The 46,956-nt window shown below is 65.7% G+C and carries 38 protein-coding genes and 1 pseudogene; 22 read left to right on the top strand and 17 right to left on the bottom strand.

What is annotated here, in order from left to right; translation table 11 throughout:
* Positions 1 to 200, top strand: a 200-nt coding sequence (locus tag Q4F91_RS04015; protein WP_303334786.1) for a hypothetical protein, incomplete at its 5' end; no start/stop codon positions are given.
* 91 nt (positions 201 to 291) lie between these two features.
* Here the strand turns inward: Q4F91_RS04015 and Q4F91_RS04010 are convergent.
* The gene (locus tag Q4F91_RS04010) at positions 292 to 492 is read right to left on the bottom strand and encodes a hypothetical protein (protein ID WP_303334784.1); all 201 of its coding nucleotides are present in this window, start codon (positions 490 to 492) and stop codon (positions 292 to 294) included.
* 183 nt (positions 493 to 675) lie between these two features.
* Between Q4F91_RS04010 and Q4F91_RS04005 the strand changes: the two genes are divergently transcribed.
* Positions 676 to 1,311, top strand: a complete 636-nt coding sequence (locus tag Q4F91_RS04005) for a hypothetical protein (protein ID WP_303334782.1) — start codon at positions 676 to 678, stop codon at positions 1,309 to 1,311.
* Between the two features lie 79 nt (positions 1,312 to 1,390).
* Here the strand turns inward: Q4F91_RS04005 and Q4F91_RS04000 are convergent, their stop codons facing one another.
* Positions 1,391 to 2,356 carry an AEC family transporter gene (locus Q4F91_RS04000; protein WP_303334780.1) on the bottom strand — a complete coding sequence of 322 codons (966 nt, stop codon included), beginning with the start codon at positions 2,354 to 2,356 and terminating at the stop codon, positions 1,391 to 1,393.
* A gap of 203 nt (positions 2,357 to 2,559) precedes the next feature.
* Positions 2,560 to 3,840, bottom strand: a complete 1,281-nt coding sequence (locus Q4F91_RS03995) for a multidrug effflux MFS transporter (protein WP_303334778.1) — start codon at positions 3,838 to 3,840, stop codon at positions 2,560 to 2,562.
* A gap of 212 nt (positions 3,841 to 4,052) precedes the next feature.
* Between Q4F91_RS03995 and slmA the strand changes: the two genes are divergently transcribed.
* Positions 4,053 to 4,715, top strand: coding sequence for a nucleoid occlusion factor SlmA (slmA, locus tag Q4F91_RS03990; protein ID WP_303334777.1), 663 nt, complete (start codon positions 4,053 to 4,055; stop codon positions 4,713 to 4,715).
* A 24-nt stretch (positions 4,716 to 4,739) separates the two neighbouring features.
* On the top strand, positions 4,740 to 5,360 hold the full coding sequence (locus tag Q4F91_RS03985; RefSeq protein ID WP_303334775.1) for a LysE family translocator: 621 nt from the start codon (positions 4,740 to 4,742) through the stop codon (positions 5,358 to 5,360).
* Between the two features lie 114 nt (positions 5,361 to 5,474).
* Here Q4F91_RS03985 and Q4F91_RS03980 read toward each other — a convergent pair whose 3' ends face one another.
* Positions 5,475 to 6,323, bottom strand: a complete 849-nt coding sequence (locus Q4F91_RS03980; RefSeq protein WP_303334773.1) for a pyruvate, water dikinase regulatory protein — start codon at positions 6,321 to 6,323, stop codon at positions 5,475 to 5,477.
* A gap of 226 nt (positions 6,324 to 6,549) precedes the next feature.
* Between Q4F91_RS03980 and ppsA the strand changes: the two genes are divergently transcribed.
* From ppsA to Q4F91_RS03960, 4 genes are all read left to right on the top strand, one after another.
* A complete protein-coding gene (ppsA, locus tag Q4F91_RS03975; protein ID WP_303334771.1) occupies positions 6,550 to 8,925 on the top strand; it encodes a phosphoenolpyruvate synthase in 2,376 nt (791 codons plus the stop codon).
* 290 nt (positions 8,926 to 9,215) lie between these two features.
* On the top strand, positions 9,216 to 9,743 hold the full coding sequence (locus Q4F91_RS03970; RefSeq protein WP_303334770.1) for a hypothetical protein: 528 nt from the start codon (positions 9,216 to 9,218) through the stop codon (positions 9,741 to 9,743).
* Positions 9,744 to 9,897: 154 nt separating this feature from the next.
* Positions 9,898 to 10,335, top strand: coding sequence for an NfeD family protein (locus Q4F91_RS03965; protein WP_303334768.1), 438 nt, complete (start codon positions 9,898 to 9,900; stop codon positions 10,333 to 10,335).
* Positions 10,336 to 10,394: 59 nt separating this feature from the next.
* Complete coding sequence (locus Q4F91_RS03960; RefSeq protein ID WP_303334788.1) at positions 10,395 to 11,357, top strand: SPFH domain-containing protein; 963 nt, start codon at positions 10,395 to 10,397, stop codon at positions 11,355 to 11,357.
* Positions 11,358 to 11,561: 204 nt separating this feature from the next.
* Here Q4F91_RS03960 and hydG read toward each other — a convergent pair whose 3' ends face one another.
* Both hydG and Q4F91_RS03950 read right to left on the bottom strand, forming a co-directional pair.
* Positions 11,562 to 12,983 (bottom strand): [FeFe] hydrogenase H-cluster radical SAM maturase HydG, encoded by a 1,422-nt coding sequence (gene hydG, locus Q4F91_RS03955; protein WP_303334767.1) that lies wholly within the window; start codon positions 12,981 to 12,983, stop codon positions 11,562 to 11,564.
* Positions 12,984 to 13,260: 277 nt separating this feature from the next.
* Entirely contained in the window at positions 13,261 to 14,487 is a 1,227-nt protein-coding gene (locus tag Q4F91_RS03950; RefSeq protein WP_303334766.1) for an MFS transporter, read from the bottom strand.
* A 225-nt stretch (positions 14,488 to 14,712) separates the two neighbouring features.
* Between Q4F91_RS03950 and Q4F91_RS03945 the strand changes: the two genes are divergently transcribed.
* From Q4F91_RS03945 to Q4F91_RS03930, 4 genes are all read left to right on the top strand, one after another.
* Positions 14,713 to 14,955, top strand: a complete 243-nt coding sequence (locus Q4F91_RS03945; protein WP_303334764.1) for a hypothetical protein — start codon at positions 14,713 to 14,715, stop codon at positions 14,953 to 14,955.
* Positions 14,956 to 15,212: 257 nt separating this feature from the next.
* The gene (locus Q4F91_RS03940) at positions 15,213 to 15,860 is read left to right on the top strand and encodes a hypothetical protein (RefSeq protein ID WP_303334762.1); all 648 of its coding nucleotides are present in this window, start codon (positions 15,213 to 15,215) and stop codon (positions 15,858 to 15,860) included.
* A gap of 158 nt (positions 15,861 to 16,018) precedes the next feature.
* A complete protein-coding gene (locus Q4F91_RS03935) occupies positions 16,019 to 17,767 on the top strand; it encodes an autotransporter assembly complex family protein (RefSeq protein ID WP_303334760.1) in 1,749 nt (582 codons plus the stop codon).
* Position 17,768: 1 nt separating this feature from the next.
* Complete coding sequence (locus tag Q4F91_RS03930) at positions 17,769 to 22,556, top strand: translocation/assembly module TamB domain-containing protein (RefSeq protein ID WP_303334759.1); 4,788 nt, start codon at positions 17,769 to 17,771, stop codon at positions 22,554 to 22,556.
* Between the two features lie 86 nt (positions 22,557 to 22,642).
* On the opposite strand, the gene Q4F91_RS03925 is transcribed toward Q4F91_RS03930, so the two are convergent.
* Together Q4F91_RS03925 and Q4F91_RS03920 are read right to left on the bottom strand one after the other, a co-directional pair.
* Positions 22,643 to 23,182, bottom strand: a complete 540-nt coding sequence (locus tag Q4F91_RS03925) for a hypothetical protein (protein WP_303334757.1) — start codon at positions 23,180 to 23,182, stop codon at positions 22,643 to 22,645.
* Positions 23,183 to 23,224: 42 nt separating this feature from the next.
* Positions 23,225 to 23,755, bottom strand: a complete 531-nt coding sequence (locus tag Q4F91_RS03920) for a glycine zipper 2TM domain-containing protein (protein ID WP_303334755.1) — start codon at positions 23,753 to 23,755, stop codon at positions 23,225 to 23,227.
* A 272-nt stretch (positions 23,756 to 24,027) separates the two neighbouring features.
* On the opposite strand from Q4F91_RS03920, the gene Q4F91_RS03915 reads away from it, so the two are divergent.
* The 3 genes from Q4F91_RS03915 to Q4F91_RS03905 all read left to right on the top strand — a co-directional run bounded on the left by Q4F91_RS03915 (position 24,028) and on the right by Q4F91_RS03905 (position 28,028).
* Positions 24,028 to 25,227, top strand: a complete 1,200-nt coding sequence (locus Q4F91_RS03915) for an MFS transporter (RefSeq protein WP_303334753.1) — start codon at positions 24,028 to 24,030, stop codon at positions 25,225 to 25,227.
* Positions 25,228 to 25,708: 481 nt separating this feature from the next.
* Entirely contained in the window at positions 25,709 to 27,379 is a 1,671-nt protein-coding gene (locus Q4F91_RS03910; protein ID WP_303334751.1) for a carbon starvation protein A, read from the top strand.
* A gap of 202 nt (positions 27,380 to 27,581) precedes the next feature.
* Positions 27,582 to 28,028 (top strand): hypothetical protein, encoded by a 447-nt coding sequence (locus tag Q4F91_RS03905; RefSeq protein WP_303334750.1) that lies wholly within the window; start codon positions 27,582 to 27,584, stop codon positions 28,026 to 28,028.
* Positions 28,029 to 28,038: 10 nt separating this feature from the next.
* Here the strand turns inward: Q4F91_RS03905 and Q4F91_RS03900 are convergent, their stop codons facing one another.
* The 4 genes from Q4F91_RS03900 to Q4F91_RS03885 all read right to left on the bottom strand — a co-directional run bounded on the left by Q4F91_RS03900 (position 28,039) and on the right by Q4F91_RS03885 (position 31,012).
* Positions 28,039 to 29,220: an MFS transporter gene (locus tag Q4F91_RS03900; RefSeq protein ID WP_303334748.1), complete on the bottom strand. Its 1,182-nt coding sequence runs from the start codon at positions 29,218 to 29,220 to the stop codon at positions 28,039 to 28,041.
* 421 nt (positions 29,221 to 29,641) lie between these two features.
* Positions 29,642 to 29,896 (bottom strand): FeoC-like transcriptional regulator, encoded by a 255-nt coding sequence (locus tag Q4F91_RS03895; protein WP_303334746.1) that lies wholly within the window; start codon positions 29,894 to 29,896, stop codon positions 29,642 to 29,644.
* A 121-nt stretch (positions 29,897 to 30,017) separates the two neighbouring features.
* Positions 30,018 to 30,500 carry a hypothetical protein gene (locus Q4F91_RS03890; RefSeq protein ID WP_303334744.1) on the bottom strand — a complete coding sequence of 161 codons (483 nt, stop codon included), beginning with the start codon at positions 30,498 to 30,500 and terminating at the stop codon, positions 30,018 to 30,020.
* Positions 30,501 to 30,502: 2 nt separating this feature from the next.
* Entirely contained in the window at positions 30,503 to 31,012 is a 510-nt protein-coding gene (locus Q4F91_RS03885; RefSeq protein ID WP_303334742.1) for a CreA family protein, read from the bottom strand.
* A 265-nt stretch (positions 31,013 to 31,277) separates the two neighbouring features.
* On the opposite strand from Q4F91_RS03885, the gene Q4F91_RS03880 reads away from it, so the two are divergent.
* The 3 genes from Q4F91_RS03880 to Q4F91_RS03870 all read left to right on the top strand — a co-directional run bounded on the left by Q4F91_RS03880 (position 31,278) and on the right by Q4F91_RS03870 (position 38,098).
* The gene (locus tag Q4F91_RS03880; RefSeq protein ID WP_303334740.1) at positions 31,278 to 34,745 is read left to right on the top strand and encodes a hypothetical protein; all 3,468 of its coding nucleotides are present in this window, start codon (positions 31,278 to 31,280) and stop codon (positions 34,743 to 34,745) included.
* Positions 34,746 to 34,764: 19 nt separating this feature from the next.
* Positions 34,765 to 36,723 carry a hypothetical protein gene (locus Q4F91_RS03875; RefSeq protein ID WP_303334738.1) on the top strand — a complete coding sequence of 653 codons (1,959 nt, stop codon included), beginning with the start codon at positions 34,765 to 34,767 and terminating at the stop codon, positions 36,721 to 36,723.
* A gap of 211 nt (positions 36,724 to 36,934) precedes the next feature.
* Positions 36,935 to 38,098, top strand: coding sequence for a pyridoxal phosphate-dependent aminotransferase (locus Q4F91_RS03870; RefSeq protein WP_303334736.1), 1,164 nt, complete (start codon positions 36,935 to 36,937; stop codon positions 38,096 to 38,098).
* 96 nt (positions 38,099 to 38,194) lie between these two features.
* Here Q4F91_RS03870 and Q4F91_RS03865 read toward each other — a convergent pair whose 3' ends face one another.
* The 5 genes from Q4F91_RS03865 to Q4F91_RS03845 form a co-directional block, all read right to left on the bottom strand.
* On the bottom strand, positions 38,195 to 39,211 hold the full coding sequence (locus Q4F91_RS03865) for an ABC transporter substrate-binding protein (protein WP_303334735.1): 1,017 nt from the start codon (positions 39,209 to 39,211) through the stop codon (positions 38,195 to 38,197).
* Positions 39,212 to 39,225: 14 nt separating this feature from the next.
* Complete coding sequence (locus tag Q4F91_RS03860) at positions 39,226 to 40,200, bottom strand: siderophore ABC transporter substrate-binding protein (protein WP_303334734.1); 975 nt, start codon at positions 40,198 to 40,200, stop codon at positions 39,226 to 39,228.
* 122 nt (positions 40,201 to 40,322) lie between these two features.
* Positions 40,323 to 41,078, bottom strand: a complete 756-nt coding sequence (locus tag Q4F91_RS03855; protein ID WP_303334732.1) for an ABC transporter ATP-binding protein — start codon at positions 41,076 to 41,078, stop codon at positions 40,323 to 40,325.
* A gap of 8 nt (positions 41,079 to 41,086) precedes the next feature.
* Positions 41,087 to 42,073, bottom strand: a complete 987-nt coding sequence (locus Q4F91_RS03850) for an iron chelate uptake ABC transporter family permease subunit (protein ID WP_303334728.1) — start codon at positions 42,071 to 42,073, stop codon at positions 41,087 to 41,089.
* Complete coding sequence (locus tag Q4F91_RS03845; protein WP_303334726.1) at positions 42,070 to 43,119, bottom strand: ABC transporter permease; 1,050 nt, start codon at positions 43,117 to 43,119, stop codon at positions 42,070 to 42,072. Before Q4F91_RS03845 ends, Q4F91_RS03850 begins: the two co-directional genes overlap by 4 nt.
* A gap of 529 nt (positions 43,120 to 43,648) precedes the next feature.
* Here Q4F91_RS03845 and Q4F91_RS03840 point away from each other — a divergent pair.
* The 4 genes and pseudogenes from Q4F91_RS03840 to Q4F91_RS03825 all read left to right on the top strand — a co-directional run.
* Positions 43,649 to 45,739 carry a TonB-dependent receptor gene (locus Q4F91_RS03840; protein WP_303334724.1) on the top strand — a complete coding sequence of 697 codons (2,091 nt, stop codon included), beginning with the start codon at positions 43,649 to 43,651 and terminating at the stop codon, positions 45,737 to 45,739.
* Positions 45,740 to 45,899: 160 nt separating this feature from the next.
* Positions 45,900 to 46,340, top strand: a complete 441-nt coding sequence (gene exbB, locus Q4F91_RS03835) for a TonB-system energizer ExbB (RefSeq protein ID WP_303334722.1) — start codon at positions 45,900 to 45,902, stop codon at positions 46,338 to 46,340.
* Positions 46,337 to 46,729 (top strand): TonB system transport protein ExbD, encoded by a 393-nt coding sequence (gene exbD / locus Q4F91_RS03830; protein WP_303334720.1) that lies wholly within the window; start codon positions 46,337 to 46,339, stop codon positions 46,727 to 46,729. Before exbB ends, exbD begins: the two co-directional genes overlap by 4 nt.
* Positions 46,689 to 46,956 (top strand): annotated as a pseudogene (locus tag Q4F91_RS03825) (energy transducer TonB); the annotation flags it as partial. The gene exbD and the pseudogene Q4F91_RS03825, both read left to right, overlap by 41 nt.

Raw genomic sequence — 46,956 nt, 5'->3', positions numbered from 1 at the left:
TCGAGCCCACCTTCAGGACGCTCGCGAACGAGATCCCCCGCATGCCGGTCGACGTCGAGCCGGGGCTGCCCGTCTTCAACGCCGACCTGAAGGGCGCGAAGGGCGAAGAGCAGGAACTGTGGGGAGCCGAGGGCGCGGCGGAGGAGGGTGCCGCGGAGGCGCAGTCTCAGGACGGCGCCCCGCCGAAGCTCCTCAACTAGAGGCGCGCCCGGGAGGGCGGTCTGAGAAATGCAGAGAGGCCGGCCGGAGCGGTCCGGACGGCCTCCATCAGGGAAATCGGTGTTCTGATGATTACCCGAAGATCTTCATCCAGAGCCAGCCGGGGATGCCCCAGATGGCGAGGAAGATGATCGCCATGGCCAGGAGCTGCACGACGTGGCTGCTTGAGATCGAGAGCACGGCCGGACCGACGGAGTCCCAGACCTTGAAGAGAAGCACAAACGAGGCGATCGCCCAGAGGATGGCGAGGACGATGGTGATGAAGGTGAACATTTCGGAGTCTCTCCCGGATATGCGGACGTGCGTTTGAAGGATTCCGTAACCGCTCCGTCAGGCGGGGCGGCGCCGTCTCCATGATGATCATGGTAGCCTCGGGCCATTAAACCGCGCTTAGTGCCCGCGGGGAGGATAATTCATGTCCCCGTACGCACTCCTTCTTCGAAGAGGCTTCCCGTCATGCCGATTTTCGACGTCATTCTTCCGACCGGTTATGTGATTCTCAAGGACCGCGAGACCGGAGCGACGCTCCGCCTCTCGGCCGACGACGGCCCCGTGACGCTCGGCATCGCCGAACTGGCGCTCGGCGGCCACCTCGTGCCCGCCGGCACCTTCGCCGGCAGGTCCGCCGCGGAAAGACCGGAGGTGCCGGCGCTTCCCCCCGAGCACAGGGAGCCCGCTCCCGAACACCGTGAGGCCGACGAGGCGCTCCTGCGCATGCAGGGGCTTCCTCCCGGATTCGGACCCGACGCGGGCGAGCCCTTCCTCTCGCCGGCCGAGGGGGAGGAGCCCGAGGAGGTCGAAGAGAAGCCCGAGGGGCTGCCGCCTCTGAGAACGCTCGAGGCGCCGCTCGAGGCCCTCACCGAGGAGGAGTTTGACCTGAGCCTGCAGGCGACGATCCGCGCGCGTGACGAGACCGAGCGCGAGGTGCGCTACCTCCAGGAGATCGAGGGCGACCCGGATGACATCGCCGAGCTCGAGGCAAGGAAGCTCGCGCTCGACGTGCGCTTCGCCGAGCTCGTCCACCGCTTCGAGGAGTGGAAGCTCCTGCAGCGGCGCCTCGACGAGGACCGCGCGATGACGCCGGCGGAATAAGGTTCCGCTTCATACATAAAAGCCCTTCACCGCGACCGTGCGATGAAGGGCTTTTCAATTCAGAGCTTCTGGATTTGAATCAGCCGATGGCAGTGAGGATCATCATCCAGACCGGGAGGATCGCCGCCGAGAGGAGGGTGGTGGAGGCCACCGCCGTCGTGGCGAACTCCACGTCAGCGTGGTGGTAGCGCGCGAGCACCGCGATCTGCGTGATGCACGGCAGCGCCGCCTGGATCACGTAGACCTTGGCGAAGAGCTCGGGCACCGGGAGCAGCATCGTGATCCCGAGGCAGACGAGGGGCGAGAGGATGAAGCGGCCGAGGAACATCAGCATCACGTCCTTCGTGAAGCGGATGCGGCGGATGCCGATCGTGTGGATCATCAGGCCGATGAAGATGAGGGCGAGCGGCGTCGTGATGCCGCCCATGTACTTCGCCGCGCTCATGATGGGCTGCGGGAGCCTGAGGTTGAGTAGCAGCAGCACGATCGCGAGCAGGAACCCGCAGAGCGGGGGCGAGAAGACGCGCTTCAGGGTCGCGAGCGAGAAGACCTTCGGGGTCTGCTTGTGCTCGACGCGCGCGCCGTCGCGGGCCTCGAGGAAGTTGCCGAGCGTCCAGAAGAAGGTCGTGTTCGCGAAGAAGTAGAGGAGCGTCGGGATCACCGCGTCCTCGCCGAAGAGCGCGATCGAGACCGGGAGCCCGATGAACATGTTGTTCGAGGCGGTGAAGGCCGAGGAGAAGACGCCCGAGTGGGTGTTCTCGATGCGCCCGAGGCGGATCACGAGGCGGGAGAGGAAGAAGACCGTCCAGATCGAGATGAAGGGGATCACCATCGGCCCCGCGAGCGCTATGAGCTGGTCGTGGGTGAGCTTCTCCGAGACGCTCGCGAAGAGGTAGCAGGGGAGCGACAGAAACGTCACGAGGCGCGCGAGCAGCGCCGACGCCGTCTGGTCGTACCAGCCCTTCGTGGCCGTCCAGTAGCCCGCGCCCGCGAGCAGCCCCATGATGATGACGCAGTTGAGAGAATTGAGGAACGCTTCAAGCATGTCGGAAGGGCGTCCTCCGAGCGGACGCCTCTGATGAATGAGCCTCCGGCCGGACCGCGGGAATGTTTTTTATGTTCGGGTGCGCGGCCCCGTGGGAGAGAGAAACGGCGTTCATTTTCGCAAATTTCCGGGCGCCCTGAATGCAATGACCGGCGGCACCCTGAGGTGTCCGCCGGTCATTCAGATGAATGGCTGATTCGTAATCAGGCTTCCTTACCGGTTTCCGCAGGCGTCTCCGCCGGCTTCTCAGCGGTCTTCTCCGGATCCTTCTTCTTGTACTTGTCAAGGTCAACCTGATGACCGTGCTCGAGCTTCAACTTCCGGCCGAGCCAGAAGGAGAGGGCCACGAGCAGAATGCCCGAGATCACGAAGATCGCCGAGAGGCAGAGTCTCGCGTCGCCCATCGCGGTGAAGGGGGCGATGAGGCCCCCGCCCACGAAGGAGATCGAGCCCAGGATCGCCGCGGCGAAGCCCGCGCGGCTGCGGTGGAGGCTGAGCGCGGCGGTCATGGAGGCCGGGAACGTGAGGCCGAGCGAGACGAGCACGATCACGTAGCAGGGCACCACGCACCTGAGCGGGAGGCCGGCGGCGAAGGCGCCGGCGAGGAGCAGGGAGCCGCCGAGCATGCCGAAGGCGCCGATGTTGAGCGCGCGGATCGGGTCGGAGAGGCGTCCGGAGACCGCGGCGCCCACGGTGATCGAGAGCGCCATGCCGCCGAAGGCGATGCCGTAGGCTTCGCTCGAGAGCCCGAAGAAGCCGCGGAAGATGAAGGGGGACGAGGAGATGTGGCCGAAGAGGATCGCCGCGGCGAGGAACTGCTGGATGACGATTGCGATGAAGACGGGGTCGGAGAAGAGGATCCGGCTGCTTTCCTTCAGGGACTCGCGCGGGGCGCGTTTCTCCGCGCCCGTGCGCGGGAGCGTCTCGACGAGCACGAAGACCGTGAGGAGGAGGAGCACCACGCCCGCGCCGAAGAGGAGCCAGAAGATGCCGCGCCAGCCCACGGCCTCCGCGATCAGGGCGCCGAGCATCGGCGCGCAGATCGGGGCGATGCCCTGGATCGAGCCCATGACGCCCATGAAGCTGCCGAGCTCGCGGCCGCTGTAGCGGTCGGCGGCCACGGAGCGCGACATCACGATCGCGCCCGAGGCGCCGAGGCCCTCGAGGAAGCGCATCCCGAGGAAGATCTCGATCGAGGGGGCCGCGGCCGCGCCGAAGGTCGAGAGCGCGAAGAGCAGCAGGCACCAGGCGAGCGGGCGCTTTCTGCCCGTGCGGTCCGAGAGCGGCCCCACGAGGAGCTGGCCCGCGGCGAGGCCCCACATCGTCGTCGAGAGACCGAGCTGCACGAGCGAGGGCGCGGCGTGGAAGTCCTCCGACTGCTCGGGGAGCGTCGGCAGGTAGAAGTCGGTGACGAAGGGGCCGAACGCGGCGAGCGTGGCGAGGAAGAGAAGCAGGAAGAGGCGGCTGTTGGCCTGTGCGGGCATGGCTGTTGGACTGTAAGTGCGGGTTTTGCGATCGAGTGCCGCGATTGTATGGGAATGCCCCCGGCGGCGCGATCGAACGGGTCGATCGTGCAATTTCCGCGGTCGATCGGTCCGGCGATGCCGGGGGAGGGCTCCGTCAATTGCCGCCCTGCCCGTGCGTGCGTTAAAGTTCTCGCCTCAAGAATTACCTTTCAATAGAGATGACGCCCCTCATGACCGAACCCTCCGCCGGAGCCCCGGCCGAAAAGACCCAGACCGCCGCCGAGCCGAAGCGCCCCGTGGTGCGCCTGCCGCGCCCGGGCCGCGCGCACCGCAACCGCCGCGCCGACATTCTGCAGACGCTCGCCGAGCTCCTGCAGGATCCGAACTGCGAGCGCATCACGACGGCGCAGATCGCGAGGAAGGTGAATCTCTCCGAGGGCGCGCTCTACCGCTACTTCCCCTCGAAGGGCGCGATGTTCGACGCCCTGATTGAGTTCATCGAGACGAGTCTTCTCGACCTCTTTGCGCGCATCCGCGAGGACAAGTCGCTCTCCGCGGTCGCCCGCGTGCAGGTGATGATCACCGTGATGCTCGACTTCGCCGACGCGAACCGCGGGCTCGCGCGTGTCATGACCGGACACGCCCTCGTCAAGGAGGATCCGCGTCTCTCCGAGCGCATGAACCACATCATCGACAAGCTCGAGATGGGCCTGAGGCAGGCCTACCGCGAGGCGGTGCTCGCCCGCGAGCTCCCGGCGGACTTCAACGCCGACGGCCGCGCGAGCCTCGCGATGAACTGGGTGCTCGGGCGCCTTCTGCGCTTCGTGGTCACCGACTTCCGCACGCGCCCGAACGGCGTGAGCGCCGTCGCCCTCACTCCCTTCTTCGAATAACCGCCTCGTCCCTCAAGAGGAATCATGCCCTTCTCGATCTGGCTCGCCTTCGCGGGCGCAAGTCTGCTGCTCTCCATCGCCCCCGGTCCCGACAACCTCTTCGTGCTCACGCAGTCCGCCGTCCACGGCGTGCGCGCGGGCGTGATCGTCGTGCTCGGTCTCTGCACGGGGCTGGTGCTGCAGACGATCGCCGCCGCGCTCGGCCTCGCCGCGGTCGTCGCGGCCGCGCCGGCGCTCTTCTGGGCGATCAAGATGGCGGGCGCCGCGTACCTTCTCTGGCTCGCCTGGGGCGCCTGGAGCCACGCGAAGGACGGCGCCGAGGGCCGGGGCGCCGTTTCGCTCTCCGACCTCGCGCTCTGGCGCCGCGGCGTGATCATGAACATCACGAACCCGAAGGTGCTGATCTTCTTCCTCGCCTTCTTCCCGCAGTTCGTCCCCGAGGGTGTCACGGGCACGGCGCTCGTCATTCAGATGGTGATCCAGGGCGTCACCTTCATCGGCGCCACTCTGATCGTCTTCATCGCCATCGCCTGGGGCGCCGGGACGCTCGCCGACCGTCTGCGCAACCCGCGCTTCCAGGAGATCCTCAACCGCGTCTCGGCGGTGATCTTCCTCGGTCTGGCGATCTTCACGCTGATCCCCTGACCGCCCGGCGAGGAGCCCGGCCTGTCAGGGCCGGCTGAAATGAAATCCGGACAAACGAAAGGCGCCGTCCCGCGGGATCGGCGCCTTCTGTGACTTCAGGCTCTGATTTTTCGGTCAGGTCTTGCGCTGGCGGTCGAGGCCGAGGTCGGCCATGATCGTCGCGGAGATTTCCTCGATCGACTTCGTCGTGGAGTTGAGCCAGCGGATGCCCTCGCGCTGCATGAGCTGCTCGGCGTCGTGGATCTCAGAGCGGCAGTTCTCGATGCTCGCGTAGCGGCTGCCCGGGCGGCGCTCGTTGCGGATCTCCGAGAGGCGCTCCGGCGTGATGGAGAGACCGAAGAGCTTGTGACGGATGGGCCTCAGGGCCTCGGGGAGCGTGCCGCGGTCAAAGTCCTCGGGAATGAGCGGGTAGTTGGCGACCTTGATCGCGAATTGCATCGCGAGGAAGAGCGAGGTCGGGGTCTTGCCCGAGCGCGAAACGCCGACGAGGATCACGTCGGCCTCGTCAAGGCCGCGGTTCGTCTGGCCGTCGTCGTGCTGCAGCGTGTAGTCGATCGCGGCGATGCGGCGCTGGTACTTCTCGTCGTCGCGGATGCGGTGGGTCTGGCCGATGCTGTGCGCGCTCTTCTGGCCGAGCTCGGTCTCAAGGGGCCCGACGAACTTGCGGAAGAGGTCGATGATGTGCCCGGAGACGAGCTCGTTGAAGCGGCGCATGATGTCCGGATCGACGAAGGTCGTGAAGATGATCGGGCGGGTGTTGAGCTCCTTCTCGACCGTGTTGATGCGGCGGGCCGTTTCCTCGGCCTTCTCGACATTGTCAACGAACGGAATGCGGGTCTGGTGATAGTGCAGGTCCGGGAACTGCGTCAGGATCGAGTGGGCGAGCGTCTCGGCGGTGATGGCGGTGCCGTCGCTCACGATGAAGACCTGCCGGGGCTTGCCGGCGTTTTCGCTGTCAGTCATTTAAGGGTTTCCCGAAGGTGAAAAAGCGAGGAATCGGGAATTTTAACCCAGTACGGGACCTCTCCATTACGGGAAATCCCTTGTGTTGCCGAGGCGCACTGAGAGCAAACCATAAGTAGTTCCTTCTATGTAGTCGGCCTCGGAGCGGTTAGAATTAGCGCGTTTTCCAATCCGAGCCCGAATCGGAGGGAGTCGTTTTCTCTGACGGGCACAGCAAGAGGTAAAAATGGTCCAGGGTCGCTACGTATTTCCCTTCAGCCAGCTTCGCATGACGGACGTCGACCGAGTCGGCGGCAAGAACGCCTCGCTCGGCGAACTGCTCAGCCAGCTCACGAGCGCCGGCATCCGTGTTCCGGACGGCTTCGCCACCACCGCCGAGGCTTTCCGCCTCTTCCTGAGCGAGGGTGGTCTCGAGGATCGCATCCACCAGCGCCTCCAGACGCTCGACGTCGATGATGTGAAGGCGCTCGCCGCCGCCGGCGCCGAGATCCGCGGCTGGATCGAGGAGGCTCCGTTCCCCGCCGAGCTCGAGAAGGAAATCCGTGAGTTCTATGAGTGGCTGCGTGACGGCCGCGACATCTCGGTCGCCGTCCGCTCGTCGGCCACCGCCGAGGATCTGCCCGACGCGTCCTTCGCCGGCCAGCAGGAGACGGTTCTGAACGTCAACGGCATCGACGCCGTCCTGCACCACATGAAGGAAGTGTTCGCGTCGCTCTACAACGACCGCGCCATCTCCTACCGCGTCCACAAGGGCTTCACCCACGCCGAGGTGGCTCTCTCGGCGGGCGTGCAGCGCATGTGCCGCTCCGACAAGGGCGCCGCCGGCGTCATGTTCACCCTCGACACCGAGTCGGGCTTTGACAAGGTGGTCTTCATCACCGCCTCCTACGGCCTCGGCGAAACCGTCGTCCAGGGCGCGGTCAACCCCGACGAGTTCTACGTCTTCAAGCCCACGCTCGACGAGGGCAAGTTCCCGATCATCCGCAAGACGCTCGGCTCGAAGCTCATCCGCATGGAGTTCGAGACGGACGCCAGCACCGGCCGCACGGTCCGCACGGTCGACGTCGACCCGGAGATGCGCCGCCAGTTCGCCATCACCGATGACGACGTGATCGAGCTCGCCAAGTTCGCCCGCATCATCGAGAAGCACTACGGCCGCCCGATGGACATCGAGTGGGGCAAGGACGGCACCGACGGCAAGATCTACATCCTGCAGGCCCGTCCCGAGACCGTGAAGTCGCAGCAGAAGGGCGTCGACGTCCAGGAGAAGTACTCGCTCGCCTCGAAGGGCCGCCTGCTCGCCCAGGGCCGCGCCATCGGCCAGAAGATCGGCCAGGGCGAAGTCCGCATCGTCGACAGCGCCGCCGAGATGGAGCGCGTCCAGGCCGGTGACGTCCTCGTCACCGACATGACCGACCCCAACTGGGAGCCGGTGATGAAGCGCGCCAGCGCCATCGTCACGAACCGCGGCGGCCGCACCTGCCACGCCGCCATCATCGCGCGCGAGCTCGGCATCCCGGCCGTCGTCGGCTGCGGCGACGCCACCGAGCGTCTGCGCGAGGGCGACAAGGTCACGGTCTCCTGCGCCGAGGGCGACACGGGCAACATCTACGAGGGCCTGCTTGAGATCCGCGTCGAGCAGGTCTCCCGCGGCGCCCTGCCCGAGATCCCCGTCAAGATCATGATGAACGTCGGCAACCCGCAGCTCGCCTTCGACTTCCAGTCGATCCCGAACAAGGGCGTGGGCCTCGCCCGTCTCGAGTTCATCATCAACAACAACATCGGCATCCACCCGAAGGTCATCCTCGAGTACCCGAACGTGGCGGGCGAGCTGCGTGACGCCGTCGAGCGTCTCACGGCCGGCTATCCGTCGCCCAAGGAGTTCTACGAGCGCAAGATCGCCGAGGGTGTCGCCACCATCGCCGCCGCCTTCTATCCGAAGAAGGTCATCGTGCGTCTCTCCGACTTCAAGTCCAATGAGTACCGCAAGCTGATCGGCGGCGCCTACTACGAGCCCGAGGAAGAGAATCCCATGCTCGGCTTCCGCGGCGCCTCGCGCTACATCGCCCACTCGTTCGCCGAGTGCTTCGCGATGGAGTGCCGCGCCATGAAGTTCGTCCGCGATGAGATGGGTCTCACCAACGTCGAGCTGATGATCCCGTTCGTGCGCACCGTTGACGAGGCCCGCCGCGTCAACGAGATCATGGCCGAGTACGGCCTGAAGCGCGGCGTCAACGGCCTGCGCCTCAACATGATGTGCGAGCTCCCGTCGAACGCCGTTCTCGCCGAGCAGTTCCTCGAGTACTTCGACGGCTTCTCGATCGGCTCGAACGACATGACGCAGCTCACGCTCGGTCTCGACCGTGACTCCGGTCTCGTCGCCGCGACCTTCGACGAGCGCAACGACGCCGTCAAGGCCATGCTCAGGATGGCGATTCGTGCCTGCCGCGCCAAGGGCAAGTACGTCGGCATCTGCGGCCAGGGCCCGTCCGACCATCCGGACCTCGCCCAGTGGCTGATGGACGAGCAGATCGAGTCCATGTCGCTCAACCCCGACACGGTCGTCGACACCTGGCGCCGTCTCGCCGCGAACGTGAAGTAATCCTTCGTTCACGGTGAAAGCCTCCCGGGGATCACTCCCCGGGAACGAAAAGCCTTCCGGCATTTCTCCTCCGCGGGAGATCCGGAAGGTTTTTTTGTGTCCGGGGACAAGTTTTTTATGCGTACGTCGGAAGCGGTCCGGCGTCAGGGCCGGCGGAAAGACGGCCCGGCTGTACACTGCACTCAGGTCCTGCACCGCGGCAGCCCGTCCACGGCATGCCGGTCCGCAGGAGAGGTCGTTCCGGGTCAGGCGGGACGGAGAGGACGGACGGAACGAAGACGGGGGTGTCCATGTCAAAGAAACGGAATCAAAAAGAGCCCGGGAATCTCAAGGCTGCGCAGCGCCTCATCCGTGAGCAGCGGATCATTATTGAGAGCCTGCTCGTCGCCATCAACAAGAGGTACGACGGCCCTGCCGAGGAAAAGGAAAGGGTCAGCCGCCTGACGATGGAGCTGCAGAGGCACATCGCCGAAGACTACCCGGTGCCCGATCTTTCGAAGCTCTCGATATCTCCCGAAACTCCTCTCATCGAAGTGCTCGAACGGATAGCCGCGGCGAGCCTGGAGATCAGGCTTCTGCAGCCCGGGTCAGATCCATCCGGGACGGGCACCACGGACGACACGGCCCCGGACGCATTACCGCGGCTCCTCGGAACGAAGGGCATGAAAGACGGTGAGGACACAGTCAGGCGGCCGCAGGTCATGCGGGACTTTCCTCTCCGGGGAACCGGAAGGTTTTCTGCGCCGGGGCACGCGGTCACGTTCTCTCGCAGGAATTTGCAGTGCTCTGAAGCACTTGAACGGTTGGTTACCAAGTGACGGGCGGTGACGTTATCAAGCGTGCTCAGGGCGCGCGGGCAGCGTGATACACTGATTTTCTGAGCCTCTCCGACCGGGACGGTCGCATGCCTCGTACGGGGCGCACGGGCTCTCAAGTCCGATCTCCGGCAAAAAGGAAAAGGAGTTTCCGACCGTGATCTCAATCTCCCCCGCGCTCGCCTGGATCATCGCGGCCGCCGCGGTGCTCGCCGTCGAGCTCTTCCTCAACACGATCTACCTGATCGCCGTCGCGGTGGCCTTCGCCGTCACCGCGCTCGCGGCCTGGCTCGGCATGAGCTTCTCCTGGCAGCTCTTCATCTGCGCCGTCCTCGTCGCCGCGGGCGGCATCGCCGTGATGCAGTGGCGCCGCCGCACCGCGTCCCGAAAGGACGAGAGCGAGCGCCTGCAGAATCTTGACCGCGGGCAGTGCGTCGTCGTCAATGCGGTCGGCACCGACGGCCTCGCGGTGGTTGAGTACAGGGGCTCGACGTGGATAGCCCGCCCGGGCGGCGCCGATCCGCTCTCGCCCGGCCGCTGGACCATCGAGCGCGTCGACGGCGCGCAGCTCGTCCTCGGCGAAAAGCTTCCCTGAAGACGCACCTGACCACTGATTTCTTTCTCCCCTCTGAAAAAAGGACTCCTGCCGTGAACATCGATTTCGCCATCAGCGGCTTCCTCATCCTCACCATCGTGCTCGTGGTGCTCGCCGTGCTCTTCGCGAGCCAGGGCATCCGTGTCGTGCCGCAGCAGACCGCCTGGGTGGTCGAGCGCCTCGGCAAGTTCCACGCCGTGCTCTCGCCGGGCCTCAACTTCATCATCCCCTTCGTCGACCGCGTGGCCTACCGTCATTCCTTGAAGGAAATCCCGCTCGACACGCCGAGCCAGGTCTGCATCACGCGTGACAACACGCAGCTCACCGTCGACGGCGTGCTCTTCTTCCAGGTGACCGACCCGCAGCGCGCGAGCTACGGCACCTCGAACTACATCATCGCGATCACGCAGCTCGCGCAGACGACGCTCAGAAGCGTCATCGGCAAGATGGAGCTCGACAAGACCTTCGAGGAGCGCGACCTGATCAACAAGTCGGTCGTCTCCGCGATTGACGAGGCGGCCCTCAACTGGGGCGTCAAGGTGCTCCGCTACGAGATCAAGGATCTGACGCCGCCCGCCGTGATTCTGCAGGCCATGCAGCAGCAGATCACCGCCGAGCGCGAGAAGCGCGCCGTCGTCGCGGCCTCCGAAGGCAAGAAGATGGAGCAGATCAATCTTGCCACCGGTGCTCGCGAGGCCGCGATCGCCCAGTCCGAAGGCGAGAAGCAGGCCGAGATCAACAAGGCCGAGGGCCAGGCCGCGGCCACGGTCGCGATCGCGAACGCCACGGCCGAGGCGCTCGAGCGCATCGCCGCCGCTACCCAGACCCAGGGCGGTCTCACCGCCGTGAACCTGCAGGTCGCCGAGAAGTACGTCGCCGCCTTCGCCGAGCTCGCGAAGACGAACAACACCCTCATCGTCCCGGGCAACCTCGCCGACATGTCGACCCTCATCGCCAGCGCGATGAAGATCGTCAACACCCAGGGCGGCAGCGTCCCGCCGCTTCCCGGCAGGCAGCCCTGACATCGGCTGATCCCGAGGATCTGAAATCAACGGGGGAGCGCTTCTCGCAGAGGCGCTCCCCCGTTTGCTTTGGGCACCGCAGAAGGGAAGGGCGGACGATCCGGGAAAGATCGCCCGCCCTGATGCGGTGCCTTGACTTCAGTTCCCGGGGGAGAAGCGCGCGGCCTTCGACACACCCGCCGCGCAGATCTCCTCAGCCGGGGATCAGAAGCGGAAGTCGCGCTCGCCGCCCGCGATGCGCTCGAGGCGCTTCACGCTGGCGTTGCGGAACTTCTCGTTCTTCACCTTCGGGAGCTCGAGCTTGATCACCTGCTCGCCTTCCTCGCGGGTCTTCGGCTTCGCGTAGTCGCAGAGGTACTCCTTCATCGTGAGGATGGCGTTGGCCTGGCAGTAGTCGGCGATGGCGCCGTTCTTCGCGAACTCCATGAAGCGGTCGCCCGTGCGGCCGGCGCGGTAGCAGGCCGTGCAGAAGGAGGGCAGATAGTGGTTCTCGAGGAGCCAGCGCACGACCTCGTCCAAGGTCCTGCGGTCGTTGGTCTCGAACTGCGCGGAGTTCTCGACGTCCTTGATGTCGGCGATCGTGTAGCCGCCGACCGACGTGCGCGAGCCGCCCGAGATCTGGGAGATGCCGAGCTTGAGCGCGGCGGCGCGGGTGCGGGCGCTCTCGCGCGTCGACATGATCATGCCCGTGTAGGGAACGGCGAGGCGGATCAGAGCGACGATCTTGAGGAAGAGATCATCGGGCACGGCGTTCGAGAACGTGTTCGGGTCGATGTCGTCGGCCGGGCAGATGCGCGGCACGCTGATCGTGTGGGGACCGACGCCCCAGACGGCCTCGAGGTGCTCGGCATGCATCAGCACGCCCACGAAGTCGTACTTGCAGAGCGTGAGGCCGAAGAGAACGCCGAGGCCCACGTCGTCGATGCCGCCCTCCATGGCGCGGTCATGCGCCTCGGTGTGCCAGGCATAGTCGGCCTTCGGTCCCTTCGGATGGAGCTTGCGGTACTCCTCGGCGTGGTACGTCTCCTGGAAGAGCTGGTACGTGCCGATCTCGGCCTCGTGGAGCTTGCGGTAGTTCTCCACGGTGGTCGCCGCGATGTTGACGTTGATGCGGCGGATCTTGCCGTTCTTGTGCTCGATCGAGTAGATCGTCTTGATCGACTCGAGGATGTACTCGATCGGGTTGAGCTTCGGATGCTCGCCGGCCTCGAGGAGCAGACGCTTGTGACCGAGGTCCTGCAGCGCGATCACCTCGCGGCGGATGTCCTCCTGCGTGAGCTTCTTGCGGACGATGTTCTTGTTCTTCGCGTGGTACGGGCAGTACGTGCACGAATTGATGCAGTGGTTGGAGAGATAGAGCGGCGCGAAGAGCACGATGCGGGCGCCGTAGATCTTCTCCTTCACCTCGCGGGCGATGCGGAAGATCGCCTCGTTGCAGTCCTCGAGCTCGCAGAAGAGCAGCACCGCGGCCTCGCGGTGGGTGAGGCCCTTGGCGGTCTTGGCCTTCTCAAGAAGAGACTCAATGAGCGGCCTGTCGGTCTTGTGTTCCTCGGCGTACGCAAGGGTCGCCTCGATTTCCGCGTGGTTGATGAACTCATCCGCGCGGCGTGATTTGGGATCGTACATGATGAAAATTTTTTGGCTGTGCGTCCCCGGTGCAGGTGTCCGGGATTCCCTTCCCGGACGGAAATGCGGATGGGGGACGCGGCGGGCGTCTTGAAGCAGAGCACCCTGAGCTTTGTCGAATGCATCCATCTTAACCACCCTCAGCCGACAGGTGTAGGGAATAGGTGATTACCTATACACCTTTCGGATTAGTTTTCGACTTCCGTCAAGAAATCCGCGGCGGACGGAAAGCCGTCAGCCGCAGGTAAGGAAGGCGTGGTCCGTGGAAGTGCCGGGCTCAGAGGCCGCGGCGCTCCTTCATGCGCGCGAGTACGCACTTCGAGGCGCTGAGCGTGTAGAGAAAGCCCCCCGCGGTGAAGACCGCGAGCGCCATGAGCGACGCCCCGGCGCCGATCACGGCGCCGAGCGCGCCCGCGCCGATCGGGAAGACGGTCTTCGCCGCGTTGATGAGCATGAGGCGGAAGCCGATCGCCTCGCCGATGCGGTCGCCCGGGGCGAAGAGGTAGACCAGGGACATCATGTTGGGCAGCGACGCCCCCAAGCCCAGTCCGAGGAGGAAGGCCGCGCCCATGAGGGGCGGGAGCGTCGTGAAGAGCGGAAAGAGCGCGAAGGCCGTCGCCGAGATGGCGAGCGTCATCGCGATCATGTGCCATTCCTTCACGAAGCGGAAGAGCGCGGGCATGATCACGCGCACGACGAAGGTGGCCGAGGCGAAGCTCGCGAGCACCCAGCCGATCGCCGAGGGCGAGAGTCCGGCGTGGGCGCAGTAGACCGGAATGAGGAGGTTGCCCACTTCCCAGGCGATCGAGATCACGACGGATGCGAGGAGCACCGCCTGCATCGGCCGGTCGCGCATGAAGTCGAGCGAGCTGCGGCGGCGCTTCTCCTCCGCTGTCGCTGCGGGCTTCGCCGCGGCGGCGCCGTCGCGGCTGCGCTTGACGAGCAATCCGCGCATGAAGGGCATCGAGAGGAGGAGCGCGAGGATCACCGGCGCGATGAGGCACCAGACGTAGAAGGCCGCGAACGAGATGTGCTCGATCAGGTACCCCGCGATCACGGGGGTGGCGAGGTTGCTCGTCGCCGTCACGAGCGAGAGCACGGTGAAGCCCGTCTGCCGGTCCTCGGGCGCGCAGATGTCACCCGTGAGGCGCTGCGCCACCGTGTTGAGCAGCATGAAGGAGAGGCCCGCGAGGAAGCACGCGAGAAAGAGCGGAACGAGTCCGAAGGCCGAGTGCTGCGTCACGAGCGGCGCGAGCCCGGCGCAGGCCGCCGTGAACATCGCCGTGACGACGGGTGCCTTCGGGCCGCCCGTGTCAAGCCACCGGCCCGTCTGCACGGCGAGCAGCGCCGGCGCGAGCGAGACGCAGGCGAGCATCGCACCCACCTCGAAGGAACTCGCGCCGCGCGAGAGCGCGTCGAGCGTGGCCGTGAAGCGCATGCCGGTCGCGCAGGAGTGCAGGCAGAGCGGGAGGACGAGAACCTTGAGAAGAGGCTGCCAGCGCATGGCGTGTAGACGGGGCGGAAAAGTGGACTTTCGGCCGGGAGACGAGGCCGGGTAGCGGTCGGGATGTTGAAAACCTTAACGCTTTTTTTGTCCGGATAGCAAGAGAAGAGTATCAGTCCGGGGTGTGTTTCCCTGCGGGCGTGAGTATCATGCGCCTTGTGCTCCTTGCCGTCCGGGCCGACGGCGGACACTCCCTCTCACTCGAAAAAACTGGAGCCCAGGAAAATGTCAAGTTTGCAGAACGGACCGACGCCGCTCTCGATGTCAGAGAACGGAACGGCGGTGGTCAGCAGCCGAATACCGAAGGAATTGAAGGAAGCCGCCGACGAGCTCGCCAGGCGCGACCATATCTTCCTCTCCCACGCCCTGAGGGGCTACCTTGAGGAAGCGCTGAGGCGCGACAGCCTCGTCTGGTGGCAGCCCGAGGACGAGAACGGCGGCGCCGTGTTCAGGGACAGCTCACGGTAAAGCCCCTCCTCCCCGGCCGGGCGAAGTTCCTGTCTTCCGCTCTGCCGCAGCCGTTTTCATGAAAATCCGAAGCCCGTCGGTGCATCTCACGCCCGGCGGGCTTTTCGTCGGCCGCGTTTCCGCCTGTTCACTTTGTCATTTTGTCGTGATAGAGTGAACCTTACATTCCCTGAAAAACAGGGAAGAATCGAAACTGTATCCGGAAAGCCGGCAGCCCCGAACGACTTCGCTCCGGATGAGATGCAGGAGGTCCAGCCATGCCGAAAATCAAAATCAAGACCAAGATGAAGCTTGACAGCAGCACGCTGCGTCAGCTCTCCGAGGGACTCGCGAAGACGGGACTCACCCCGGAGGAGGCCATCCGCCTCGCGATCTCCGAGGCGGTCCGCACGCTTCTTGAGGCTTCGGCGAAGAAGGCTGAGAAGGCCCCGAAGGCGGAGAAGCCGAAGAAGGCCGAGAAGGCTGCCAAGGCTGAGAAGCCCGCGAAGCCCGCTGAGAAGCCGGCGCCGAAGGCCGAGGCGAAGGCCGCGCCTGCGGCGAAGCCTGCCGCCAAGCCCGCCGCCCCCAAGGCCGCGCCGAAGAAGGCCGCTCCCAGGGCTGCCGCGAAGCCCGCCGCCAGGCCTGCTGCAAGGAAGCCGGCCGCGAAGCCCGCCGCCCCTGCCGCGGCCAAGCCTGCCGAAAAGCCCGCTGAGAAGCCGGCGCCGAAGGCCGAGGCGAAGCCTGCTCCCGCTGCAAAGCCTGCCGCTCCGAAGGCGCCGAGGAAGGCCCCCGCGAAGAAGCCCGCCGCCCCGAAGGCTGCACCCAAGCCCGCCGCCGAGCCGGCTCCCAAGCCCGCCGCCGAGCCTGCGCCGAAGCCCGCCGCGGCTCCCGCGCCTGCCGCGGCTGAGCCGAAACCCGTCGCCTGAGCCGTTTCAGAAAACACTCCCGTGTCGAAAGAGGACCGTCCACAGCGGAAAGTGTGAAAAAGTTGGAAAAAAATCCGTTCTCAATGACAGAGCATTCCCTGTCATACAATTGGAGCGGATTTCCCGTGAACCTTTTCCCTTCCGCCGGACGATTCCTCGTGTCACACCTTCTGAAGCGCCTCGCTTTCACAGCCGTCTGCGGCGCTGCACTCACCTGCAGCGCCGCGGACTTTTCGTATCGGCTCGAGGGACTCGAAGGCGCGCTCAACGACAATGTCCGGGCCCAGCTCTCAAGCCTCGGGCTCGACTCGATCTCGCTCGAGAGCCGCTACCGCGCGCAGATCCGCACGGGCATCCGCACGGGTCTGAGGGCGCTCGGCTACTACGCGCCGAAGATCACCTTCACCTGGGGCCCCGAGCCCGCCGAGGGCAGCGACACGCCCCGCGAGCTCTCCGTGAAGGTTGATGCCGGCGAGCCGGTCCTCATCTCTGGCGCGCGCCTCACGCTGCGCGGCGAGTGCGCCGATGACGAGGACTTCAGGAAGCTCCTTGAGAACCTGCCTCACAAGGGCGCCGTGCTTCACCACGGCGAATACGAGACCTTCAAGAAGACCGTGCAGAGCCTCGCGCTCCGCAAGGGCTACTTCCACGGCCAGTTCGTCGAGAACGATCTCGCGGTGGCCCCGTCGCGCCGCGAGGCCTGGTGGCGCCTCACCTTCGACTCGGGGCAGCGCTGGAACTTCGGTCCGCTCGAATTCACCGGCTCCCAGATCGACCAGGATGTGCTCGATCCGCTCATCCCCTTCAAGGAGGGCGAGCCCTACACGTCGGACAAACTCGCGCAGTTGAACGAAAACCTCGCCGACACGGGCTGGTTCAACTCCGCCGTCGTCGCGCCGGATTTCCACAATGGCAACGCCGAGACGCGGTCGCTGCCGCTCACGGGCACGCTCACGCCGAGAACGAGGAACCTCGTTGAGGTGGGCATCGGCTACTCGACCGACGTGGGTCCGCGCTTCTCGAGCGAATGGACAAAGCCCTGGATCAACTCGCGCGGTCACAGCCTCACCTTCGAGACGAGCATCTCCGCCAAGGAGCAGGAGGTTGACTTCAGCTACAAGATCCCGGTGATCGAGAATCCGCTGCAGGAATACTGGCTCCTGCAGGGCGGTTTCAAGAACACCAATCTGAACGACACGAAGTCGATGCAGACCACCCTCATGGGCGCGAGGTACTGGAACCTCGCCGAAGGGTGGCAGCGGTCCGTGAATCTGCACTGGCTGTACGACAACTTCGAACAGGGTCTCACCGACACCGCCACGATGGTGATCTACCCGGGCATCTCGTTCTCGCGCACCCGTTCGCGCGGCGGCGCGATGCCGAGCTGGGGCGACTCGCAGCGGTATTCGTTCGACATCGCGCGCAAGCTCTGGGGCTCGGACATCGACTTCTGGGCCGTCAACGCGCAGGGCGCGATCATCCGCTCGCTCGCCCAGAAGCACCGCTTCATCGGCCGCTACGCCTTCGGCTGGATCGACTCGAACAACTTCGACGCCGTGCCGCCGGACCTGCGTTTCTTCGCGGGCGGCGACCGCAGCGTGCGCGGCTACGACTACAAGTCGATTTCGCCCAAGGACAGCTCGGGCGAACTGCGCGGCGCACAGCGCCTCCTCACGGCGAGCATCGAGTACCAGTACAACGTGACCGGCGCCTGGTGGGGCGCGGTCTTCGTGGACGCGGGCGAGGCGGTCGACCGCTTCAGCTCGACGAACTTCAAGGTGGGCTCGGGCGTCGGCATCCGCTGGCAGTCGCCTGTGGGCCCGGTGAAGTTCGACATCGCGCGCCCCGTGGGTGACAGCGAGCGCCACGGCTTCACCTTCTACATCGGCCTCGGCCCGGAGCTCTGACATGGCCCGTCCGGTTCGCATCGTGCTCGGGGCCTTCGCGGTCCTTCTCTCCCTCGTCGTCTTCATCGTCGCCGCGGCGGCCTTCCTCGTGCTCACGCCGCCCGGGCTCTCGCTCGTCGGCAAGGCCGCGGACCGCTGGGTGCCGGGGCTCTCGATCGGCGCGGTCGAGGGTGGCTGGAGCGACCTGCGCGTGAAGGACGTGGGCTGGAGCTCGCCCGGCGTTGACGTGAAGGCCGGGCTCCTCGAGCTCTCGCTCGACTGGAGGCGGCTCTTCGACAAGGAGGCGCGTGTCGCGCGCCTCGCGCTCACGGACACGACCGCCGCGATCGATCCGGAGGCGATCCCCGCCTCCGAGCCGGCACCCGAGGACACGGCACCGCTCGACCTTCCCGCGGCAATGCGCCTTCCCTGGCCCGTCTCGGTTGACGTGCTCGAGCTCACGAACCTGAAGTTCTCGATGCCGGGCACCGACCTCTCGCTCGGGAGCCTGAAGACCGGCGCGGCGCTCCGCGACGGCATCCTCACCATTCCCGGGTTCGACCTCGGCGAACTCGCCGCCGGCGTGGAGCCCGCGGACGTGAGTGTGCGCTCACTCACGCTCGCCGCCGACTTCGACGGCCGCCGCGCGCATGTCGCGAACCTGACGCTCGACGGCGCCCGTGTGAAGCTTGCGCAAGCCGCCGAAGCGCCTGCCGACGGGGCTCCCGCAACTTCTGAAGTTTCCGGAACGCCCCAGCCCGATGCGTCGGCGCCTGCCGCTGACGCCGCTCCTGAGTCGGCCGCGCCCGTCGCGCCAGCCGCCTCATCAGAAAACACCGCCGCAGCGGAACCCGCCGCCGCTCCTGAAGCCGCGCCGCTCCCGGCCGCGGCGGAAACCGCAGCCGAGTCCCCCGCGGCACCCGCTGGATCGCCGGCACCGGCCGCTCCCGCGGAGAACGCCGCGGAACCCGCCGCCGTGGCTCAGGCCGAAGCCGGCGAGGCTGGCGAGCCTGCCAAGGCCGCGAAGGAGGAAGTCCCCTCCGCCGCGCAGGCCTTCACCGAGCAGTTCCGGGCATTCTTCGCGAAGCCCCTGATGCCTGCGCTCCCCGAGGTGTCGGTTCCGCTCGCGGTCGAGGTGGACAGACTCGCCCTCACCGACGTCGTCGTGGAGGGCATTCCGGGCGCGGAGACGCTGCCCGTGCTCGCTCCCTTCGAGCTCACGAGCCTCACGCTCGCCGCGAGCGCCGAGGGCTCGAAGGTCGCGGTGAAGGATCTCGAGCTCGCCTCGTCGGTCGCCGACATCACGCTCACGGCTGACGCGACGCTCGCGGGCACCTGGCCCGTCGCCGCTTCAGGGTCCGTCCACGCGGACGCCGCCCCGTGGCTCGAGATCGCGGGCCTCAGGGCCGACACACCCGACACGACGCTCGGCTTCTCGGTCTCGGGTGACGTGGGCGGCGAACTCGCCGTCTCGGCCGACCTGAAGGGCATCGCGGATCTCACGCTCAGGGCAGCGGCCGACGCCTCGAAGGCCGAGCTCCCCTTCAGCCTCGAAGTCGCCGCCGAGGAACTGCGCATTCCCGCGCTCATCAATGTTCCTGCCCCCGCTGCCGCAACCGCCTCAGCCACCGCCGCCGCTTCGACCCAGACGGCGGCTCCGGCCGCCGAGTCGGCCGAGGCTGCTGAGCCCGCTCAGAAGACGGAGGAGACGACCTCTGAGGAGAAGCCCGCCGCCTCTCCCGTCAACCCGGCGATGCCGGATCTGCCGGTCGCGGCCGCGCCTGCGGCAGCCGGCGAGAAGCCGAAGGAATTCGTTCTCACCACGGACCTCGATGAACTTGACCGCAAGGTGGCCGAGGAGCGTGCGAAGCAGGGACTGCCGCCCAAGCGGGCGCTCGCGCCCGAGCCGAGTCCCATGGCCTACGCGCCGCCGCTCTCGGACACCCTGATGCGGAGCCGCTACCGCGTGAGCGGCTTCTCGCTCAAGGCCTCCGGCACGCCGGGCGACTGGCACGCCGAGCTCACGGCGAAGCCCCGCGTGGACGCGCCCGCGCCCATCCTCGGCGAGCGCAGGAGCCTCGACGGCACCGTGTCCTTCAACGCGGACGGCACCTTCAGCGAGATCGCCCTCAGAGCGCTCGATGTTCTGACGCCGCTCGGCAATGTCGCCCTGAAGGGCAATGCGAAGATCGCCCGCGACATCAGCTGGAAGGGTGAGTTCAAGGTCGCCGACGTGAACGCCGAGGAACTCCCCGGCGCGTTCCCGTTCCTGCTCGATGAGGCGACGGTCGCGAGCACGGGTCTCGTGCGCCCGGACGGCACCTTCCGCATCGACAGCGCCACCGCGCAGCTCGCCGCCGCGATCGAGAAGATACCGCTTACGCTCAACACCGCTCTCTCGGGCGAGAACGGGGTCTCGTGGAAGGTCGGTCACCTCAACCTGGTCCTCGGAAAGAACACCCTCGACCTCTCGGGCGAGGTCGAGCACCTGCGCGGCATCACGCTCGACCTGGCGCTCAAGGCTCCGGATCTCGCCAACTCGGTGCCCGGTCTCACGGGCAGGGCGGAGGGCACGGTGAAGCTCGCCGGCAGCCTCGCCCATCCGATCGCGAAGGTGAACCTCACCGCCTCGAAGCTCGGGTGGCAGGATCTTTTCTCGCTCGAGACCGCGAAGGTCTTCGTGGATCTGAAGAACTCGCCCTTCAGGACGGGCCAGGCGCCGGCGAAGCCCGGTGAAAAGCCCTCGGGCGCAAGGCCGAAGGCCCCGCCGCCCCCGGGCGACAACGCGAGTTTCTCGGACCGCCTCACCTTCATAGTGAACTCGCTCGCCGACGGCGAGATCTCGGGCGACCTCTCCGTGGCCGTGAGCGGCATCACCGCCTCGGGCCAGGAGATCGAGGACGTCTCGGTCTCGCTCACCGGCACCGAGCTCAGGCACCGGCTGAACCTCAAGGTCTCGAGCGAGCCCGTGCACGGAACGATCACCGCCGACGGCGGTTTCTCGCGCGACACCTTCGCCTGGAAGGGCACGCTCTCCGAGGCCGTGGTGGGCACTCCCGCCGGGGACTTCAAGGCCGCGAAGGCCGCGGCCCTCGACTGGAACCCGAAGACCGAGCGCTTCACGATCGGCGAGCACTGCTGGCGCTGGGACAAGGCCGAGGTGTGCCTGCCCGAGCCCATGACGCTCGGGCGCTCCGGCAAGGCGCGCCTCGCGCTCACCGAGCTCAACATGGACATCTTCAAGCCCTATCTGCCGAAGCGCCGCGACGAGATCACGGGCACGGTGACGGCCGAGGTCGAGGCGAACTGGAACCTCGACAAGAATCCGATGCCCTCGGTGCGCGCGGAACTCAACGGCGACGGCCTCGGCTACGCGACCCACTGGCAGGGCGTGACGATTCCCGTCGAGTTCGAGCGCCTGCGCGCGCACGCGCTCTTCTCCGGGCAGCGGCTCGTGCTCGCCTGGGACCTGAAGCCCGCCGGTAACGGCACCGTCGAGGGCCAGGTCGCCGTCATCGACCCGATGGGGAAGCGCCGCCTTGACGGCCGCATCCAGGTAAATGACCTCACGCCCGCGCTGATCGAGCCCTTCCTCTCGCGCAACGAGAAGGCCTCGGGGACGCTGCACGCGGACCTGCGCCCGGGCGGAACACTCGAGGCGCCGGAACTGAGGGGCGAGATGTCCGCCCGCGGCATCCTCGTCGCCGCCGACTTCATTCCGATCGAGATGGAGCCCTCCGACCTCACGATCACCTTCACGGGTCGTCAGTCGAAGCTCGAGGGCGAGGTGAGGACGAAGACCGAGACGGTGAAGCTCTCGGGCAGCGCCGACTGGCGCAACCTGAAGAAGTGGACCGCCGACGCCTCCGTCTCGACCGAGGGCATTCACGTCGAGATCCCGCCGATGGTGAAGATCGATGTGAAGGGCAACGCCGTGGTGACGGCCTCGCCCGAGCGTGTGCGCCTCGACGGCCGCATCGAGATTCCGAAGTCCTCGGTCGAGGTGCAGGATCTTCCTGCCTCCTATGTCTCGGTCTCGGAGGACCAGGTGCTGCTTGACGCCGATCTCAATCCGATCACGATCCGCGGCGAGGGCCTGCCCGTCGAGAGCGACCTTGACGTCATCCTCGGCGACGACGTGCGCGTCGCGGCTTACGGTTTGCGCGCGAGCCTCACGGGCGCCCTCAAGGTCGTGATGTTGAAGAGCGGTCTCGGCCTCGTCGGCCAGATCAACATCCCCGAGGGACGCTTCCGCGCCTACGGCCAGGATCTTCTGATCCAGACCGGACAGATCCTCTTCTCGGGCGCGACGGACAACCCGTCGCTGCGCATCGACGCCATCCGCAATCCGGAGAACACGGCCGACGACGTGACGGCGGGCATCCGCGTCACGGGCACGGCGTCCGCGCCGACGGTGACGATCTACTCGAGCCCCGAGCTCTCCGAGCAGGAGGCGCTCTCGTACCTGCTGCGCGGCGAGGGTCTCGGCAGCGACGACGGCAGCAGCTCGGCGATGATGACGAGCATGCTGATCGGGCTCGGCACCTCGCAGAGCAACGGCATCCTCTCCGAGGTGGGCGACGCGGTCGGTCTCAAGGGACTCGGCGTCGACACCACGGGCGTGGGCGACTCGCAGCAGGTCGTCGTCTCGGCCTACGTGCTCCCCGGCCTGCAGGTGAAGTACGGCATCGGCATCTTCGACTCGCTCGCGACGATCACGCTGCGCTACCGCCTGATGCCGAAGCTTTATCTCGAGGCGGTCTCGGGCGTCAACCAGGCGCTTGATCTCCTCTACCGCTTCGAGTTCTGAGGCATCCCCTGAAAACCAAAAGCGCCGTCCGGAAAACCGGGCGGCGCTCTTCTTCAGGCGGTCACTTCAGGAGTGAAGCCGAGCGGTCACTCCTTGCGGAGCTTGTCGATCTCGGCGCGGGTGCGCTCGAGCTCGAGCTGGGCGCGGTCGCGGGCGAGCTCGGAGCGGGCCTTGCTGTCCGCGGTGACGCCCTCGACCTCGGCGCGGCGGGCGTCGACGTCAAGCTGCTTCATCTCGATCTCGAGCTCGCGGGCCTTGTCCTCGTAGGCGTTGAGCTTCGCCTGGCGCTCGGCCTTCGCCTTGTCGGCGGCGGCCTTCTGCTCGGCGCGCACGCGGGCCGCGCGGGCGTTCTGCTCGCGGACCTTCGCCTCGGAAGCGGCCTTGGCCTTGGCGGCCTGCTCGGCGGCGGCGGCGCGGGCGGCCTCCTTCGCACGGGCCTCGTCCTGCATCTGACGGGTGGCGGCCTCGATCGCCTGGGTGTTGTACTCAGCCTGCGCAGGATTCATCTGCGACGTTCCCGGAGGGAGCGCGGAGGGGTTCATGCGGGTCGACGAGCAGCCCGTGGCGAGGAGCGCCGCGGCGATCGAAAGGGCGAGCGCGGCAGGGGTGAAAGATTTCTTCAGCATTTCAGTAAATTCCTCAGGAAACGGTCACATGCGCGGAGTCAGTCACTGCGCCGTGCCGCAGCCGTACGGGTTGTTCGGCTGGATGCGGGCCTCGGCCGGGGTGGGCGAGACCATCACGGCGGTGCCGTACTTGAATTCGCACGGACGGCCGACCTGGGCGGTCTGCAGCACGCGGCCGCCGGCGTTCTTGAAGGTGATCTGCACGCCGTCGGTGTAGGTCGTGTCGGGACCGGCGATGGCGTCGCCCGCGAGCGCGCCGACCGCGCCGCCGGCGACGCCGCCGAGGGCACGGGCATGGCCCGAGTGGTTGTTGTGGCTGCCGATGGCGGCGCCGGCGATGGCGCCGAGCACGGCGCCGGCGATCTGGGCGGTCTGGCGGTTGCTCTGGTTCGAGACGGCGACGCGCGCCGGGGCGATGCCGATGATCTCGACCGTGTTGACCTCCTGAACGCGGTTCACCTGACCGGCCGTGTAGGTGTCCGCGCGGTACAGCGCACCGTCATTGGCGCAGCCGCCGAGGGCGAGGGCGGCCGAGATGACCGCGGCGGCGGTGAGCGTAGCGTTCCTTGTCATTTTCGTTATTTCCTTCTTTGTTTACGGAGCCCCGCCGCCGGTCTTCCCCCTCAAGGAGGGAAGGGAGCGGGCGCTCCGGGCTTCCCGCGGCCGGGGCCGCGGAGCAAAATTCTTCACTGATGGTAACAATAGCGCAGCCTCCGACGGCATTGAGCCCGGGGGCGGCGTGAAAGGTAACGAATCACGTCACCGCCATACATTTTCTTGATTTTTCCGTCTTTTCGAACCGCCGCCCGCCTGCCTCCGGCGTGGCTTTTTCGAGACTTCACCCAATGAATTCGTCCGCCTCCGCGCATGACGCGGCCTCCGCAGCCCCCGCCGGGGGGCTGCTGCTCGCGGCGCTCCTCTTCGCCGCCTTCGTGATGCGAGGGCCCGTCACGGCCGTGGGGCCGGTGGCCGAGGCCGTCCGCGAGTGGGCCCGGGCGGACCTCGCCGCCTACGGACTCATCACGGCGCTCCCCGTCGCTGCCTTCGGCGGCTTCTCCTTCCTCGCGCCCGCGCTCGTGCGGCGCTGCGGCCTCGCGCGCGGCATGCTCGCCGCGCTCCTCATACTTTCGGCAGGAGCGGCGCTGCGCCTGGTCGAAGGCTACGCGGTGCTCCTCGCCGCAACCCTCATGATCGGCGCCGGCATCGCGCTTCTGAACGTCATGGCGCCCGTCGTCGTGAAGTCCGCCTGGCCTGGAAAAATCGGCTCCCGCATGGGCCTCTACACCGGCATGATCGGCTTCTCGGGCGCCGCGGGCGGGCTGCTGTCGGCGCCGCTCCTCGGTCTCGCGGGAACGCTCGCCGGGCCCTTCGGCTTCTGGGCGGCGGCGACGCTCGCCGCGGCGCTCCTCTGGGCCGCGGGCTCGCGTGGTCTGACGGCCGGAGGTCCCGCTCCGGGGACGGACGGGCGGGGCGTGCTGCGCGAACTCTTCGGCAAGCCCCTTGCCTGGTGCCTCACCGCGGTGATGGGCCTGCAGTCGCTCCTCATCTACACCGCCGCGGCCTGGATGCCCGTCTGGTGGCAGCGGCAGGGCATGAGCCCCGCGGAGACGGGCGTCTGGATCTTCGTCTTCCTCTTCTCGGGCCTTCCGGCCTCGATGTTCACGGCGCGGTTCTTCCGCCTGGTCGGAAATGAGGTCGCGGCCGAGATCCTTCTCTCGGTCACGTACCTCGCGGGCTTCGCCGGCTGGCTCGCGGGCGGCCCCTGGATGCTCCCCGCGTCCGTCGCCGCGGGCGCCTCGCAGGGAGCGATGCTCTCGGCGGCGTTTCTCCTGATGGCCGGGAAGTCCCCGGACGGGCGCCGCATGCTCGGCATCTCGAGTATGGCCCAAGGCATCGGCTACCTCGGCGCCGGGCTCGGCCCCTGGGTCTTCGCCGTGCTCCTCGAGGGCACGGGCGGCTGGGGTGCCTCCTTCGCGTTCTTCGCGCTCGTCATCGTGCTCTGGGCCGCCGCGGGGCTCCTCGCCGCCCGCCGCAGGACACTCTGAGCTGTAAACGGCCGTCATTTTTCTGCAATACCCGCGGTTCCTGCAGATCCAGGATCAAGCGAAAACGGACGGGTTGCGAAACCAACCCACGGAATCTCCTCGAAAGGGGCGGAATTCTTTCCGAATCTGCCGAAAATTTGCTTCTGCGAGACGATCAGAGTTGCTGGTGGGGAAAGTCCTATAGGGTGTTCTGCTTATACGTGTTGACGCATCCTTCAGAGCATGCTTGCTGTTTTGAGCGAGTGAAACGATCTTGCAACCATGAATCTATAAAAATCAGTATGCAAGGGAATCTCAAAGCTCAAAGTTGCATTTGCTTTCCTTGTGCCTCATCCGTAGTATTCGCCTAATGCCGCGACGGGTCCCGCCGTCCGCGGCTTAACTGTCTGATGCTTCGGGGACGTTTCTCTCTCCCTATGGTCCCCGCACCGGACCCGGAACAATCCAACTTTTTTCAATAACTACAAGGAATTCAGACAAAATGAACGGTCTGACAATGATGCTGATCGCTCTGGTCGTCCTTGCCTGCGGCTATTTCGGCTATGCCCGCTGGCTCGAGAAGACCTGGGGGATCGATCCCAAGAGGCCGACTCCGGCCATGGAGAAGTCCGGCGGTGACTACGCTCCCGCCAACAAGTGGACAGTGTTCGCGCACCAGTTCACCTCGATCACGGGCGCGGGCCCGGTCACCGGCCCGATCATCGCGGCCATGTTCGGCTGGCTCCCGGCTCTGCTCTGGATGCTCGTCGGCGGCGTGTTCTTCGGCGCCGTCCAGGACTTCACGACCCTCTACGCCTCCGTCAAGAACGGCGGCAAGTCGATCGGCATGATCATTGAGGCCTACATCGGCCGCACGGGCCGCCGCCTCTTCCTCTTCTTCTGCTGGCTCTTCACGCTCCTCGTGATCGCCGCCTTCTGCGACATGGTCGCCGGCACCTTCAACGGCTTCGCCAAGGACGGCTCGCAGATCATGCCGAACGCCGCCGCGGCCTCGATCTCCATGATCTACATGGTCGGCGCCGTCGCCTTCGGCTGCTTCATGAAGTTCATCCGTCCGAGCGGCGGCTTCCAGTTCGTCGTCGGCGTCATTCTGATGGTCGTCATGATGACCCTCGGCATCATGTTCCCGCTCTACCTCGACCGTGAGACCTGGCGCTACGTCGTCTTCGCGTACCTCTTCGCCGCCTCGGTCTGCCCGATGTGGCTCCTCAAGCAGCCGCGCGACTACCTCTCGATGTTCCTCCTGATCGGCATGATCATCTGCGGCGTGCTCGGCGTGTTCATCCAGAACCCGACGCTCAACATGCCCGCCTTCGTCGGCTGGGAAGTCAAGAACCTCGACCTCTTCCCGATTCTCTTCGTCACGATCGCCTGCGGTGCCGTCTCCGGCTTCCACTCGCTCGTGAGCTCGGGCACGTCGTCGAAGATGATCGCGAACGAAACCCACATGCGCCTCGTCGGCTACGGCTCGATGTGCATTGAGGTCGTCCTCGGCATCGTCTCGCTCGTCGTCGTCTGCGCGGCCGCCAGCAACGGCGTCCTGCCCGCCGGCACCCCGTTCCAGACCTTCTCGGCCTCGGTCGCCGGCTTCCTCACGGAGATCTTCGGCGTCCCGACCAACATCGCCCAGTGCATCCTGACGATGTGCGTCTCCGCCCTCGCTCTGACCTCGGTTGACGCCGTGGCCCGCATCGGCCGCATGTCGCTGCAGGAGTTCTTCACCCCGTCCGAGGGTCAGAAGGCCAGCCCGATCCAGAAGTTCTTCATGAACACCGTCGTCTCGACCGTCATCACCCTGGTCGCGGGCTACGCGCTCTGCCTCGCCGGCTACATGTCCGTCTGGCCGCTCTTCGGCTCCGCGAACCAGCTGCTCGCCGCGCTCGTGCTCACCGGCCTCGCCGTGTTCCTGAAGGCCACCGGCCGCAAGGGCTGGATGCTCTACATCCCGATGACCTTCATGTTCATCGTCACGATGACCGCGCTCGTGCAGTCGCTCATCAAGATCTTCCGCCAGATCGCCGACGGCACGTTCGTGTTCATGGTCGGCGGCCTCCAGATGATCGTCGCCTTCGCGCTGATCATTCTCGCCCTCCTCGTGGTCTACCACTGCGTCGGCAAGCTCATCAGCACGCCCAAGGCTGAAAAGGCCTGATTCCTCTGACAGGATGCGTTCCCGGACCTCCGGGGCCGGACGCTCCTGACAAGGTGAATCCGCTTCGCGCCCCGTTCTCCTTGAAGGAGTCCGGGGCGTTTCCTTGTCCGGATTTCCTGCCCAGGCCCGGCCCATCCCGTAAAATCCGCTCCGGCCGCCGGGATCCCCCGGCGCCGCCTCCCCAGAAAACCCGCACAAGACCATGCAGTTCATCCTCAGCACCCTCATCATCGCGAGTCCCTTCCTCATCCCCGTGATCATCCTGATGATCCTGAGGCTGAGGCCGCTCAAGTGGGAGGGGCAGAAGCGCGCGATGCGCGCGGCCTGGTGCTGCTACGGCGTCTCGCTCCTGCTGCTCGCGGTCCACGCCTTCACGACCGGCGCCGGCGCGCAGGAATTCTTCCTCGCCTTCTGGGGGTCGGCCACGACGACGACCGTCTTCGCCTGGTCGGCCTGGATCTTCCAGGGCCTCGCTGTCGTGGCGCTCATGTTCGTCGTGAACTGGGACACGGTGCGGCTCTTTGTCGAGGCCAGGCAGAAGCGCGCCGAGGCCCGCGCGAGGATCGCCGAGGAGAAGGCGGCCGCGGAGCTCGCAAAGGCCGCCGAGGAAAAGAAGGCCGCTGAGGAAAAGAAGCCTTCCGAAGGCTGATCAGCCCACTTTATTCCGCCCTTGCCGCCCGGCGCTCGCGTCTGCGCGCCGAGTGGATGAGCCACTTCGCGAAGAGGAGCCCGAAGCCCGCGAGTGCGAGGAAGATGCCGGGAAGCGCCGCCCAGTTCGCGGGCTCGCCCGACTCGATGGGGAGGCCCCCGAGCCACGCGCCGATGGCGTTGCCCGCGTTGAAGGAGCACTGCGCGAGGGCCGCGGCGAGGAGCTTGCCCTCCTTCGCGTTCTCGAGCACCATCACCTGCTCGGGGCCCGAGATGAAGAAGACGCAGCCCGCGACGAGCGCCGTGAGCGCCACCGCCGCCGGAGCCCATTGGGCGACGAAGAAGAGGGCGACGAGCCCGAGAAAGAGCGTCCCCTGGCCGGCCGCCGCGAGCGCGGGGTCGGAGAAGCGCGACGAGAGCCGCGCGCAGAAGAGGTTGCCGAAGACCATCGCGGCGCCCGCCACGGTGATGACGACCGACATCATCGAGGCCGGGATCCCGGCCACGTGCTCCATCACGGGGTTGACGTACGAGTAGTAGGCGAAGAAGCCGCCGTTGCCGAGCCCGATCGCGCCGAAGACGAGCCAGGGCTCGAAGTGCGTGAGAAAGCGGAACTGCGCGGCGAACCCCTTGTTCGGGAGCGCCGGCAGCGGCGGCACCCAGAGGCGGACGGCGGCGAAGACCGCGAGCGCGAGCACCGCGGCGATCGCGAAGGCGCACCGCCAGGAGACCGCCCAGGCGAGGAAGCTCGAGAGCGGCACGCCCGCGAGGTTCGCGACCGTCATGCCGGCCACCATCAGGCACACGTCCCGCGAGGCCCGGCCGGGGGCCGCGAGCTGCGTGCAGACGATCGAGCCCACGCCGAAGAATGCCCCGTGCGGCAGACCCGCGATGAAGCGCGAGACGATCATCAGGTGATAGTCCGGCGCAAGGATCGTGAGGGCGTTGCCCGCGCAGATGAGCCCGACGATCACGAGGAGGAGCGTTCTGAGCGGCATGCCGCGCGCCACCGTCACCATCAGCGCCACGCCCGCGCAGACGCCGGTCGCGTAGGCCGAGATGAAGTGCCCGGCCTCCGGGACGGAGACGCCGAGCCCCTCCGCTGCGGGCAGCAGAATGCTCATCATCGCGAACTCGGCGATGCCGAGCGCAAGGGTGCCGAGGGAGAGCGCGAGAACGTGCTTCGGGATCATGGCGGGAGGAGGACCGGACTTCAGGGAAAGGGAGGGGATATCCGGGTTAACCCGGAGCTTGTCAGAGCGCGCATTATGCGCCCACTCCGGTCCGCCGGGGGCGCCGCGGGAAAACAAAAAAGGGCACGACCAGTGATCGGTCATACCCTTTGCAGTGTTCGTATTGCGGTTGTCGGAGGGTTTTCCTCGCGGTCAGGACGACTCTTTCTGAGAAAGCTCAGATGCTTTTGATCGGCATCCGTGCGGCCTCCCGCCAGCGACTTGCTCTTCGGAGCCTGTCCGGCCTGAGGAACGAAAGAACCCGCCGGAACCACAACGAGAACGAATTATGCCCGGAAGCTCCGCCCACGGCAAATTGAATTCGTTACCAATTGTTAACCGTGAAATTTTTCGCGGGTGAAATTCCCGGCGCAATCATCGATCAGCCGCGGGCGGCGAGCGCCTGGCGCGCGGCAAACGTGAGGCGGTAGGCCTTGGGATGCCCCTCGTCGTGGCAGCCGCAGTCGCCGCCGCAGCAGGCGGGCGGGTTGAACTTCTCGATGTCGCCGCGCTCGATGAGCTTGTCGAGCATCAGTTCCATCATCACGGGCGAGACCTTGAAGTGCCAGGAGAGGTCACGAAGGGTCACGCCGGGGCGCTCGGCGATGAGCGCACGGACATCCTTGACGTTGATCATGGTTGGGGGTCCTCTGGGAATTCGAAGGACGGCCGGGGCGGCGGCCCCGGCCGGGAGAGTTGATGCCCGGGATTCTAGCGCCTCAGCAAAAATGAGGCGCGTTCTCAACTGATCCGCCCGTTCAGCGTTCCGCAAAGGGAGCGACGGCATCCGGAGGAATCCTGTCCCGGGGATGACTGACTTTGTAAGCGGCGGCGTTCCGGGCCAGCTGTTCCTCACGGGTTCGTCCATGGCAGAAGCGGACCTCAAGCCACTCATCGATCATGGCGATCGAAAGCATGAAATGGGCAAGAGCGGGTTCGAACGCGGCTTTCGTGGTGTAGCTGATCTCGCCGTCAGGGTTCAGAGTGACTCCGAGCCTGCCAAGATTGCTTTCAAGAACCTCCCAGATGTCATCAGGGCGGATCCCGCGCGACTGCAGGCTGTGGAGATTGAAGCCTTCATCGAAAAAGCGGAATTCGCCGGCGGCTTCCTGGAAAAAAGCCTCCACCGGGCAGTCAAAGATGGTGAGCGGGCTGCGGACGACGTACGCCCTGGAGCCGTCCCGGGTCGGCACTTCCGTCACTCTGAACCCGAACTGCCCCAGATCCTTGAGATCAGGCATCGTCACTCGGCCTTCGGCGCCGCGGGGAGCTGCTTGACGTAGGCCGAGGTGCCCCAGAGCGGCACGGTCGAGAGGCTGTGCTTGAAGCTGCCCGTGATCTCCTTCGTTGAGTAGGAGACGTACATGAGCGTCTGGTTCTCGGCATCGAAGATGCGGCGGATCTTCATGTACTTGAAGAAGATGCTCTTCGAGCGGGTGAAGATCACGACGCCGTCGCGGGACTTGTCGATGCCGGCGATCATCGCCGGGGTGATGTCTCCCGTCTGTCGGCAGGAGACGGAGCTCTCCGACGGGTCGGAGATCTCAAGGGGCGAGTCGATGCTTGCCACGTGGCAGGTGACGCCCGGGATCTCCGGATCGACGAAGGCGTCGAGCTTGATGTTCTTGAAGGTGAGGAGACCGAGCGAGACGTCGGCCACCTCGCTCTCGGAGCAGCCCGTGAGCGCGATCACAGCGGAAAGGGCGGCCGCGGCGACGGCGGCGGCGCGAGGCAGGCGAAAGGCGGTTTTCATGGCAGTGGTTCCTCCCGGACGGGGCTCTTCTGGTCCCCAATGGATCAGTCTCCCCGAGGGATCAATCTTACAGAACGCGCCGTTCCCGACGGCGTGCGCCGGCTCGATTCCGTGTAAGCGGATGTCGCAGCCCGCGCCGCGCCGGGAGGGCGCGGCGAAATGAGTCTGTAACCTTTAAACTTAACAAGTTTCATTGTCCGGATCGTCCGGCGCCCGCTTTTCGCAGCGCCTCCGGGACGCTTCCAACTCCCCCTCAGGCCGCGCCATGATCGCTCAGAAGCTTATTGAATACTTTCTCCCCCTGCCCAAGGACAGCAGGGCGTCTTTCAGGAAAATACTCACGAAGTCTCTGCGCAACGCCCGCGGCGGTTTCCGCGTGGACAACTTCAGCAAGGGCTCGCCGGTTTTGAAATACGTGTCGCAGGGGCTCGCGAGAGGGACGTTCCCCGGTCAGGAGGAGATTCTCTGCAAGTTTGCGGAGCCGGGGAGCAAGGAGGCCAGAAAGCTCAGGGACGAACTCCAGGACAAGTTTGACAAACTTCGTGAGTCGCAGCCCGAGGAAAGCCCCGAGTTCATGCGTGAACTCTGCTTCCAGGCGGCGAAGGCATGTCCCGATCTGCGCCGGTTTCTGATCTTCACCAAGTGGAGTGACAATCCCGGGCTCTTCAATCCGGACGGTTCGCTCGCGAAGGACGGACTGGAATTCTTCCGGCTGCTGAGGAAGGACGGCATCTTCGACATCGAGGACGCCTTAAAGGAGGCCTGTCTCGGCTCTCCCGAGGAGGAAGCCGGGGAAGCGGCCGGCGCGGAGACGGCTGATGCGCCCGCGGCTTCCGTCGAAACCGAGGCTGCCGCTCCCGCCGAGTCTGAGACCGGTGCGGCCGAGCCTGCCGCTGCCGACCCCGCCGCCGTGCCCGCCGAGGCCGAGCCTTCGATCGAGGCGCCTGCTCCCGCCTCTCAGGCCGAGGCCGCCGCTCCCGAGGCCGCGGAAGTTCCGGCCGCGCCTGCCGCGGCACCGGCAGCTCCGGAAGCTTCCGCGCCCGAGGCCGCCCCGGCTGCTCAGTCCGAGCCTGCCGAGCCCGCCGTCGCCGCTCCCGCCGAGCCCGCCGCCGCTGTCGCGTCGAATGACCTGCACGTCATCGCCGGCGACCCCACGCGGGCCGACGCCGTCGAGTTCCCGCCGCTCCGGCCCGGCTGCGAGCGCTGGGTGGGCTACCTCCGCCGCAACGATCCCTTCAACAATTTCTTCATCACGGGCAAGTGGTCGGGGTGGAACTTCATCCAGCTCTCGCCCGCCGAACTGCGCGAGCGCTTCCCGAGCCGCGGCTCGGTCACGCTCAATTCGCTGCCGCGCAAGGACCTGAGGGAGAACGCCCTCTACGTCGTCGACCTCGACAGCAACGTCTCCAACGGCACCGACCTGCAGCGCAACTTCACCGCTGGCGCTCCCCGCACGGACTTCGAGTTCGGCGCGGACTATCAGGATCTGGTGAGAAAGAGCCAGATCCACAGCGCCGCTGATTTCCGCGTCTGGCTCGTCGTCTTCCCCGTGGACGGGGAGGTCGACTTCGGCAGGATGATCTACGTGCGCTACGCGAGGAACGAGGCCCTCTCGGCCCCGATTCCCGGCGCGGCGGGCATTCCGGTTCTCCTCGCCCACAAGGGCAATTACTACGGTCCCTGGACGCTCTACGAGGACTCCTCGCACCGCCCCTACGTCAAGGCGCAGACCGGCTCGAACGACGGCATCGTGCAGGGCTTCTCCGGCAGGGGCGCGAAGCTGCAGCGCGTCGAGACGAGCGTGCGCAGCGAGGGCGACGCCTGGAAGGACACGGAGATCTGCCTGCTCGACGCCTCGGCGCTCAAGCAGCAGGACTTCGACGTCTACTCCGACGACGCGCTTCTCAGGCATTTCGCCGAGGCCGCCGGCGCCGGCGGCACGGAGCGCAAGCACATCAAGGACTGGATCGAGCGCGTCTCCGACTACACGAAGCTCTTCTCGAGCCGTCCGGAGGTCCGCGCGGCGCGTGTCGAGCGCCTGAAGCGAATCTTCGCCCACGAGTGCATCAGCGAGGAGGCCTACGACGACGTGAGCCGGCTCGTCTGGAAGACGGTCGAGCGCTCGCAGCTCACCGAGGGAAAGTTCTTCGAGGCCGTTGCGCAGTCCTACGCGCGCGACCCCAAGCTCCTCGGCAGGATCTCGAGCTACCGTGCGGTGCAGCAGCAGTGCGAGCGCGAGAAGAAGAAGAGCCGCGAGGATCGCGAGAAAGCCGAGAGGATCTGCCAGGAGCTCCGCGAACGTTCGAAGCGCCTCGATGCCGACATCAAGGCCCGCGAGACCGAGGCCCGTCAGCGTCTCGAGGAGAAGACCGCCGCTCTCAAGGCGCAGAAGGCCGCGCTCGAGGCCGAGGTGGCTGAGCTCGCCGAGAAGGCCGCCGGCTGCAGGAACTATCTCGAGGGCTACAGCCGCGAGGTCGAGGCGATCGACGGGAAGCTGAAGAAAGCCGTCGAGAACGCGAGCGACTACGCGTTTGACGGCGCGATCTCGGCGAAGCTTCTTGAGGCCGCGGCCGCCTGGACCGCCGACCGCGACGCGGCCGACATCAGGGCGCGCGTCGAGGCCGTGAACTCGATTCCCCTCTCGAAGCTCGCCGGCGCGGACCTGCGCGACTACCTCGTCCGCTCGGTGCGCGAGACGCGCAACTATTCGACGAACGACATCCTCAACCTCTGGATCTCGCTCGCGCAGAACTTCCTCACGGTCTTCTCCGGCCCCCCGGGCTCGGGCAAGACCTCGATCTGCCGCATCCTCGCGCGCTCGCTCGGCCTCACGGGGCTCGCGGCGGCCATTCCGGGCAAGGCCGGCCTCTGGCGCTCGCCCGAGGACATCGACCGCTTCATCTCGGTCACGGTCGAGCGCGGCTGGACCTCGAAGCGCGACTTCCTCGGCTACTGGAACCCGCTCACGAAGACCTTCGAGTGCCCGGATCCGGCGCGCTGGGAGGCCTTCGGGCAGCTTGACGCCGAGGCCCGCGCGAACGTGAAGGTTCTGCCCGAGATCATGCTCCTCGACGAGGCGAACTTGTCGCCTATGGAATACTACTGGGCGGACTTCATGAGCGTCTGCGACGAGCGCGGCCCGCTCACGACGATCTCGCTCGGCGACCGCCGCCGCTCGGCCATTCCGGACACGCTCCGGTTCCTCGCGACGATGAACTCCGACCACACGACCGAGGCGCTCTCGCCGCGCCTCATCGACCGCACGTCGATCATCACACTCCCCGAGACCGGATCGATCGACCTCGCCGCCGAGGAGAGCAAGGCGACGCCCGTCGAGATCGTCTCCTGGAAGAACTTCACGGATCTCTTCGATCCTCAGAACCGGACCGGTCTGCCTGAGGATCTCTACGGCGTCCGCGAGGTCGCGGACATCTTCGGCGAACTCGGCTCCCCGCTCTCGGCCCGCGCGCAGCGCGCGACCGTGCGCTACATGAACGCGGCGCTGCGCGTCTTCGAGGCCACGGACGAGCAACAGCCCGGCGCCGCTGCGGCCGACTTCGTGGTCTCGCAGCGGCTGCTGCCGCTCGTCAACGGCACGGGCGAAAAGTACGGCGACACGCTCGCACGGCTCCTCGAGACCGCGGAGAAGCTCAGACTCATCCGCACCGCGGAGCACCTGAAGAAGATCATCGCCGACGGCGAGCAGTCGATGGACTGCTACAACTTCTTCTGACCGCGTCCGGGACTTCCTCATGGAAGAGGTACTTCTTCTCTACCGCAGGACGGCCGACGGCGGGCGCGAGAGCGACCCGCTGCGGCTGCCGCTGCGCGCCGGGAAGATGCTGATCACCTCCGAGGTCCTCAGTTCGCCGATGCCGAGCGTCTATTCCGACGCGGGCTACGAGATGGAGATCGCGGGGTTTCCGTTCCCTGCGCTCACCGTCATCAACGTCTCGCTCGACGGCAGGGTGATCGCCTCGGGAGTCGTGCCGCTTGACCCCGTCAAGGACGCTTCCGTCGAGGGCGCTCCCGTGAAGCTCCGGCTGCGCCGGGAGTTCAGTGCGGCCCCCTTCGCCGACGTCTTCGGATTCGCGCAGCTCGAGATCAGGTTCAACGCCCAGGACTACTCCTGGGTGCTCGACGCGTTCCCGCCGCCGCTACTCGTGGTGTATCCCGACGGCCCGATATATGAGAACCTCTCGCGCATGGGGAGCTACGTCTGCTCGCACTACGGGAGCTTCATGGCGATCGGTACGCGCGGAGCCGCGGAAGGGGAGGAGAACAAGGGCAGGCGTCTCCGTGAGCGTGAGGCGGACCGCACGCGCCAGACGGATTCGGTGAGGCGCCGTCTCGAGGCCCTCCGGAATCTCCTCAACATCTTCGAGAGCCAGTTCCCGTTCTTCCGCTCCAACGCCCGCTGCAAGCCGGTGGACCGCTGGGAGTCCGGGCCCGTCGAGCGCCTGCGCGAGTTTTCCGCGCGCACGGTCAACTGGATCGTCGAGCACCCCGAGGAGCTCACGCCCTCGGCGGGCCCCCGCACGGGCATCCGCTTCGGCGGCCGCAACTGGCTGCCGCGCCACACGCTCGTGCGCACCACGGCGAGAAGCCGCAACATCTATGAGCACCAGGTGATCGCGGGGTTCCTCAAGGACCTTGAGAAGCGGGTCACGGCCGAGGCCGCGCTCTTCGAGAGCGTCCTCTCGGGTGTGTCCTACGGGAACGAGGCGAGCGCCGACGGGCGCTACCGCTCGTCGGCCTCGGCTATCATCAAGCTTTCCGCGAGGCATCTCGAGGACGCTCTTGCCGAGTTCGAGGCGATGAAGAAGCGCATCCGGCGTGCGTGCCTCTCCTACGCCGAGGCGCTTGAGATCCGGGATCCGAAGCCGATCTGGCCCGCGAGGGCGACGAACATCTTCCTCGGCATCGCGCCCTACCGCATGCTCTACGAGGCGATGCGCGCCTGGCACCGGGAGCCGCAGCTGAAGCTCGCCGAGGCCGAGATGCTCTTCACGGGCTTCGGCAGGAGCCGTCTCTACGAGTATTTCTGTCTCTTCCGCATGATCGAGGGCATCGAGAACCTCGGCTGGCGCTTCACCGAGGCGCAGCGCTGCTACTACCAGGCGCCGGGGCAGGGCGTCGACCGCGCGCCGGACGCCAACACCTTCCTCTTCGTTCCCGGGGACGGCTCGCAGGACCGCTCGATCCGCGTCTTCTACCAGCCCGTGATCTCCGCCGGGGAGCACGCGGGCGAGAACGACATCGGGCTCGTGCGCGTGACGAACTATTCGCTGACTAGCGAGACGGAGGAGGCCGCGAGCGGCCGGCAGCTCCAGCCCGTCGCGAACCCCTACTACACGCCCGACTACCTGATCGAGCTGCGTGTCGGCCCCCGCCGCTTCTGGTTCATCGCCGACGCGAAGTACTCGAAGCTCAGGACCGTGCTCGAGGAGGAGACGCCGTCGCTCGTCTGGAAGTACCTCTTCTCGATCCGCCCCAGCGAGGAGAACGGCCGCCTCGAAGGGCTGTGGCTGCTGTGCGGCAACGAGAGCGCCCGTGCGGAGGGCGTCCCGCGGCAGCGCACGCTCTCGCCCTTCGTCGAGGGCGCGCCCGGCCTCTCCTGCGGTCCCGGGTTCCTGCTCGAGGCCTGGGACTCCGAGGGCGTGGGCCAGTCGCTCCTCGCCGCGATTGAGCGCCTTTCCCGCGAGGGCTGAGCGCCGGCGGCGCAGACCCCTGCCTCACTTGCCCCAGTCGCCCTTGATCTCCGCCAAGGTATTACCTGCGGCCGCGGGCCGGCCGTCCCCGCCGGGTCAATAATCGATCGGATAGACACAGAACACAGCCGGACCGCCGCGCCCGCCCCCGGATCAGGGCGCTTGGGTCCGGAGGAATTCATTCCAACTTTGCAAGAGGAAAGACAGAAAAATGATCACCCTCTCGAACCGCAGCAGCACCTTCACCGATTCCGTGATCCGCCGCATGAGCCGCGTGTGCGCGCAGTACGGCGCGCTCAATCTCGCGCAGGGCTTCCCCGACTACAACCCGCCCAGGCCGATGCTCGACCGCCTGGCGCAGGTCGCCCACGAGGGCCCGCATCAGTACGCCACCACCTGGGGCGCCCAGAACTTCCGCGAGGCGCTCTGCGAGAAGGTGAAGCACTTCAGCGGTCTTGAGTACGACCCGAACAGCGAGGTCGCCGTCACCTGCGGCGGCACGGAGGCCATGATGGCCGCGGTGCTCGCCACCGTGAACCCCGGCGACAAGGTCGCGATCTTCTCGCCCTTCTACGAGAACTACGGCGCGGACGCGATCCTCTCGGGCGCCGAGCCGATCTTCGTGCCGTTGAAGCCCCCCACGTTCGCCTTTGACGAGGAGGAGCTACGCGCCGCCTTCCGCGCCGGTGCGAAGGCCCTCATCCTCTGCAATCCCTCGAACCCCTCGGGCAAGGTCTTCACGCGCGAGGAGCTCCTCAAAATCGCCGCGATCGTGAAGGAGTTCGACGCCTTCGTCATCACCGACGAGGTCTACGAGCACATCATCTACGCGCCGGCGGTGCACACGCACTTCGCCGCGCTCCCCGGCATGCGCGAGCACACGATCATCTGCAACTCGCTCTCGAAGACCTACTCGATCACGGGCTGGCGCCTCGGCTACGTGATGGGCCCCGCGGAGCCGCTCGACCGCGTCCGCAAGGTCCACGACTTCCTCACGGTGGGCGCCGCGGCGCCGCTCCAGGAGGCCGCCGTCGTGGGCCTCAGGTTCGGCGACGACTACTATGAGCAGCTCCAGGCCGAGTACACGCACCGCCGCAACCTCTTCCTCTCCGGCCTCGACTCGCTCGGCCTCAGGTACTTCAAGCCCGAGGGCACGTACTTCGTGCTCGTCGACATCAGCAGGTTCGGCTATGACGACGACTACCAGTTCTGCCTCGACCTCGCCGAGAAGGTGAAGCTCGGCGCCGTCCCGGGCTCGAGCTTCTTCCGCGAGCCCGAGAACCGCTACATCCGTCTGCACTTCGCCAAGGGCGACGACCGCGTGCTCGAGGACGCGATCAACCGCCTCTCGAAGGTGAGCATCCTGCAGAAGTAATTCGGCAGCAGTTCTGAAGAACGAAGCGGCCGCCCCGGAGAAGTTCCGGAACGGCCGTTTTGATTCAGCCTGCCTGAAGGATCAGGCTGCGGGGGCTCAGAGGCCGAGCGCCTTCTCGACGTCGGCGAGCATGCGGCCGGTCGAGGCGACGCCGCCTTCGCCCAGGTACCAGGCCGAGCCCGTGAGCTCGGTGACGCGGCCGGCCTTCACGGCGGGCAGAGCCGCCCAGACCGGATCGTCCTTCACGGCGTCGGCAAAAGCTTTCGCGCCCTTGACGCCCACGGCGGCGTCCTTGTTGAGGACGAAGATGCGCGAGGGAGCGAGGTCGCGGAGCGCTTCGAACGTCTTGCGGTTGCCCGCGGCGATCTCGGCGTCGGTGGGCTTCTTGCGCTCGCCCGGGGCCGGGCCCTTCTTCCTCGGCTCGGCGGGCTCCGTCGGGCGGGGCTTCACGTTGACGAAGCCGAGGGCGTCGGTGAGGAGCGAGCACCGTCCGCCGTCGGCGAGCGGGAAGACACTGCCGCCGATCATCATGAGGATGGCAATCTTCTCGCCCGCGGCCTTCGCCTTGATCGCGGCGACGCGCTTCTCGTCACGGGCGAGCGCATCCTTCGCCTTCGCCTCGGCGTTCTGCCCGAAGAGGCGCGCCAGCGCCGTGAGGTTCTCCGTGTAGGTCGCCCAGGCGCCGCGCGCGTAGTCGACGACGAGGCAGGCGGTCGGGGCGACGGCCGAGAACTCGGCCGCGGCGCGCGAGATGCGGCCCGAGATGAAGATCACGTCGGGGTTCGTCGCCTTCACGGCCGGGACGTCCACGGTCTTCATGCTCTCGATTGTGACGGCGCCGGCGGGAAGGGGCGCGAGCCAGGAGAGCGTCTCGGGGCGGACGGCCGCGACGACGCGGTCGCCGACGCCGAGGAACTGAAGGTTCTCGAGCACCGAAGGATCGAGTGCGGCGATGCGCTTCGGGTCCGCGGGGAGCTCGACCTCGGAGACCTTGCGGTCGCTGCCCACGGACTTCACCGTCAGCTTCTGCGCGGCGAGCACGGTGAGCGGGAGCGAGGCGGTGAAGGCGACGGCGAGGGCCGAGCCCGCGAGGGTTCTGCGCGTAAGCATCATGTTCCGTACCTCCATTACTCAGCGATGCCGAGCGCCTTCTCGACGTCGGTGAACTGCACGTTCATCGAGTGGTAGCCGCCTTCGGCGAGGTACCACGCGGAGGGCGTGAGGTAGACGATGTGGCCTTCCTGCTTGGCCTTCGTGCGGTCGACGAGTTCGTTGGCGAGCACGTCCTTCGCGAGCTTCGCGCCCGGGCGGGCGATCGCGGAGTCGCGGTCAAGGACGAAGAAGTAGTCGGGGTTGAGCTTGAGAAGGAGCTCGAAGGAGGCCTCGTTGCCGTGGTTGGCGTTGGCGTCCTCGGCGACGTTCTTGAAGCCGAACTCGTTGCTGATGATGGCGCAGCGGGCCTTGGTGCCGAGCAGGTTCACGTGGGCGCTCGTCACGAGGCTCACGATCGCGGTCTTGCCGGCGGACTTCTCGCGGATTCTCTCGATGCGGCCCTGGAAGTGCTCGATGTCGGCCTTGGCCTCGGCTTCCTTCCCGAAGATCTTCGCGAGGTTCATCGAGTTCTCGGAGAAGCTCTGGAAGGTCCCCTTGTTGTGGTCGGTCGTCATGAAGACCACCGGCGCGATCTGGGAGAGTTCGTCGTACTTCTTGGCAAGACGGCCGGAGATGAAGATCACGTCGGGCTCGCTCGCCATCAGGCCCTCGAGGTCGAGTTCCTTGAGCGTGCCGATGTCCTTGGCCTTGCCGCCCTTCTCAAAGTACTGCGGGAGGTACGGGAGCTTCGTGCCCTTCGTGAGGGCGACGACGCGGTCGCCCGCGAGACCCCAGTGGTCGAGGGTGTCGAGCACCGCGTAGTCGGCGACGGCGATGCGCTTCGGGTTCTTCGGGACCGTGACCTCGATCGGCTGGTTCTTGCTGTTGAGGCTCTTCACGGTGACGGTCTCGGCGGCGGACGCGTCAGCGACGGCGCCGGGGAGGAGGGTGACCGCGAGCGCGGCGGCAAGCGCGGTGCCGAGCGTGCGGCGGGTGAGCGAGAAGTTCATTTTCTCTTCGTTCCTTGAAATGAATGTCGGGCTCACTTCAGGTTCCGCAGGGCCCCCAAGGAGGAGGTCACCGGAAGTGAATCACCGGATAAGAAAGGGAAATCTGTCTCTTTTGGTGGTGTTCAGTGGAAGATCGCGAGCGGACGCCCGTCGATGCGGTGAATCTCAAAGTCGACGCCGTAGATGCACTTGAGCGTCTCGGCGGTCATGACCTCGTCCACGGTCCCCCAGGCGGCGATGCGGCCGTCCTTGAAGGCGCAGATGTAGTCGGAGTAGAAGGCGGCGAGGTTGATCTCGTGGAGCACCAGGATCACGGTCTTCCCGAGCTCGTCGCAGAGCCGGCGCACGAGCTTCATCATCTGCGTCGCGTGATAGATGTCGAGGTTGTTCGTCGGTTCGTCGAGGAGCACGTACTCGGTGTCCTGCGCGAGCACCATCGCGATGAAGGCGCGCTGGCGCTGGCCGCCCGACATCTCGTCGATGAAGCGCTCGGAGAAGGCCTCGAGCTCCATGTACCTGATCGAGCGGTCGACGATCTCCCAGTCGGACTTCGACAAGTTCGAGCCCGAGTGCGGGAAGCGGCCGAAGGCGACGAGCTCGCGCACGGTGAGCTTCATCTGCACGGTGTTGGCCTGCGTGAGGATGGCGAGGTGCCGCGCGAGCTCGCGGCTCTCCCAGCGGGTGATGTCGCGGCCCTGGAACTCCACGAGACCCGACGAGCGGGCGATGAGGCGCGCGACCATGCCGAGCACGGTCGACTTGCCCGCGCCGTTCGGGCCGATCATCGAGATCACCTTGCCGTGGGGAAATTCGAGCGACACGTCGTCGACGACGGTCTGGTTCTCGTAGGTTTTCCTGAGATTCCGGATGCTGAGCATGGAGGTGATCACTTCTGGGTGAGGATGAGGTAGAGGAAGTACACGCCGCCGCCGATCGTCACGAAGACGGAGACGGGAACGGTGTAGGTCATGGCGTGCTCAACGAGGAACTGGCCCGCGGCGAGGATGAACATGCCGGCGAAGGACGCGCCCGCGATGAGCCACGTGTGGCGGTACGTGCGGAAGAGCTGGCGCGAGATGTTCGCGGTGATGAGGCCGAGGAAGGAGAGGGGCCCCACGAGCGCGGTGGCGACCGCGATGTAGAGGGCCACGCCCACCATGAGGCGGCGGAGCGTCCGCTCGTAGTCGACGCCGAGGCTGATCGCCTGGTCGCGCCCGAGGCTGATCACGTCGAGGATCGCGAGATCCTTCCTCAGCCACAGTGCGATCGCGGCGAGAAGCACCACGCCCGGGATGATGCAGGCGAGGTTGACGTTGGTGAAGCTCGCGACGAGGGAATTGAGCAGCGCATCGTATTCATTCGGATCCATGATGCGCGTGAGCGAGTTCTGCATGCTCGAGAAGAAGGTGGAGAGCACCGTACCGATCAGGAGCACGTAGAGGACGTTGCCGCCCGTCTTCTGGAAGATCGTGTAGTAGATGAAGGTCGCGATGACGCCCATCAGCACGATGTCGACCGCGAACGCCATCACGGGGTTCGTCGCGAACTCGCTTCCCGACCCGAGGAAGAACACCACGGCCGTGTGAATGAGGAGGTAGAGCGAGTTCATGCCGAGCAGGCACGGCGTCACGATGTTGTTGCGGATGATCGTCTGGAAGACGATCGCCGCCGCGGAGATCGCGAAGCCCGCGATCAGCATGACGGCGAGCCGGGGCGCGCGCAGGTTCATCGCATAGCTGAAGAACTTCGGATTGACGAAGGCGAACTGGTAGAGGGCCGCGGCGACGAGCGTGACGGCGATGAGGCCCGTCATTGCGAACATGAGCCGGCGGCGGCGCGGATTCACGGCATTCTGAATGGCGGGCGCGTTCATTTCACGGCCTCCGCGGGGCAGGCGTGCCTGGTCTCGGACGCGCGCTTCAGACCGAAGAGCTCGAGGAGCGAGTCGCGGTTCATCGAGCGGCGGCCGAAGCGCAGCCGGTAGAAGATGAGGACGATGAAGACGAGGCTGCCGACGGTGCCGATGATGAGCTCGATCGGGAGCTCGTAGGGTGCGATGAGCATGCGCCCGATCAGGTCGCAGACGAGCACGAAGAGCGCGCCGAAGAGCGCGGTGTCGGCGAGCGTCGCCCTCAGGTCATCGCCCTTGAAGATGGCGATGAGGTTGGGGACGATGAGGCCGAGGTAGGAGACGCTCCCCACGACGGTGACGACGCTCGCGGTGATCATCGCGGCGATCGAGAGACCGGCGAAGAGGACGAAGGTGTAGTTGACGCCGAGGTTCTTCGAGAAGTCGCGGCCCATGCCGACGATGTTGAACCACTTTGCGTAGAACCAGGCGATCGCGATGAGCGGAACGACGAGGTAGACGAGCTCGTAGTTGCCGCGCAGCACGAGCGAGAAGTGGCCCACGAGCCAGGTCGAGAGCGCCTGCGTCATGTCGAACTTGAAGGCGAGGAAGTTCGTGGTGCCGCCGATCACGTTGCCGAACATGATGCCGATCAGCGGCACCATCACCGGATCCTTCATCGGCATGCGCAGGATGAACCAGACGAAGACCCAGGTGCCGAGGATCGAGGTGAGGAACGCGAACGCCGCGCGCGACCAGATCGTCGAGTCGGGCATGAAGAGAAGGGCGATCAGGATGCCGAGCTGCGCCGACGAGATCGTCGCGCCCGTGGTCGGGGAGACGAACTTGTTCGCGCAGAGCTGCTGCATGATGAGGCCCGCGATGCTCATGCCCATGCCGGTGCAGAGGATCGCGAGAAGTCTCGGGAGGCGCGAGATCAGCATGACCTCAAGCGACTCGGTGTGGCCCGAGAGGAGGCTGCCGAGCGTCACGTCGGCCGCGCCCACGAAGAGCGAGGCTGCGCTCACGATGAGCGTCAGGACGAGAAGAACGACGGTGGATCTGGTCATTAGGACTGTTGTGAAGACGTGCGAAGACGGTCCGTCTGATCCCGTTCTCGGGAGACGAACCGCAGATCGCAACATTCTGCCTAACGAACGCTAATGAGAACGCTTCTCGCAATCGTGTGTTACGTTAGCCTTACAAAACTTAACGATCGCAAATGAAGAATTTACAGAAAAATCAGTGAACTCAATGAATCCTAAGGAAAAGTGAGTGTAAAGAGATCTTTACAAAGAGACTATAGTTTTTGAACTATTTTGCATCTAACGCATTGAAAAATATGAATATTTCAAATTGTAAAAAAGTTGTGTAGGTTTGAACGGACACTTACTTACATGAGAATCGTTCCTGTTCGCCTTGGGTAGTATTCGGCCGTGCTCCTCAGGGAAAGCTAAGTCTTGCTCTGCCCCGGGGAACTCAACTCTCAGATCAAACCTCTTCAGTGTCTTCGGGGCACGCGCAGCGGAAGGGAATACGGAGCCCGGCCGCGACTCAGCGTCTTCCGAAGGCATTGAAATCCCAACGGAAATTTTCTCAATGCAGAACAGGAAAGCTCTTGTCATGCTGCCGCTCGCGCTGGCCGTGACCTCCGCCTTTGCCGCCGATGACGGCTACACCACGCTCGACACCTCGGTCGTGTCCGCCTCGGGCTATGCCCAGGACACGCGCGAGGCGCCCGCGAGCGTCTCCGTCATCACCCAGAAGGAACTCGCCACGAAGCCGATCATCGACATCGGCACCGCGATCGGTGACGTCCCGGGCGTGGACATCTCCCAGAACAAGATGGGCGCCTCGGAGATCTCGATCCGCGGCTTTGACTCGGGCTATACCCTCGTCCTCATTGACGGCCGCAAGCAGAACACCTCGGGCTCGATGATCAACAACGGCTTTGATCCGTCGACCGTGATCATGCCGCCGCCGGGAGCCATCGACCGCATCGAAGTGATCCGCGGCCCGGCCTCGACGGTCTGGGGCTCGGACTCCGTGGGCGGCGTGGTGAACATCATCACGAAGAAGCACGTCGACCGCTTCACGGGCTCCATCGGCGTTGACTACACCCGCTTCTTTGAGGACGACAAGTACGGCAACCGCTGGGGAACCAACGTCTGGCTCGCCACTCCGCTCGTCGAGGACACGCTCTCGCTGCAGCTGCGTGCGCGCTATCTCTCGCGTGACGCTTACGAACTCAAGAAGCCGACCTCAAGTAACTCCAATCCCTATGCGGCTCACTCGCCCACGGAAGGCTTCACCGGCAACATCGGCGGTCGCCTTGACCTGACGTTCGACCAGAACAATGACTTCTACTTCGACGCCGACTACACCCGCTACAAGGGCGGCGCGATGAACACCTCGAGCAGCTCGATCAAGAGCTATCGCTGGTGGAACAAGTACAACGCCGTCGTCGGCCATCAGGGCCGTTACGACATCGGCACCCTTGACACGTATTTCCAGTACAACTCACTTCAGGAAACCCGTCGGTATTCGAGCGATTCCGATGATCTGACCGGAAGCTGGACGCTACAGAAAGGCAGCCCGATCATGGAGAGCACGAGCTACACCTTCAACACGAAGCTGCAGACTCCGCTTGATTTCGGCAGCTACGGAAACATGATGCTGCAGACCGGCCTTGAGGCGGTCTACGAGGACTTCAACGACAGCCAGTCGACCACTGTCAGCGGTCTCAAGCATGACATCGACCTTGATCAGACGACGCTCGCCGGTTTCGCCGAGGGCGAGTACTTCATCAACGAGCAGTGGATTGCCACGGCCGGCGCTCGTCTGCACTGGTCGGACATCTTCGGCACCCACGTCTCGCCGCGTGCCTACCTTGTTTACAAGCCCTCGGAGATCATCAGCTTCAAGGGCGGCGTCGCGAACGGCTACAAGACGCCTGCGATCAAGAAACTCACCGATGGCGCCTACTCCGTCAGCCGCGGTGTCACCGCATACGGCAACCCGGATCTGAAACCCGAGGAAAGCTGGAGCTGGGAGCTCTCGACCACCGTGCAGGTGCCGAGTGTGATGAATGTCACTTTCGGCGTCTTCTGGACGGACTTCAAGAATCAGCTTGACACCGTCACGCTTAATGATGCCGGTGACACGCAGGACATCAACAACGGCAAGGTCCGTGCCAAGGGCGTGGAACTGCTCCTCAACACGGAGAGCTTCTACGGCTTCCGCTTCCAGGGCGGCTACACCTACACGCACGCCGAGATCCTTGAGGGTGACCTTACCACGCGCAGCTCGAGGTACTACACCTGGCCCGATTCCAAGCGCCCGAACGAACTGCCGCGTCATTCGATCACCGCGCGTCTCGACTACGACTGGAACGACCTCAACGTCTACGTGAAGTCCACCACGAAGCTTGACAGCGAGCGTCAGTCCTACAAGGGCACCGCCAACGTCGACAAGTACAAGAACTACACCAAGATCGACATCGGCGCGAACTACACCTGGAACAAGAACCACCACTTCGCCATCGCGCTCAACAACGTGACGAACGAGGGCCTCGAATGGACCGAGGCGGTCAACAACAATCCTGCCAACGGGATCACGACCTGGGGCAATCTCTACAAGGAGTATCTCGACGGGCGGAACCTCTGGTTCTCCTACAACTACACGTTCTAAGAAAACCCGCCCCGCGTGAGGTCTGAAGAGGCCCCGCGCGGAGAAGCGGAACGAACCCTCGGCCCGTCCGGAATCCCGGCCGGGCCGAAGCCATAGAAACAGGAGCCTCAAAAAAAAGCTCCGGTCATTGAACCCTTCCATTTACCTGAGGAAATTAAAAATGGAACTGCTCAAGGAAAGCGTTGACTACGCCATCTTCTTCATTCTCGGCCTGATGGGCTTCATCACCGTCTGGCTCACGATCGAGCGCTGGATGTTCATGAGGAAGTGCCGCCCCGAACAGTACGCGACGAAGACCGACTACGACACGGCGCTCACGAACAACCTGACCACCCTCTACATCATCTATTCCAACGCCCCGTACGTCGGCCTTCTCGGCACCGTGATCGGCATCATGATCACGTTCTACGACATGGGCCAGTCGGGAAACATCAATGCGTCGGACATCATGACGGGCCTCTCGCTCGCCTTGAAGGCCACCGCGCTCGGCCTCACCGTCGCCATCCCGACCCTCATCATCTACAACGGTCTGCAGCGAAAGATCAACGTCCTCTCCTCGCGCTGGGACGAGCAGAACGCCCCTGAAGGAGCGCAGGCATGATCGAGATCCCCAAGAAGGAGCCGCTCAACATCGTTCCCTTCATCGACATCATGCTCGTGCTGCTCGCGATGGTGCTCTCGATCTCGACCTTCATCGCCAAGGGCGAGATCTCCATCGAGCTCCCGAAGTCGAAGACCGCCACGACGCCGCAGCAGACCAACGAGCAGCGTCTCGTGCAGGTCGACGCCGAGGGCGCGTTCTTCTGGGACGGCGAAAAGATGTCGATCGACGAGATCGGCGAACTCGTCGCCCGCATGCCCCAGGAGGAACGCGTGCTCCTGCGCATCGACAAGAACTCGAAGTTCGACCACTTCATCCAGGTGATTGACCTCTTCAAGGCGCACAACCATGAAAATTTCTCCATCGCAACAGAAAAAGAAGGACACTGAGCGCACGGCCGCCTCCTTCGTGGCCGCCTGCTGCGTCTATGTGCCGCTTCTCTGGGGCGTGTTCTGGGTGGCGCCGGGTCTCACCTACAAGGCCGCGGGGCAGATCGCCTCGGTCTCGCTCTCGTTCGCGCAGATCTCGGGCGGCGGCATCCCCGCCGCAATGGCCGCGGAGACGGTGCAGCCCGAGACCTCGCCCGAGCCCCAGCCCGAGGAGCCGCCGGCCGAGG

It is taken from the genome of Sutterella sp. (assembly GCF_030539355.1).
In the GTDB taxonomy this organism is placed as follows: domain Bacteria; phylum Pseudomonadota; class Gammaproteobacteria; order Burkholderiales; family Burkholderiaceae_F; genus Sutterella.
The sequence above is the reverse complement of the archived record's forward strand: the minus strand, read 5'-3'. Positions and strand labels throughout refer to the sequence as shown.

What these genes read in the sequence shown, in the direction of transcription:
- Q4F91_RS03930 (WP_303334759.1), top strand. Translation starts at nt 17,769, where the DNA reads ATGGCCCGTCCGGTTCGCATCGTGCTCGGGGCCTTCGCGGTCCTTCTC.
- Q4F91_RS03945 (WP_303334764.1), top strand. Translation starts at nt 14,713, where the DNA reads ATGTCAAGTTTGCAGAACGGACCGACGCCGCTCTCGATGTCAGAGAAC.
- Q4F91_RS03850 (WP_303334728.1), bottom strand. Translation starts at nt 42,073, where the DNA reads ATGAACGCGCCCGCCATTCAGAATGCCGTGAATCCGCGCCGCCGCCGG.
- Q4F91_RS03885 (WP_303334742.1), bottom strand. Translation starts at nt 31,012, where the DNA reads ATGAAAACCGCCTTTCGCCTGCCTCGCGCCGCCGCCGTCGCCGCGGCC.
- Q4F91_RS03840 (WP_303334724.1), top strand. Translation starts at nt 43,649, where the DNA reads ATGCAGAACAGGAAAGCTCTTGTCATGCTGCCGCTCGCGCTGGCCGTG.
- Q4F91_RS03845 (WP_303334726.1), bottom strand. Translation starts at nt 43,119, where the DNA reads ATGACCAGATCCACCGTCGTTCTTCTCGTCCTGACGCTCATCGTGAGC.
- Q4F91_RS03985 (WP_303334775.1), top strand. Translation starts at nt 4,740, where the DNA reads ATGCCCTTCTCGATCTGGCTCGCCTTCGCGGGCGCAAGTCTGCTGCTC.
- Q4F91_RS03910 (WP_303334751.1), top strand. Translation starts at nt 25,709, where the DNA reads ATGAACGGTCTGACAATGATGCTGATCGCTCTGGTCGTCCTTGCCTGC.
- Q4F91_RS03995 (WP_303334778.1), bottom strand. Translation starts at nt 3,840, where the DNA reads ATGCCCGCACAGGCCAACAGCCGCCTCTTCCTGCTTCTCTTCCTCGCC.
- exbB (WP_303334722.1), top strand. Translation starts at nt 45,900, where the DNA reads ATGGAACTGCTCAAGGAAAGCGTTGACTACGCCATCTTCTTCATTCTC.
- Q4F91_RS03860 (WP_303334734.1), bottom strand. Translation starts at nt 40,200, where the DNA reads ATGAACTTCTCGCTCACCCGCCGCACGCTCGGCACCGCGCTTGCCGCC.
- hydG (WP_303334767.1), bottom strand. Translation starts at nt 12,983, where the DNA reads ATGTACGATCCCAAATCACGCCGCGCGGATGAGTTCATCAACCACGCG.
- Q4F91_RS03915 (WP_303334753.1), top strand. Translation starts at nt 24,028, where the DNA reads ATGAATTCGTCCGCCTCCGCGCATGACGCGGCCTCCGCAGCCCCCGCC.
- Q4F91_RS04000 (WP_303334780.1), bottom strand. Translation starts at nt 2,356, where the DNA reads ATGCTTGAAGCGTTCCTCAATTCTCTCAACTGCGTCATCATCATGGGG.
- exbD (WP_303334720.1), top strand. Translation starts at nt 46,337, where the DNA reads ATGATCGAGATCCCCAAGAAGGAGCCGCTCAACATCGTTCCCTTCATC.
- Q4F91_RS03865 (WP_303334735.1), bottom strand. Translation starts at nt 39,211, where the DNA reads ATGATGCTTACGCGCAGAACCCTCGCGGGCTCGGCCCTCGCCGTCGCC.
- slmA (WP_303334777.1), top strand. Translation starts at nt 4,053, where the DNA reads ATGACCGAACCCTCCGCCGGAGCCCCGGCCGAAAAGACCCAGACCGCC.
- Q4F91_RS03895 (WP_303334746.1), bottom strand. Translation starts at nt 29,896, where the DNA reads ATGATCAACGTCAAGGATGTCCGTGCGCTCATCGCCGAGCGCCCCGGC.
- Q4F91_RS03855 (WP_303334732.1), bottom strand. Translation starts at nt 41,078, where the DNA reads ATGCTCAGCATCCGGAATCTCAGGAAAACCTACGAGAACCAGACCGTC.
- Q4F91_RS03890 (WP_303334744.1), bottom strand. Translation starts at nt 30,500, where the DNA reads ATGCCTGATCTCAAGGATCTGGGGCAGTTCGGGTTCAGAGTGACGGAA.
- Q4F91_RS03940 (WP_303334762.1), top strand. Translation starts at nt 15,213, where the DNA reads ATGCCGAAAATCAAAATCAAGACCAAGATGAAGCTTGACAGCAGCACG.
- ppsA (WP_303334771.1), top strand. Translation starts at nt 6,550, where the DNA reads ATGGTCCAGGGTCGCTACGTATTTCCCTTCAGCCAGCTTCGCATGACG.
- Q4F91_RS03905 (WP_303334750.1), top strand. Translation starts at nt 27,582, where the DNA reads ATGCAGTTCATCCTCAGCACCCTCATCATCGCGAGTCCCTTCCTCATC.
- Q4F91_RS03880 (WP_303334740.1), top strand. Translation starts at nt 31,278, where the DNA reads ATGATCGCTCAGAAGCTTATTGAATACTTTCTCCCCCTGCCCAAGGAC.
- Q4F91_RS03875 (WP_303334738.1), top strand. Translation starts at nt 34,765, where the DNA reads ATGGAAGAGGTACTTCTTCTCTACCGCAGGACGGCCGACGGCGGGCGC.
- Q4F91_RS03900 (WP_303334748.1), bottom strand. Translation starts at nt 29,220, where the DNA reads ATGATCCCGAAGCACGTTCTCGCGCTCTCCCTCGGCACCCTTGCGCTC.
- Q4F91_RS03970 (WP_303334770.1), top strand. Translation starts at nt 9,216, where the DNA reads ATGTCAAAGAAACGGAATCAAAAAGAGCCCGGGAATCTCAAGGCTGCG.
- Q4F91_RS03920 (WP_303334755.1), bottom strand. Translation starts at nt 23,755, where the DNA reads ATGACAAGGAACGCTACGCTCACCGCCGCCGCGGTCATCTCGGCCGCC.
- Q4F91_RS03870 (WP_303334736.1), top strand. Translation starts at nt 36,935, where the DNA reads ATGATCACCCTCTCGAACCGCAGCAGCACCTTCACCGATTCCGTGATC.
- Q4F91_RS03950 (WP_303334766.1), bottom strand. Translation starts at nt 14,487, where the DNA reads ATGCGCTGGCAGCCTCTTCTCAAGGTTCTCGTCCTCCCGCTCTGCCTG.
- Q4F91_RS03925 (WP_303334757.1), bottom strand. Translation starts at nt 23,182, where the DNA reads ATGCTGAAGAAATCTTTCACCCCTGCCGCGCTCGCCCTTTCGATCGCC.
- Q4F91_RS04005 (WP_303334782.1), top strand. Translation starts at nt 676, where the DNA reads ATGCCGATTTTCGACGTCATTCTTCCGACCGGTTATGTGATTCTCAAG.
- Q4F91_RS04010 (WP_303334784.1), bottom strand. Translation starts at nt 492, where the DNA reads ATGTTCACCTTCATCACCATCGTCCTCGCCATCCTCTGGGCGATCGCC.
- Q4F91_RS03980 (WP_303334773.1), bottom strand. Translation starts at nt 6,323, where the DNA reads ATGACTGACAGCGAAAACGCCGGCAAGCCCCGGCAGGTCTTCATCGTG.